The 56,535-nt window shown below is 67.6% G+C and carries 52 protein-coding genes (2 of these 52 running past the window's edge); 28 read left to right on the forward strand and 24 right to left on the reverse strand.

The features are described from left to right. From RCAP_RS07985 to RCAP_RS08015, 8 genes are all read right to left on the reverse strand, one after another. Nucleotides 1-910, reverse strand: the 5' portion of a protein-coding gene (locus RCAP_RS07985) for a hypothetical protein (protein WP_013067334.1). Its footprint begins 305 nt before the window's first position; 910 of the gene's 1,215 nt are visible here — the first part of the coding sequence; it begins with the start codon at nt 908-910; its stop codon lies off the left edge, out of view. A 59-nt stretch (nt 911-969) separates the two neighbouring features. Further along, nucleotides 970-1,659, reverse strand: coding sequence for a M48 family metallopeptidase (locus RCAP_RS07990; protein ID WP_013067335.1), 690 nt, complete (start codon nt 1,657-1,659; stop codon nt 970-972). 48 nt (nt 1,660-1,707) lie between these two features. Continuing rightward, nucleotides 1,708-2,889, reverse strand: a complete 1,182-nt coding sequence (locus RCAP_RS07995; RefSeq protein ID WP_013067336.1) for a vWA domain-containing protein — start codon at nt 2,887-2,889, stop codon at nt 1,708-1,710. Nucleotides 2,890-2,935: 46 nt separating this feature from the next. After that, on the reverse strand, nt 2,936-4,138 hold the full coding sequence (locus tag RCAP_RS08000) for a DUF2927 domain-containing protein (RefSeq protein ID WP_013067337.1): 1,203 nt from the start codon (nt 4,136-4,138) through the stop codon (nt 2,936-2,938). Continuing rightward, on the reverse strand, nt 4,111-4,248 hold the full coding sequence (locus tag RCAP_RS19575) for a hypothetical protein (RefSeq protein ID WP_187148638.1): 138 nt from the start codon (nt 4,246-4,248) through the stop codon (nt 4,111-4,113). The genes RCAP_RS08000 and RCAP_RS19575 overlap by 28 nt, the downstream gene beginning before the upstream one ends. A 657-nt stretch (nt 4,249-4,905) precedes the next feature. Beyond that, nucleotides 4,906-5,877 carry a methyltetrahydrofolate cobalamin methyltransferase gene (locus RCAP_RS08005; RefSeq protein ID WP_013067338.1) on the reverse strand — a complete coding sequence of 324 codons (972 nt, stop codon included), beginning with the start codon at nt 5,875-5,877 and terminating at the stop codon, nt 4,906-4,908. Between the two features lie 3 nt (nt 5,878-5,880). Then, a complete protein-coding gene (locus RCAP_RS08010) occupies nt 5,881-6,771 on the reverse strand; it encodes a methylenetetrahydrofolate reductase (RefSeq protein WP_013067339.1) in 891 nt (296 codons plus the stop codon). Beyond that, nucleotides 6,771-7,094 carry a virulence factor gene (locus tag RCAP_RS08015; protein ID WP_013067340.1) on the reverse strand — a complete coding sequence of 108 codons (324 nt, stop codon included), beginning with the start codon at nt 7,092-7,094 and terminating at the stop codon, nt 6,771-6,773. The genes RCAP_RS08010 and RCAP_RS08015 overlap by 1 nt, the downstream gene beginning before the upstream one ends. Nucleotides 7,095-7,491: 397 nt before the next feature. On the opposite strand from RCAP_RS08015, the gene RCAP_RS08020 reads away from it, so the two are divergent. From RCAP_RS08020 to RCAP_RS18455, 5 genes are all read left to right on the forward strand, one after another. After that, a complete protein-coding gene (locus tag RCAP_RS08020; protein WP_013067341.1) occupies nt 7,492-8,622 on the forward strand; it encodes a Ppx/GppA phosphatase family protein in 1,131 nt (376 codons plus the stop codon). After that, nucleotides 8,619-9,398: an RlmE family RNA methyltransferase gene (locus tag RCAP_RS08025; RefSeq protein ID WP_013067342.1), complete on the forward strand. Its 780-nt coding sequence runs from the start codon at nt 8,619-8,621 to the stop codon at nt 9,396-9,398. The genes RCAP_RS08020 and RCAP_RS08025 overlap by 4 nt, the downstream gene beginning before the upstream one ends. 96 nt (nt 9,399-9,494) lie before the next feature. Further along, the gene (locus RCAP_RS08030; protein ID WP_013067343.1) at nt 9,495-10,469 is read left to right on the forward strand and encodes a GAF domain-containing protein; all 975 of its coding nucleotides are present in this window, start codon (nt 9,495-9,497) and stop codon (nt 10,467-10,469) included. A gap of 357 nt (nt 10,470-10,826) precedes the next feature. After that, entirely contained in the window at nt 10,827-12,353 is a 1,527-nt protein-coding gene (gene adh / locus RCAP_RS08035; protein ID WP_013067344.1) for an aldehyde dehydrogenase, read from the forward strand. A gap of 211 nt (nt 12,354-12,564) precedes the next feature. Then, entirely contained in the window at nt 12,565-14,769 is a 2,205-nt protein-coding gene (locus RCAP_RS18455) for a methyl-accepting chemotaxis protein (protein ID WP_013067345.1), read from the forward strand. Nucleotides 14,770-14,826: 57 nt separating this feature from the next. Here the strand turns inward: RCAP_RS18455 and RCAP_RS08045 are convergent, their stop codons facing one another. From RCAP_RS08045 to miaA, 3 genes are all read right to left on the reverse strand, one after another. After that, nucleotides 14,827-15,342 (reverse strand): TIGR00645 family protein, encoded by a 516-nt coding sequence (locus RCAP_RS08045; protein ID WP_013067346.1) that lies wholly within the window; start codon nt 15,340-15,342, stop codon nt 14,827-14,829. A gap of 26 nt (nt 15,343-15,368) precedes the next feature. Next, nucleotides 15,369-16,313, reverse strand: coding sequence for an AraC family transcriptional regulator (locus tag RCAP_RS08050; RefSeq protein WP_013067347.1), 945 nt, complete (start codon nt 16,311-16,313; stop codon nt 15,369-15,371). A 100-nt stretch (nt 16,314-16,413) separates the two neighbouring features. Further along, a complete protein-coding gene (gene miaA, locus RCAP_RS08055; RefSeq protein ID WP_115503955.1) occupies nt 16,414-17,349 on the reverse strand; it encodes a tRNA (adenosine(37)-N6)-dimethylallyltransferase MiaA in 936 nt (311 codons plus the stop codon). A 50-nt stretch (nt 17,350-17,399) separates the two neighbouring features. Here miaA and pyrH point away from each other — a divergent pair, with 50 nt between their 5' ends. The 13 genes from pyrH to lpxB all read left to right on the forward strand — a co-directional run bounded on the left by pyrH (nt 17,400) and on the right by lpxB (nt 29,618). After that, nucleotides 17,400-18,131 (forward strand): UMP kinase, encoded by a 732-nt coding sequence (gene pyrH / locus RCAP_RS08060; protein ID WP_013067349.1) that lies wholly within the window; start codon nt 17,400-17,402, stop codon nt 18,129-18,131. 105 nt (nt 18,132-18,236) lie between these two features. Then, complete coding sequence (gene frr / locus RCAP_RS08065) at nt 18,237-18,800, forward strand: ribosome recycling factor (RefSeq protein WP_013067350.1); 564 nt, start codon at nt 18,237-18,239, stop codon at nt 18,798-18,800. Nucleotides 18,801-18,820: 20 nt separating this feature from the next. Next, complete coding sequence (gene uppS, locus RCAP_RS08070) at nt 18,821-19,573, forward strand: polyprenyl diphosphate synthase (RefSeq protein ID WP_013067351.1); 753 nt, start codon at nt 18,821-18,823, stop codon at nt 19,571-19,573. Then, nucleotides 19,570-20,364: a phosphatidate cytidylyltransferase gene (locus RCAP_RS08075; protein ID WP_013067352.1), complete on the forward strand. Its 795-nt coding sequence runs from the start codon at nt 19,570-19,572 to the stop codon at nt 20,362-20,364. Before uppS ends, RCAP_RS08075 begins: the two co-directional genes overlap by 4 nt. A gap of 3 nt (nt 20,365-20,367) precedes the next feature. After that, the gene (gene dxr, locus RCAP_RS08080) at nt 20,368-21,540 is read left to right on the forward strand and encodes a 1-deoxy-D-xylulose-5-phosphate reductoisomerase (protein ID WP_013067353.1); all 1,173 of its coding nucleotides are present in this window, start codon (nt 20,368-20,370) and stop codon (nt 21,538-21,540) included. 3 nt (nt 21,541-21,543) lie between these two features. Then, on the forward strand, nt 21,544-22,881 hold the full coding sequence (rseP, locus tag RCAP_RS08085; protein WP_013067354.1) for an RIP metalloprotease RseP: 1,338 nt from the start codon (nt 21,544-21,546) through the stop codon (nt 22,879-22,881). Between the two features lie 93 nt (nt 22,882-22,974). Then, nucleotides 22,975-23,148 (forward strand): hypothetical protein, encoded by a 174-nt coding sequence (locus RCAP_RS19580; RefSeq protein WP_013067355.1) that lies wholly within the window; start codon nt 22,975-22,977, stop codon nt 23,146-23,148. Nucleotides 23,149-23,269: 121 nt separating this feature from the next. Continuing rightward, complete coding sequence (gene bamA, locus RCAP_RS08090) at nt 23,270-25,672, forward strand: outer membrane protein assembly factor BamA (protein WP_013067356.1); 2,403 nt, start codon at nt 23,270-23,272, stop codon at nt 25,670-25,672. Between the two features lie 60 nt (nt 25,673-25,732). Next, on the forward strand, nt 25,733-26,308 hold the full coding sequence (locus tag RCAP_RS08095) for an OmpH family outer membrane protein (protein ID WP_013067357.1): 576 nt from the start codon (nt 25,733-25,735) through the stop codon (nt 26,306-26,308). A 104-nt stretch (nt 26,309-26,412) separates the two neighbouring features. Further along, entirely contained in the window at nt 26,413-26,874 is a 462-nt protein-coding gene (gene fabZ / locus RCAP_RS08100) for a 3-hydroxyacyl-ACP dehydratase FabZ (RefSeq protein ID WP_013067358.1), read from the forward strand. A 2-nt stretch (nt 26,875-26,876) separates the two neighbouring features. Then, nucleotides 26,877-27,671: an acyl-ACP--UDP-N-acetylglucosamine O-acyltransferase gene (gene lpxA, locus RCAP_RS08105; protein ID WP_013067359.1), complete on the forward strand. Its 795-nt coding sequence runs from the start codon at nt 26,877-26,879 to the stop codon at nt 27,669-27,671. 55 nt (nt 27,672-27,726) lie between these two features. Further along, a complete protein-coding gene (lpxI, locus tag RCAP_RS08110) occupies nt 27,727-28,470 on the forward strand; it encodes a UDP-2,3-diacylglucosamine diphosphatase LpxI domain-containing protein (RefSeq protein ID WP_013067360.1) in 744 nt (247 codons plus the stop codon). Further along, a complete protein-coding gene (gene lpxB, locus RCAP_RS08115) occupies nt 28,467-29,618 on the forward strand; it encodes a lipid-A-disaccharide synthase (protein ID WP_013067361.1) in 1,152 nt (383 codons plus the stop codon). Before lpxI ends, lpxB begins: the two co-directional genes overlap by 4 nt. Here lpxB and RCAP_RS08120 read toward each other — a convergent pair. The 6 genes from RCAP_RS08120 to RCAP_RS08145 are packed head-to-tail and all read right to left on the reverse strand — an operon-like array spanning nt 29,606 to nt 38,826. After that, entirely contained in the window at nt 29,606-30,343 is a 738-nt protein-coding gene (locus tag RCAP_RS08120; protein ID WP_013067362.1) for a LamB/YcsF family protein, read from the reverse strand. The two genes, lpxB and RCAP_RS08120, sit on opposite strands and share 13 nt — an antisense overlap. After that, nucleotides 30,340-31,353, reverse strand: coding sequence for a 5-oxoprolinase subunit C family protein (locus RCAP_RS08125; RefSeq protein WP_013067363.1), 1,014 nt, complete (start codon nt 31,351-31,353; stop codon nt 30,340-30,342). Before RCAP_RS08125 ends, RCAP_RS08120 begins: the two co-directional genes overlap by 4 nt. Further along, the gene (locus tag RCAP_RS08130; protein ID WP_013067364.1) at nt 31,350-32,069 is read right to left on the reverse strand and encodes a 5-oxoprolinase subunit B family protein; all 720 of its coding nucleotides are present in this window, start codon (nt 32,067-32,069) and stop codon (nt 31,350-31,352) included. Before RCAP_RS08130 ends, RCAP_RS08125 begins: the two co-directional genes overlap by 4 nt. Then, entirely contained in the window at nt 32,066-32,950 is an 885-nt protein-coding gene (locus RCAP_RS08135) for a transglutaminase family protein (RefSeq protein WP_013067365.1), read from the reverse strand. Before RCAP_RS08135 ends, RCAP_RS08130 begins: the two co-directional genes overlap by 4 nt. A 3-nt stretch (nt 32,951-32,953) precedes the next feature. Continuing rightward, nucleotides 32,954-35,377, reverse strand: a complete 2,424-nt coding sequence (locus tag RCAP_RS08140) for a circularly permuted type 2 ATP-grasp protein (protein ID WP_013067366.1) — start codon at nt 35,375-35,377, stop codon at nt 32,954-32,956. A 20-nt stretch (nt 35,378-35,397) separates the two neighbouring features. Continuing rightward, nucleotides 35,398-38,826: a transglutaminase family protein gene (locus tag RCAP_RS08145; protein ID WP_013067367.1), complete on the reverse strand. Its 3,429-nt coding sequence runs from the start codon at nt 38,824-38,826 to the stop codon at nt 35,398-35,400. Nucleotides 38,827-39,001: 175 nt separating this feature from the next. Here RCAP_RS08145 and RCAP_RS08150 point away from each other — a divergent pair, with 175 nt between their 5' ends. Beyond that, on the forward strand, nt 39,002-41,893 hold the full coding sequence (locus tag RCAP_RS08150; protein ID WP_013067368.1) for an FAD:protein FMN transferase: 2,892 nt from the start codon (nt 39,002-39,004) through the stop codon (nt 41,891-41,893). On the opposite strand, the gene RCAP_RS08155 is transcribed toward RCAP_RS08150, so the two are convergent. Then, nucleotides 41,890-42,795, reverse strand: coding sequence for a substrate-binding periplasmic protein (locus tag RCAP_RS08155; RefSeq protein WP_013067369.1), 906 nt, complete (start codon nt 42,793-42,795; stop codon nt 41,890-41,892). The genes RCAP_RS08150 and RCAP_RS08155 overlap by 4 nt on opposite strands. After that, nucleotides 42,792-43,475: a cytochrome c-550 PedF gene (pedF, locus tag RCAP_RS08160; protein WP_013067370.1), complete on the reverse strand. Its 684-nt coding sequence runs from the start codon at nt 43,473-43,475 to the stop codon at nt 42,792-42,794. Before pedF ends, RCAP_RS08155 begins: the two co-directional genes overlap by 4 nt. Before the next feature lie 200 nt (nt 43,476-43,675). Here pedF and RCAP_RS08165 point away from each other — a divergent pair, with 200 nt between their 5' ends. Genes RCAP_RS08165 through RCAP_RS08175 form a run of 3 tightly spaced genes read left to right on the forward strand, consistent with a single transcriptional unit; the run spans nt 43,676 to nt 46,073 of the window. Beyond that, complete coding sequence (locus RCAP_RS08165) at nt 43,676-44,656, forward strand: ABC transporter substrate-binding protein (RefSeq protein WP_013067371.1); 981 nt, start codon at nt 43,676-43,678, stop codon at nt 44,654-44,656. After that, nucleotides 44,656-45,483: an ABC transporter permease gene (locus RCAP_RS08170; protein ID WP_238530232.1), complete on the forward strand. Its 828-nt coding sequence runs from the start codon at nt 44,656-44,658 to the stop codon at nt 45,481-45,483. The genes RCAP_RS08165 and RCAP_RS08170 overlap by 1 nt, the downstream gene beginning before the upstream one ends. Continuing rightward, nucleotides 45,480-46,073: an ATP-binding cassette domain-containing protein gene (locus RCAP_RS08175; RefSeq protein WP_013067373.1), complete on the forward strand. Its 594-nt coding sequence runs from the start codon at nt 45,480-45,482 to the stop codon at nt 46,071-46,073. Before RCAP_RS08170 ends, RCAP_RS08175 begins: the two co-directional genes overlap by 4 nt. A 226-nt stretch (nt 46,074-46,299) precedes the next feature. On the opposite strand, the gene RCAP_RS08180 is transcribed toward RCAP_RS08175, so the two are convergent. The 5 genes from RCAP_RS08180 to RCAP_RS08200 are packed head-to-tail and all read right to left on the reverse strand — an operon-like array spanning nt 46,300 to nt 50,365. Continuing rightward, nucleotides 46,300-47,091, reverse strand: coding sequence for an ABC transporter permease (locus RCAP_RS08180; RefSeq protein WP_013067374.1), 792 nt, complete (start codon nt 47,089-47,091; stop codon nt 46,300-46,302). Beyond that, nucleotides 47,088-47,834 carry an ABC transporter ATP-binding protein gene (locus tag RCAP_RS08185; protein ID WP_013067375.1) on the reverse strand — a complete coding sequence of 249 codons (747 nt, stop codon included), beginning with the start codon at nt 47,832-47,834 and terminating at the stop codon, nt 47,088-47,090. Before RCAP_RS08185 ends, RCAP_RS08180 begins: the two co-directional genes overlap by 4 nt. Continuing rightward, nucleotides 47,827-48,252: a hypothetical protein gene (locus RCAP_RS08190; protein WP_013067376.1), complete on the reverse strand. Its 426-nt coding sequence runs from the start codon at nt 48,250-48,252 to the stop codon at nt 47,827-47,829. Before RCAP_RS08190 ends, RCAP_RS08185 begins: the two co-directional genes overlap by 8 nt. Before the next feature lie 8 nt (nt 48,253-48,260). After that, complete coding sequence (locus RCAP_RS08195) at nt 48,261-49,223, reverse strand: YVTN family beta-propeller repeat protein (protein ID WP_013067377.1); 963 nt, start codon at nt 49,221-49,223, stop codon at nt 48,261-48,263. Next, nucleotides 49,220-50,365, reverse strand: a complete 1,146-nt coding sequence (locus RCAP_RS08200) for an ABC transporter substrate-binding protein (RefSeq protein ID WP_238530233.1) — start codon at nt 50,363-50,365, stop codon at nt 49,220-49,222. Before RCAP_RS08200 ends, RCAP_RS08195 begins: the two co-directional genes overlap by 4 nt. Before the next feature lie 141 nt (nt 50,366-50,506). Here RCAP_RS08200 and RCAP_RS08205 point away from each other — a divergent pair, with 141 nt between their 5' ends. The 6 genes from RCAP_RS08205 to RCAP_RS08230 form a co-directional block, all read left to right on the forward strand. Then, entirely contained in the window at nt 50,507-51,049 is a 543-nt protein-coding gene (locus RCAP_RS08205) for a tetratricopeptide repeat protein (RefSeq protein WP_013067379.1), read from the forward strand. 113 nt (nt 51,050-51,162) lie between these two features. After that, the gene (locus RCAP_RS08210) at nt 51,163-51,549 is read left to right on the forward strand and encodes a c-type cytochrome (protein ID WP_013067380.1); all 387 of its coding nucleotides are present in this window, start codon (nt 51,163-51,165) and stop codon (nt 51,547-51,549) included. Nucleotides 51,550-51,906: 357 nt separating this feature from the next. Next, complete coding sequence (locus RCAP_RS08215) at nt 51,907-53,676, forward strand: PQQ-dependent methanol/ethanol family dehydrogenase (protein ID WP_013067381.1); 1,770 nt, start codon at nt 51,907-51,909, stop codon at nt 53,674-53,676. 156 nt (nt 53,677-53,832) lie between these two features. Continuing rightward, a complete protein-coding gene (locus RCAP_RS08220) occupies nt 53,833-54,552 on the forward strand; it encodes a response regulator (protein WP_013067382.1) in 720 nt (239 codons plus the stop codon). Between the two features lie 19 nt (nt 54,553-54,571). After that, nucleotides 54,572-55,768 (forward strand): FIST N-terminal domain-containing protein, encoded by a 1,197-nt coding sequence (locus RCAP_RS08225; protein WP_238530234.1) that lies wholly within the window; start codon nt 54,572-54,574, stop codon nt 55,766-55,768. A 6-nt stretch (nt 55,769-55,774) separates the two neighbouring features. Further along, nucleotides 55,775-56,535: the 5' portion of a hybrid sensor histidine kinase/response regulator gene (locus RCAP_RS08230; RefSeq protein WP_013067384.1), read on the forward strand. 1,477 nt of this gene lie beyond the right edge of the window; the window shows 761 of its 2,238 coding nt (coding positions 1-761); its start codon is at nt 55,775-55,777; its stop codon lies beyond the right edge, outside the window.

Below are 56,535 nucleotides of genomic sequence, written 5' to 3' on the forward strand. Positions count from 1 at the left end.
CGCCCGGGGCGGTGACATCGACCCAGGTCAGTTCGGTCCGTGCGCACAGATAGGCCAGATCGCCGCGCAGCCGTTTCGCCTTTGGCAGGAAGCTGACCATCGGCACGACATGGCCCAGCGACAGGAAACCCAGCCGCGGCCCCGTTGCGGGCACCCGGCCCGCGCGGATCAGATCGGCCAGAACCGAGATCGCCAGATGCGCGCCCGAGGAATGGCCGACCACCAGCACCTCGTCCCAATCCTCGGTCAGCGCCTGCGCGATCGTGTCGCCAAAGGCGGCCATCCGGGTTTCCAGCGCCGCCGGATTGGCGCCGCCCCAGCGCGCGGTAAAGGCGTAATCATGCATCAGGTAATAGGCGTAAAACCTGCCGTCGTGCTTGCGAAACCAGCGCAGCACCGCCCAGGTCACCCCGGCGCAGAGCGCAAGGCCAAGCCCCCAATCAAAGCGGAAATCGGGCAGCGGCCAGAGGATCAGCCCGGCCAGCGCCGCCCCCGCGCCAAGGCCCGCCAGCGCCTGCAGGATCAGCGCCACGATCGGGTAAAGCGCCGCGATCACCGGCCCCTTGCGCAGCCGCATCAGCCGAAAGAGCGCGCCTGAGCCGATATAGGCCCAGGCGGTGCGCAGAAGCTGCAGATAGGTCGCGGGGATCGAGGCCGCCATGCTGTCGCGCACGATCTCGGCCCAGATCAGCACCTCGACATCGGTCTCGACCGGCTGCCCGTCCTGGGTCGCGCTGACATGCCAGCCATAGGGGCCGCCCGCGCGCTTGGGCGCCAGCGCCAGCGCATAGCCCGAGAGCGCCGCCTGCGCCGTGCCCTCGCTGCGGTAAAGCTCGCGGTAGGCCCGCGGGTGGATCGGGTCGTAGCCGGGAATGTAGAACACCCGGCGCTTGCGGACGGTCTGGCTCATCTTGGGTCCTGCTTTTGCCTGCCCCGGTGATAGCGGAAAAATCGGCGCCGCGCTGTGACTTACGCCGCAGTCCAGCGGGTGACATTGGCGCGGATCGCGGCCATCCGCCGCGCCGTCTCGGGGTGCGAGGCCGCCCAGGCGGGCGCGGCGCCCGCCCCCGCGCCCACCAGCCGGTCGAGCCGGGAAAACAGGCTCAGCTGCGGCTCGGCGCCGATCCCCGCCTTGATCAGCAGCGCCGTGGCAAAGGCGTCGGCCTCGTATTCGTCGCGCTGGCTCAGACGCGCGGCAAGGGCCGTGGTGATCAGATTGGCGATCCAGATCCCGGCAAAGGGCACGATCCGGCCCAGCACGCCCACGAGCAGCAGTTGCAAGAGGTTCTGCCCGGTGAAATCGATCATCCGCCGCCGCGCATGGCCGCTTGCCACATGGCCGATCTCATGGGCGATGACCGAGGCCAGTTCCTCGGCGGTGACCTGCCCGCTGCGGTAAAGCGCCAGAAACCCCTCGGTCAGGAAGACCCTTCCGTCGGGGGCGGCGAGGCCGTTCACCTTCGGATCGTCAAGCACGAAGACGGGCAGGGAAGGGACCCCCAGCGCCGCGCGCAGCCGGTCAAGCACCGGGGCCAGGCCGGGCTCCGCCAGCGGCACCGAGCGGGCAGAGAGCTGGCGCAGCAGGTTGCGCGCAGAGAAATGCCACATCGCAAGCGCGGCAAGGAGCGTCAGCAGGAAGGGCAGAAGGCGCAGAAGCATCGGCCAAAGATGGGGCCGGGGGCGGTCCGGGTCAATCCCCGCCGACCCTCAGCCGAGCAGCTTCATCGCCCGGGTGATGCCGTCAAGCGTCAGCGGGAACATGCGGCCCTCGAAGGCCTGCTGGATCATCGCGATCGACTGCGTGTAGCCCCAGTGCCGTTCCGGCACCGGGTTCAGCCAGACATGGCTTGGCCATTGGCTGCGGGCGCGGTCAAGCCAGACCGATCCGGCCTCGGCGTTCCAATGTTCGTTGGCGCCGCCGACATGGCTGATCTCATAGGGCGACATCGAGGCATCGCCCACGAAAATGCATTTGTAATCCGGCCCGTAGCGGTGAAGCACCTCCCATGTCGGGGTCACCTCGTCCCAGCGGCGGCGGTTGTCGCGCCACAGGCCCTCGTAAAGGCAGTTGTGGAAGTAATAATGCTCCAGATGCTTGAATTCGGAGCGGGCGGCGGAAAACAGCTCCTCGACCAGCTGCACATGCGCATCCATCGAGCCGCCCGCATCCAGAAACAGCACCACCTTGACCGCATTGTGCCGCTCGGGTCGGGTCTTCACGTCGATATAGCCGCTTTCGGCGCTGGCACGGATCGTGCCGGGCAGGTCAAGCTCCTCGGCGGCGCCGTGCCGCGCCCAGTGCCGCAGCCGTTTCAAGGCCACCTTGATGTTGCGCGTGCCAAGTTCGACCCGATCGTCGAAATCGCGAAATTCCCGCTTGTCCCAGACCTTGACCGCACGTTGATGACGGCTCTCGGCTTGCCCGATCCGCACCCCTTCGGGGTTGTAGCCATAGGCGCCAAAGGGCGAAGTGCCCGCCGTGCCGATCCATTTGTTGCCGCCCTGATGGCGTTCGTGCTGCTCGCGCAGCCGCTCGCGCAGCGTCTCCATCAGCTTCTCGAAGCCACCCAGCGCCGCGATCTGCGCCTTTTCGTCCTCGGTCAGATGCTTTTCCGCCAGCTTGCGCAGCCAGTCCTCGGGCAGCTGCAGCGCGTCCAGAACCGCTTCGGGCGGGATCGCGTCAAGGCCGCGGAAGCTTTCCGCAAAGGCCCGGTCGAACCGGTCAAGGTGGCGTTCGTCTTTGACCATCGCCGCGCGGGCGAAGTAATAAAAGCCGTCGATGTCAAAGCGGCAAAGACCCGCCGCAAGTCCTTCGAGAAACGTCAGAAATTCGCGCGGGCTGGCGGGAACGCCATGGCGGCGCAGGCTGTCGAAGAATGGCAGGAACATCGAAAACCCCCCGCGCCGCTGCCAAGGCGCGGGGGTCAGCCGGGCCTCAGTTGTACCGAGCCCCGGCCCGCGCCAGAGCTGCCACCTCGGCAGCCCGCGCGCGCACGGCGGCATCCGAGCCGAAACCGTAGCGTGCCCATTGCGCCGAGTCGAGCCGTGCCTGCTGGGCCTGCGCCGGATTGCCGAGCGTTTCATAGGCCTCGGCGCGGATCAGATACAGCGTCGCCATCAGCGCGGCATTTTCTCCGGTCAGCGCCTGCGGAATCGCCCGGTTCACCAGCGCGATCGCATCCGAGGCCCGCCCCGAGGACAGCGCAAAGGCCGCCAGCTGCATGTCGACATGGGCCGACTGGATGCCCGCGCCGGGGGTGGCGCGGTAGATCGCACCGGCATTGGCAAAGGCCGTCAGCGCGGTCTCAGGGTCGTCATAGACGCTGAGTCGGCCCAGCGCGAACCAGCCAAAGGCCGCCCGCGTGTCCTGCCAGCCCTGCGCCCCCGACATCCGGATCGCCGTCATCGCCGCCGCCTTGCGCGCGCCCTGCGAGCCGCGGCCGATGGCGCGTTCCAGCGCATTCACAAAGGCGCGCGGGGTGGGATCCTCGGGCAGGCCGGTGACCTTGCCGCCGCCGGGATTGATCCGGGCGAAGACGGCGGGAAGTTGCGCCTGCACTTCGGGGACCGACATGCCCGAGCGCAATTCGGGCGCATAGACGGCGCGCAGCTGCATCATGTCGTAGCGGGTCAGCACGGTGTGGAAGTTGTCGTCGTTCCAGACCGAATTCGACAGCCGATACAGGTCGTTCAGCGGCCCGAGCGCCTGGCTGGTCTCCTCGTGCAGGCAGTCGCGCAGCTCCTGCGGCGTCGCCTCGGCGGGGATGAAGACGGTGGCGGCGGTGCGGCGCTGCACCTTGGTCCAGTCGCCCGCGGCAGAGCGGCGGGTGGCGCGATATTCGGCCCAGGTGGCGGCATTGGGCACGACGAAACAGGCGGCATTCGGGACTTCGCGGCTCATCTCGGCGCGCGGCACGAAGGCGATGCTGATGCGGTTGGCGGCGCCCGCGCCGGTCGAGATCGGGATATGCGCCTCGCTGCGCAGCCGGGTGACGAGGCGGGACAGCTCGGTCGCAGCGGTGGGCGGCGCGGCGCCCTGCAGCGTGACGCTGATCGGCCCTTCGAAGCGCGAGAACTGCGGGATCGGGCGGCCCGATTCCAGCAGGAAGTTCAGCTCCATGAAGTCGCGCGCCAGCACCGCTGTTTGGCGGGCAGCGCCCCGGTGCGGGGGGCGGGGGTCGGCAGCCCGGCCGTCGGATCGGCCAGCGGCATGTCGATCGCGGCGGTCGACGGCGCGAGCTTTGGCACCTCACCCCCCCCGGCGCACCGGCACAGCCAGAGAGCGCGGCGGCCAGAGCCAGCCCCGAGAGGGCAGTCAAGGAACGGCGGGCCCGAAGCGCAAGGCGCCCGGACCGGGTGGCTTGCGCGGGGGCAGCCGCGCAAGCCACCCGAGGCGGCAGACAGTTCAAACGCATGGCAGTGCGTATCCCAGGTTGTGGTGCCAAAATTCGGCACAGGCCTTAAAAGCGACCAGTCATGCTTCGGGTTTCAATGAGATATTAATGTGGCGGGTCCAGATATAGTGTCAAGACGAGGTCATGTACACGCCTTATTGTGGCCGCAATTCAATCGCTTGCGCCGTCTTTGGGTCTGGCGGGGAAACAGTGGCGGCGCTGCGCGGCGAATCATCGCCGCGATTTCAGCGCCTTCGCCCGCATCCGGCCCGCGGATGTTTCCGGTTTTGAAACGGAAAATTTTTTAACACTTCGTTAATCACTATGTCGAAAACCTTTCGACGCGCGGCCCCGGGGGCGGGGTCCGGCGGCATTGATCCCGGGGCGGCGGGCAATCTGGGGCGATTACCGGCGGGCCCGGAAACGAAATGCCGAAACGAAACGCCCCGGCCGGGGCCGGGGCGTCTGCAAGGGGCAGGGCGCTTCGTCGCAGCAGGCGAATCGCGCCGTCTCAGCGGGCGCGACGGCGCCCGCCGCGCGTGGCGGCAGCGGCGGCGGCCGAGGCCTCGGCGAAGCTTGCGCCCTCTTTCATCGCCTCGAGCACTTTCGAGAGCTTGATCCAGTCCATCGCGTTGTCGTCGTGGTTCATCAGCAGGTTGGCGGCGCGGATCGCCTCCATCTCCTGGCTGCGGACCGGGTTCATGATCGCCGAAGTCATGCCCGCGCCGATCGCCATCGGCAGGAAGGCGGCGTTGACGCCATGCCGGTTCGGCAGGCCAAAGCTGATGTTCGACGCACCACAGGTGGTGTTCACGCCCAGCTCCGTCCGCAGCCGGTTGACCAGCGTGAAGACCTGACGGCCCGCAGAGGCCATGGCACCGACCGGCATCACCAGCGGATCGACCACGATGTCATGCGCCGGAATGCCGAAATCGGCGGCGCGCTCGACGATCTTTTTCGCCACGGCAAAGCGCACGTCGGGGTCTTCGGAAATGCCGGTGTCGTCGTTCGAGATCGCCACCACCGGCACGTTGTATTTCTTCACCAGCGGCAGCACGCGTTCCAGCCGTTCTTCCTCGCCGGTGACCGAGTTCAGAAGCGGACGCCCCTCGCAGGCGGCCAGACCTGCTTCGAGCGCCGCCGGAACCGAGCTGTCGATGCAGAGCGGCACATCGGTGATCGCCTGCACCCGGGTGATCAGATCGCGCATCAGGGGCGGCTCGACGAAGTTGTTGTCGGCATAGCGCGGATCTTCGGCCATCTTGTTCGAAAAGACCGCGCCCGAGTTGATGTCGAGCACCGTCGCCCCGCAGGCGACCTGTTCGAGCGCGTCTTTCTCGACGGTGGTGAAATCGCCCAGCTCCAGCTCGGCGGCCAGTTTCTTGCGCCCCGTGGGGTTGATGCGCTCGCCGATGACGCAGAAGGGCTCGTCGAAGCCGATCACCACGGTCTTCGATTTGCTTTCCAGAACGGTACGGGTCATGCCTCAGCCTTTCGTTTTGTCCGCGATCCAGGTCGCATTGGTCTTGATACCGCCGAGCGGGAAGAAATGCACCGCCTCGATGCCGAAATCGGGATGCTTGGCCTTGTGGCGGGCCAGATCCATCAGAAGATCGGTGGGCTCGAAGGGGGTGAGCAGCTTCGTCACGTCCTTGGCGCGCTTTTGCAGCACTTTCAAGGACGGGCCGACACCGCAGGAAATCGCGAATTTCAGAAGCGTCTGCAGCTTCGCGGGGCCCGCGATGCCGATATGGACCGGCATCCTGATGCCCTCGGCGGCCAGACGGTCGACCCATTGGATGATCGGCCCGGCCTCAAAGGCGAATTGCGTCACGATGGCCGTGTCGGCATCGGTGGTGTCGGCGAATTTCTGTTTCAGGGCAAGCGCCTGCATGACGATCTCGTCGGTGCCGTCGGCGTCGATGTCGCGGTTGCCCTCGGGGTGACCGGCGAAATGCAGCCGCTCGAAGCCCGCGAAGGCGCCGGTTTCCACCAGTTGCATCGCATTGTCGAGGCTGCCCACCGGGGTCTTGACGCCGCCACCCAGAAGCAGCGCCTGTTTCACCCCGGCTTCGCCCTTGTAACGCGCCACCCAGTCGCGCAGCTGCAAGGCGTCGCGGATGATCCGGGCGGGGAAATGCGGCATCGGCTCGAAGCCCTCGTCGCGCAGGCGCTTCGCCGTGGCGACCATTTCCTCGATCGGCGTGCCCTCGATATGGGCGACATAGACGCGGGTGCCCGCGGGCAGAAGGGCGCGGAAATCCTCGATCTTTTCGGCGGTGCGCGGCATCACCTCGATCGAGAAACCGTCAAGGAAGGCAGTCAGCGTGCCGTTGGTGGGGGTCTCGGCCTCGCGGCGGAAGTTCAAAAGCGCCATCAGATCTCTCCGTCAGTGCGGCGGGCCTGGTCCCAGCCATCGTTGCCAATCAACCGCACCAAAGCGGCGGTGTCGTAGTCTGAGAGAACCCGGGCCAGCTCGGCCTCGGCCGCTTCGGCATCAGAGCCGTCGCGGGTGCCGATCACCACTTTGCGCCATTCCGCAAGATAGGCGTCGCTGTCCTTCGCGCCGATCTTCATCGCGCAGCGGTCGATTGCCTGCTCGAAGCGTTCGGGCAAAGGTTTCTTGACGGCCTTACGACCCGTCCCGGCAATGATCTGCGCCGGGATGTCGCGCCAGAAAACGATCGTGATCTCAGCCATGTGCGTGATTCCCTTTGAAACAGGGATACGCCTGTTTGCGACGCGCCCGGTGACGGATTTCGACATGTTGCGCCAGATTGGCGACAACCGCGCAGGTTCCTGGCCCCGCGTTGCGGCTGGGCGCATCTTCAAAAGCTGCAACAGGATGACGGGGCACGCTCAAGGCCCGCCCGGTCGCCTTGCCCTGCGCGGCGGAGCCTCCGGCGGAGGTATTTAGGGCAAGATGAAACGGTGCCCCTTCATCTTGCCTCAAATATCCCGGGGGGAGGCCGCAGGCCCGGGGGCAGCGCCCCCCGCCTTGCTTCGGCCTTGCGACGTCACGAACTTGTCATCGGGCGCTTGAACCTTCGGCCCCCCCGCGCTACCTAGGGGGTAACTTGAAATCGGAGGGCGTAAGATGGCGCCCAGGCGTCCTCGGGCTGCGGGCGCGATCCCGAAACTGGTCGAACGCGCCGCATCCCACCCCGCCGAGCCGGGCGAGCTTTATGCTGCGCTCGATCTCGGCACCAACAGTTGCCGGATGCTGATTGCCCGACCGAAGGGCGATCAGTTTCAGGTCGTGGACAGCTTTTCCAAGGCTGTTCAGCTGGGTCAGGGGCTGGAAGCCTCGGGCCGGTTGTCGCGGTCATCGATGGCGCGCACCGTGCAGGCGCTGCAGATCTGCCGCCGCAAGATCGAAACCCATGGCGTCAAGCGGATGCGCCTTGTCGCCACCGAGGCTTGTCGGCGCGCCGGCAATGCGCGCGATTTCATCCGTTACGTGCGGCGCGAGACCGGGCTGCCGCTGGAAATCATCCCGCCCGAGGAAGAGGCGCGGCTGGCGGTGATCTCCTGCGCCTCGCTGGTCAATCCGCGCAGCGAACAGGTGCTGGTCGTCGACATCGGCGGCGGCTCGACCGAACTTGTCTGGATCGACATTTCCAAGGTGCCGCCCCCGGACCGGCCGCGCTCGATCATGCGGCTCTCGGGCGGCTTCGATCAGCCCGAGGGCGAGATTCCGCAGGCCCGCGTGGTGGACTGGATTTCGGTGCCGCTGGGCGTGGCCACGCTGAAAGACCAGTTCGGCGATGTCGAGGATGACGCGGCGCGGTTCGCGCTGATGTCCTGGTTCTTCGAGGAAAAGCTGGCCGATTTCACGCCCTACGCCTCGGGCACGCCGCAGGAGGGGTTTCAGGTCATCGGCACCTCGGGCACCGTGACCACGGTTGCCGCTTGCCATCTGAACCTCAAGCGCTATGACCGCAACCGGGTCGATGGCCTGACGATGACCTCGACCGAGATCGACGCGGTGATCCGCTCCTTCCTGATGCTTGGTCCCGAGGGACGCCGCGCCGATCCGCGCATCGGGCGCGACCGGCACACGCTGATCATGTCGGGGGCGGCGATCCTGCAGGCGCTGATGCGGGTCTGGCCGACGGACAAGATGTCGGTGGCCGACCGCGGCCTGCGCGAGGGGCTTTTGTATGCGCAGATGGCCGAAGATGGCGTGATCGAAGAAATGAAGCCGATCGAGGGAGAGATGAAATGACGAAACCCCCCAGCGGCAAATCGGGCGGTGCGGGCTCTGGCAAGAACACCTCGGGGCGCGGGCAGCGCGATCTTCGGGTGCGGGTGAAGACGGCGAAGGGGCGCAAGCTCTCGTCGACGCTCTGGCTGGAACGGCAGCTGAACGACCCCTATGTGGTGCGCGCGAAGAAAGAGGGCTATCGCGGGCGTGCCGCCTACAAGATCATGGAACTGGATGACAAGTTCCGCTTCCTCGTGCCGGGGGCGCGGGTGGTCGATCTGGGCTGCGCGCCGGGGGGCTGGTGTCAGGTCGCGGTCGCGCGGGTGAATGCGCTGGGCGAAAAGGGCGGCAAGAAGGTCGGCACGGTTCTGGGCGTCGATCTGCAGGAGATCGCGGCGATTGCCGGGGCCGAGCTGCATCAGCTGGATTTCCTCGAAGATGGCGCCGATGACAAGGTCAAGGCCTGGCTTGGCGGCCGCGCCGATGTGGTGATGTCGGACATGGCCGCCGCCGCTTCGGGCAACCAGCAGGTGGACCATTTGCGCATCATCACCCTGTGCGAACATGCCGCCTATTTCGCCTTTGACGTGCTGGAGCTGGGCGGCACCTTTGTTGCCAAGGTTCTGGCGGGGGGCGCCGAACAGGGGTTGATGACGGTCCTGAAGAAGAACTTCGAAAAGGTGGTGAACATGAAGCCGCCCTCAAGCCGCAAGGACAGCTCGGAGAAATTCGTCGTCGCCACCGGCTTTCGCGGCAAGCGCCACGAAGAGGGGCAGGACGCGCCCGCCGCGGACTGAGCCTTAGACCAAAGTCGTAGGGCTGCGGGCGGCACTTGCTTGCGGCGGCAAAGCGCCTATCCTGCGGAAAGCACCGAAAAGAGGGGAGGCTTTCCGATGCGTCTTTCTGCCCCCACGCGCAATCATGCCGAGATCGTGCAATCGGTCGTCGCCTCGTCCACCGCGGCGGGGCGGGCCGGTTTTGCCGCCAGCTGGCGCCGCTCGATGATCCATCACAAGCTGGACCCGGCCAAGCTGCGCAGCGCCGACCGGCTGACCGCCGCCGATATCGCCGCGCGGCGCGAGGCGGCGGGGCTTTTGCTGCGCGTGGCAACCCCGGTGCTGGATCGGCTGGCCCGCGCCGCCTGCGAGGCGGGCTGTGCGGTGTTTCTGTCCGATGCCGAGGGGCTGGTGCTGGAAGAACGCATGCGCGACGCCGACCGGCGGGCCTTCCACCGCTCGAACCTCGCCCCCGGCTCGGACTGGTCCGAGGGGCAGGAGGGCACGAACGGCATCGGCACCTGTCTGGCCGAGGGGCGGCCCGTCACCGTCTGGCGCGACCAGCATTTCCGCGCGACGAACACCGGGCTGACCTGCATGGGCGCGCCGGTCTTTGGCGCGCGGGGCGAATTGGCCGGGGTGATCGACGTCTCCTCCGCGCGCGAGGACATGACCGAGGGCTACGCCCGTCTGGTCGCGCTGACGGTGCAGGATGCGGCCAGCCGGATCGAGGCGGATCTGTTCCGCGCCTCCTTCGAGGGGGCGCGGATCCTCTCGACCGGAGCGGCCGAGGAGAGCCCGCAGGCGGTGGTGCTTCTGGCGCTTGACCGCGACGATCTGGTGATCGGCGCGACGCGGGCGGCGCGGCGCCAGCTGGGCCTGGAGGAGGCGCAGATGGGCCGGGTGCCCGCGACCGATCTGTTCGGGGGCAAGCGCGACGAAGGGCAGGGCGCGCTGGCCGAGGCGCAGCGGGCCGAGATGGTGCGGGCGCTGGCGCGCGCGGGCGGCAATGTCTCGGCGGCGGCGCGCGATCTGGGGATCGGCCGCGCCACCTTCTATCGCAAGTCGAAGGCGCTTGGTCTGAGCGTGTGAGGGGGAAGGGGGGCGCTGCCCCCTCTTGCCCGTGCCGGGCAATTCACCCCCCGGGATATTTGAAGCAAGATAAAGGATAAGGCGCTCCGCAAGGGCGCCTTCTTCCATTTCCGCCTTTCACCTTGCCCCAAATATCCCGGGGGGTGAGGCGCACGCGAGGGGGGCAGAGCCCCCAGACCCCGCCTGCGACCCCGCGCCGCCTTTACGAATTTTGCGATGCTGCAGCTGCACCTGTCTCGGCAGTGAAACAGGTCAGCCATAACTCCAAAACAAAGCCGCTATGCAAGAATCGCAAAGAGGCGCAGTCTTTTCCCATCGACACCCCGGGGAGGGGGTCAGACCATCAGGGAGGACAAGATGGCCAACGACATGCCGCATGATTTCAAGGGGGTGATGGTGTCGCCCTTCAAGCCGCGCTACGACAATTTCATCGGCGGCAAATGGACCCCGCCGGTCGGGGGCAAGTATTTCGACAACATCACGCCGATCACCGGCGAGAAGATCTGCGAAGTTGCCGCCTCGACCGCGGCGGATGTCGAGCTGGCGCTCGATGCCGCCCATGCCGCGAAAGGCGACTGGGGCACCACCTCGGCCGCGCATCGCTCGAACGTGCTTTTGAAGATCGCCGACCGGCTGGAGCAGAACCTTGACCTGCTCGCCGCCGCCGAGACCTGGGACAACGGCAAGCCGATCCGCGAAACCACCGCCGCCGATATCCCCCTTTCCGTCGACCATTTCCGCTATTTCGCGGGGGTGCTGCGCGGGCAGGAAGGCTCGATGTCGGAAATCGACAATGACACCGTCGCCTATCACTATCACGAGCCGCTGGGCGTCGTCGGGCAGATCATCCCGTGGAACTTCTCGATCCTGATGGCGGCGTGGAAACTGGCCCCGGCGCTGGCGGCGGGCAACTGCATCGTGCTGAAACCGGCCGAACAGACCCCCTCCGCGATCATGGTGCTGATCGACGTGATCAAGGACCTGCTGCCGCCGGGTGTGCTGAACATCGTCAACGGCATGGGCCCCGATGTCGGCGCGCCGCTCGCGCGCTCGAACCGGATCGCGAAGATCGCCTTCACCGGCTCGACCGAGACCGGCCGCAAGATCATGCAATATGCGACCGAGAACCTGATCCCGGTGACGCTGGAGCTGGGCGGCAAGTCGCCGAACATCTTCTTTTCGGATGTGATGGCGAAAGATGACGCCTTCCTCGACAAGGCGGTCGAGGGTTTCGTTCTGTTCGCCTTCAACCAGGGCGAGGTCTGCACCTGCCCGTCGCGCGCGCTCATTCAGGAGGACATCTACGAAGAGTTCATCGCCCGCGCCATTGCCCGGGTGAAGGCGATCAAGCAGGGCGACCCGCGCCTGATGGAGACGATGGTCGGCGCGCAGGCCAGCCAGGAACAGCAGGACAAGATCCTGTCCTATCTCAAGATCGGCCGCGAGGAAGGCGCGCAGGTCCTGTGCGGCGGCGATGCGGCAAGCCTTGGCGGCGATCTGGCGAACGGCTTCTACATCCAGCCGACGATCCTCAAGGGTCACAACAAGATGCGGGTCTTCCAGGAGGAAATCTTCGGGCCGGTCGTGTCGGTGACCACCTTCAAGGACGAGGACGAAGCCCTGCATATCGCCAATGACACGATGTACGGCCTGGGCGCCGGCGTCTGGTCGCGCGACATCAACACCTGCTACCGCTTTGGCCGCCACATCCAGGCCGGGCGCGTCTGGGTGAACAACTACCACGCCTATCCGGCCCATGCGGCCTTTGGCGGCTACAAGCAATCGGGCATCGGGCGTGAAACCCACAAGATGATGCTCGATCACTACCAGCAGACCAAGAACATGCTGGTCAGCTACAACCCGAACAAGCTGGGCTTCTTCTGATCCCTCCCGCCCGGCCGGGCCGCGGCAGTGCCGCGGCCCATCTTCAAGACCCTTGCGCCCAAGGCAAGACCGGGCCGTCCGCAGGGCGGCCCGGTTGGTGTTTTTGGGCAAGAAACTCGCCTCAGGGTAATTTGCAGCGGGGGTTAATCCCGTAAATCGGGTGTTCACGATTTTCCGCTATCCCGTCTGTGACTTGCGATGGAGACCGTCCATGACGCTTCGCAGACAGATCCTTTTGCTTCCCCTTCTCACCGCGGTGATCGCGATCGTGCTCAACCTGTCCGGCATGGTGCTGGTCGGGCAGCGCACGCTGGACGCCGCCTATTCGAAGGAACGCGCCGTGGCCGCGGATGCGCTGCGGCTGGCGATCGACGCCCGGACGACCGAGGCGCTGTCGATGGCCCAGATCATCGCGGGGATGCCCGCGCTGCGGGAGGCCGTCGCCCGCCGGGATGACAAGACGATCGAGACCATGCTGGCGGGCTCGATCCAGGAGATGATGGCCCAGACCGGGATGACGCAGCTGCATTTCCATGTGCCGCCGGGGACCTCGCTGATCCGGGTGCATCAGCTGGACAAGCGCGGCGACGATCTGACGAAAACCCGGCCGATGGTGGTCAGGGCGAATGCGGCGCAGGTGCCCGAACGCGGGCTCGAGCGCGGCAGGACCGGCGTCGGCGCGCGCGGCGTGGCGCCGATCAGCTGGCAGGGCGCCCATGTCGGCACCGTCGAAGTGGGCTTTGACATGGATGCGAATTTCCTCTCGGCGATGGCGGCGGATACCGGGAACGAATTCGAATTCTACGCGGTTCCCCCGGCGGGAGAGGCGGGCAAGATCGAGCGCAAGGCCGACACCACCGGCGAGGCCCCGATGCTGGCGCCGGGCGATTTCGACCAGGTGCTGCAGTCCGACGGCATCGATCTGCTGCGGAATTTCGACGGCGTGCCCCATGTCGGCCGTGCCGTCGCGGTGAAGGATTTCTCGGGGGTTCCGATCGGCATCTATGTCGTCGCCTCGCCCGATCATCTGGCGGCCGACATGCTGGCGGCGCAGACCCGGTTGAGCGCGATTGCGGTGGTGCTGTCGCTGGTGCTGGCCTCGGGCGTGGCCTGGGCGGGGGGGCGGCACATCGCGGGCTGCGTGCAGCGCCAGGCGGTGACGACGCGGGCGATCGCCGAGGGGCGGACCGATGTCGAGATCATCGGCACCGAGCGCAAGGACGAGCTGGGCGACATGGCGCGGGCGCTGGTGGTGTTTCGCACCAATCTGGAGGAAAACGCCCGGATGCAGGCGGCGCTTCAGGCCGAGGAACAGGCGAAACGCCGCGCCGAGGAGAGCGCCCGGGCCGAGGCCGAGCGGGCCGAGGCCGAGCGCCGCCGGGCCGAGGTCGAGGCGCTGGAACATGAGCGTCAGCGCGTCGAGGCGGAGCGCGTCGAAGCGGCCCGTCGCGCCGAAGAGACCCGGGCGCGTCTGAGCGAGCAGCAGCTTGTGGTCGCGGCGCTTTCGAAGGCGCTGGAATCGCTGGCGGCGGGCGATCTGCACTGCGTCATCGAAACCCCGCTGCCGGGCGAATACGATCAGCTTCGGGCGCATTTCAACTCTGCCATCCGGCAGCTGGGCGATGCGCTGGTGCAGATCGACCTCTCGGCGACGCGGGTCGATGCCGAGGCGGGCAAGCTCTCGCAGGCCAGCACGCAGCTTGCGCACAGCACCGAACGCAATGCGGCGGCGCTGGAGGAGACGGCGGCGGCGCTCAACCAGCTGACCAGTTCGGTTTCCTCGGCGGCCGACGGGGCGTCGCAGGCGCGCGAGATCGCGGCGCAGGCACGTCAGAATGCGGAAAGCGGCGTCGGGGTGGTGGCCGAGGCCGTGGCGGCCATGGCCGAGATCGAAGCCTCGTCGCAATCGATTTCGCGCATCACCCATGTGATCGAGGAAATCGCCTTTCAGACCAACCTGCTGGCCCTCAATGCCGGGGTCGAGGCCGCCCGGGCGGGCGAGGCCGGGCGCGGCTTTGCCGTCGTCGCCTCGGAGGTGCGGGCGCTGGCGCAGCGGGCGTCTGATGCGGTGCGGGAGATTTCGCAACTGATCGAAACCTCGACCCTGCAGGTGCAGGGCGGGGTGAAGATGGTGGGGCGGACCGGCGCGGCGCTCGATCAGATCGCAAGCTCGGTGCGCGACATCTTCGAGCGGATGGGCGAAATTGCCGCCTCGGCCGAGGAACAGGCGCGCGGCATCGTCGAGATCAATGGCGCGGTGAACCAGCTCGATCAGACGACGCAGCATATCGCCAACATGACCGACATGTCGGCGGCATCGGGGCGGGCGCTTGCCAGCGAGGGCAGCGATCTGCGCCAGACCGTCGAACGGTTTCACCTGCCCGAAACCGCTGGCATGCATCGCTCGGCCGCGTGACGGAAAAGACCTGCCCGCGGCCGGGCCGCGGGCAGCGTTGCATTGCGGGGATCGGGCTTATTTCGCCGACTTCTTCATCGCCTTGGCGTGATTGCTGATCCAGTCCATCAGCGCAAGCAGCACCCCCGAGATCACGAAGACCAGATGGATCACCACCATCCAGGTGATCTTTTCCGCCGGGTATTTTTCAAGATCCATGAACACCTTGAGCAGGTGAATCCCGGAAATCGCGACGATCGAGGCGACCAGCTTCAGCTTCAGCGTCGAGAAATCGACCTCGCTTTGCCAATCCGGCCGGTCCTCGTGGCCGTGGGTGTCCATGCGCGAGACGAAATTCTCGTAGCCCGAGAAGATCACGATCAGGATCAGGTTCGCGGCCAGGCTGAGGTCGATCAGCGACAGCGCCCCCATCACCGCGATATCCACCTCCATCTGCGGGATCTGCAGCGCGAAATGGTAAAGCTCCAGCACGAAGGCCCAGAGCAGGATCGCCAGCGTCCCCACCAGCCCCAGATACATCGGTGCCATCAGCCAGCGGCTGGCAAAAAGCACCCGTTCGATCGCGCGTTCCATGAATACTCCGTTAATGTCTGCTCCGCCTAGATAGGGACGGCCCCGCGCGCGCAAGGGCGGGGCGCGGCCTTCGGCTCAGCCGCCCTTGCGGAAGGCCGAGGGGGTCTTGCCGACCCTGGCCTGAAAGCGCGGGTGAAATAGGCGGGGCTGTTGAACCCAAGGGCGGCGGCGATGTCCTTGACCGGGGTCCCGGTCTCGCTCAGAAGCCGCCGCGCCTCGTAAAGGCGGCGATCCTGCAGCAGCTCCGAGGCGGCCCGGCCGCAGCTGATCCGGCAGGACCGCGTCAGATGCGTCGCCGTCACACCGAGCTGCGCGGCATAATCGGCCACGCCCAGACCGGAGCGAAAATCCCGTTCCAGAACAGCGGCATAGCGGGTCACCAGCTTGCGCGCGGCCTCTGATGCGCGGGGCTCGGCCGCCTGCGACATGCCCTGACGTTCGATGATCACGCTCAAAAGGCCGAGATAATGCAGCGCCGCCCGGTCCGATCCGGGACGGTTGCTTTCCAGCTCGCGGGTCACCGATTCGATCAGCCCCGAGATCTCGGCCTGCACCGGGGGCTCGCGCACGCGCAGATATTGCGCCGCATGCGGCAGCGTCAGTTCCGAATTCTTGCCGAAAAACACCGCAAGGCCGGTGGTCTGGCTCGAGATCTCGAAGCCGTGCATCACGCCCGCGGGCAGGAAGGCGGCCGAATAGGGACCGTAACCACGGGTCACGCCGCCCATGGTGATCCGGCCCTGACCGCGGGTGAACCACAGGAAACAGGGTTCCGACAGTGCCCGCATCGCCTCCACGCGCCAGCGCCCGCCCTGGGCAAGCCGGGCGATCGGCACGATGCGCGGCACCGAGGGCGGCTCGGGCAAAAGCGACTTCGGCCGGGCGGGCTTGGCCGCGACAGAGGAGGCAGAGGGGCCCGGGCGCAGGGTCTTGGCGAAGGGCGCAAGCGGAGGGGTCTTGAAAAGGGTCACGAAAGCTTCCGGGGCGGCGGTGGTCGCGCCAAGGATAGGGAAGATCCCCTTGTTAATCCAACGAAAAACACGGGCGTGCCGAAATTGGCCCGGCCCGGTTTCAGCCCCGCAGGATGTTGTGCCAGCCCCCCATCCGGCCACGAAACCATGTGCGTTGCCGCTTCGCATATTGGCGCGAGGCGGCCTTGGCGCGCGCGGTCGCGGTGGCCAGATCGATCTCGCCCCGCAGATGCGCGACCAGCTCGGGGGCGCCGATCGCCTTGGCCCAAAGCGCCGAAGCGTCCCACTGGGGCAGGAGGGCGCGGACCTCGTCCAGCGCGCCCGACTCAAGCATCGTCTCGAAGCGGGCATCGATCCGCGCCGCCAGAAGGTCGCGCCCGGGCGAGAGCAGCAGCGGCACGGCGGCGTCGAGCGGCAGAAGCGGCGGCGGTGTGTCATCCTGCCAGGCGGCCAGCCCGCGGCCGGTCGCCCGCATCACCTCCCAGGCGCGTTGCACCCGCATCGGGTTCAGCCCGTCGACGCGGGCCGCGGTGGCGGGGTCCAGCTCGGCCCGCATGCCCGCATGCCCCTCGGTCAGGCGGCGGCGGTCGGCCTCGGCGCGGATCTCGGCGGGCGTGGCGGGGATCTCGGCCAGCCCCTCGGTCAGCGCGCTCAGGTAAAGCCCGGTGCCGCCCACGATGATCGGGCGCGGCCCGGCGCCCGCGCGAAAGGCAGCAAGGATCGGGCCGATCTCGCGCAGCCAGGCGCCGACGGAATAGTCTTCGCCCGGGGCGCGGTGCCCGTAAAGCGCATGGGGGGCGCGGGCTTCATCCGCGGCCGAGGGCCGGGCCGAGAGCACGCGCCAGCACGACCAGACCTGCAGCGCATCGGCATTCACCACGACGCCGCTGGATTGTTCCGCGATTTCAAGCGCCAGCGCGGATTTCCCCGAGGCCGTCGCCCCCGCGATCAGCACCGGGCGGTCAGCGGGCAGGGCGGCAAGGTCGAACACGGCGATGATCCCGAAGCTGCGGTTGAGGTTGATCCCGGACGCCATTTGCGACATTTTGCGCCCCGATGACAACCAGGGACCGCCAAGGAGCCGCGATGACCGAAGCCAACGAACCGATCGTGAAATACAAACGCGTGCTTCTGAAGATCTCGGGCGAGGCGCTGATGGGCGATCAGGGCTACGGCCTGCATCCGCCGACCGTCGAACGCATCGCCCGCGAGGTGAAATCGGTCCGCGATCTGGGCGTGGAAATCTGCATGGTGATCGGCGGCGGCAACATCTTCCGCGGCCTTGCGGGCTCGGCGCAGGGGATGGAGCGCACGACGGCCGATTACATGGGGATGCTGGCGACGGTGATGAACGCGCTGGCCATGCAGGGCGCGCTCGAATCGATGGGGGTCTTTACCCGGGTGATCAGCGCGATTCCGATGGATCAGGTCTGCGAACCCTACATCCGCCGCCGCGCCGTGCGGCATCTGGAGAAAAAGCGCGTCTGCATCTTTGCCGCGGGCACCGGCAACCCCTATTTCACCACCGACACGGCCGCGACCTTGCGGGCGAACGAGATGTCCTGCGAGGCGATCTTCAAGGGCACCAAGGTCGATGGCGTCTATGACATGGACCCGAAGAAACACGCCCATGCGAAGCGCTACGACACGGTGAGCTATGACGAGGTGCTGCAAAAGAACCTGGGCGTCATGGATGCCTCGGCGATTGCGCTCGCGCGCGACAACAACCTGCCGATCATCGTCTTTTCGCTGGATGAACCGGGCGGGTTCCGCGGCATTCTGGCCGGGCAGGGCACCTATACCCGCGTGCAGGGCTGAGATCGGCGACATGTGACGCAACGGAACGGGTGCGCGCGCTTGGCCCCTATCCAAGCGCCGCCCGCCCCGTTATGAAGACGAAAACGGAAAAGAGCGGGGGACCCCATGTCCGACGATATCGAAATCGACACCGACGACCTCGAACGCCGCATGGAGGGCGCGATGCATGCGCTCAAGCATGAATTCGGCACGCTGCGCACCGGCCGCGCCTCGGCCTCGATGGTCGAGCCGATCATGGTCGATGCCTATGGCTCGCTGGTGCCGATCAACCAGGTCGGCACGATCAACGTGCCCGAGCCGCGGATGGTGACCGTGAACGTCTGGGACAAGGGCATGATCAACAAGGTCGAAAAGGCCATTCGCGATTCGGGCCTGGGCATCAACCCGCAGACCAACGGCCCGATCATCATGCTGCCGATCCCCGAGCTGAACGAGGAACGCCGCCGCGAGCTGACCAAGGTCGCCGCGCAATATGCCGAACATGCCCGCGTCGCCATCCGCAACGTCCGCCGCGACGGCATGGACCAGATCAAGAAAGCCAAGGCCAACGGCATGTCGGAAGACGACCAGAAGTTCTGGGAAGGCGAGATCGAAGAGCTGACGAAAAAGCACATCGGTCTGGTCGACAAGGCGCTTGAGGGCAAGCAGGCGGAGATCATGCACGTCTGAGACGTGCAGAAAGGCTGATGATGACCGCGACCGAGCCCCGACCCGCGCCGACCGGCGGTGGCGTCACCGATTACGGCGTTTCGCATGTCGCGATGATCATGGATGGCAACGGCCGCTGGGCCAAGCAGCGCGGCTGGCCGCGGCTGGTGGGGCACCGAAAGGGCGCGGAACGGGTCAAGGAGATCGTCCGCGCCTGCCCCGATCTGGGGGTGAAATGGCTCACCCTTTATGCCTTTTCGACCGAGAACTGGAAGCGCTCGACCGAGGAAGTCCTTGGGTTGATGGCGCTTTTTGCCCGTTACATCCAGCGCGAGGCCGATGCGATGTCGGCCGAGGGGGTGCGGATGCGCTTCATCGGCGACCGCGGGCCGCTGGATGGCAAGCTGCGCGGGCTGATGGACGGGATCGAGGCGCGTACGGCGATGAATGCGCGGCTGAACCTGACCGTGGCGATCAATTACGGCGGCCGCGACGAGTTGCGCCGGGCGGCGGTCTCGATCGCGCAGGAGGTGGCGGCCGGGCGGCTGGCCCCCGAGGCGATCACCGAGGCGGTCTTTGCGGGCCATCTCGACACCGCGGCGATCCCCGATCCGGATCTGGTGATCCGTTCCTCGGGCGAGACGCGGACGTCGAATTTCCTGCCTTGGCAGGCGGCTTACGCGGAATATGACTTCACGCCGACGCTGTGGCCGGATTTCAACCCGGCGGCGCTGGCGGCGATCCTGGCGCAATTCGGTGGCCGCGAACGGCGTTTCGGCGGGGTGAAGGGATGAGTGGCAACTGGTCGGATCTGCGCGCGCGCACGGGCTCGGGGCTGGCGATGGTCGCGGCGGGGGCGCTGGCGATCTGGCTGGGCGGGTTGCCCTTCATCGCGCTGGCGGTGCTGGTCACCGGGCTGATGATCTGGGAACTTGCGGCGATGACGCGCCCCGAGGGGGCCGCGTCCTGGCCTGCGGTCGGGCTGGGTCTGACCGGCGCGACGGCGCTTTTTGCCGTTGTCTTCGGCCATCTGTGGTTCCTGACACCGCTTCTGATCCTGCCCGCGGCGCTTGGCAGCTTTGCCACGGCCCGCCGCGACCGGGCGATCTTTGCCGCCTATGCGGTGCTGATCATGCTGGCGGGCTATGCGCTGGTGGCGCTGCGTCTGGGCGTCGGGCCGGGGGTGATCCTGTGGCTTGTCTGCGTCGTCGTCGCCTCGGATGTCGGCGGCTATTTCGTCGGCCGCGCCCTGGGCGGGCCGAAATTCTGGCCCCGGGTCTCGCCGAAAAAGACCTGGTCGGGCACGGTGGCGGGCTGGTTTGGCGCCGCGGCCGTGGGCGGGCTTTTCGCCGCAGCGGGCGCGGGCGGTCTTGCGCTTGTCTGGCTTACGCCGATTGTGGCGCTTGCCGGGCAGATGGGCGACATCGCGGAAAGCGCGATCAAGCGGCGGATGGGGGTGAAAGATTCCTCGGCCCTGATCCCCGGTCACGGCGGAGTGCTGGACCGGTTCGACGCGCTGATCGGCGCGGCTCTGGTGGTGCTTTTGCTTGTGCCCTTGATGCCGCAAACGCTTTTCGGAGGCTAAGTCATGCGACGCATTACGGTTTTCGGGTCCACCGGCTCGATCGGGGTCAATACGCTTGACCTGATCGCCCGTCGTCCGGGGGCCTTTCAGGTGGTGGCCCTGTCCGGGGGGCGCAACATCAAGCTTCTGGCCGAACAGGCGCGGGCTTTCCGGGCCGAGGTCGCGGTGACCGCGCATGAAGATTGCCTGCCTGCGCTGCGCGACGCGCTGGCCGGAACCGGGATCGAGGCGACGGCCGGGAAAGCCGCGCTGATCGAGGCGGCGCTGCGTCCGGCCGACTGGATCATGTCGGCCATCGTCGGCGCCGCGGGTCTGGCGCCGGGCTTTGCCGCGCTGAGCCAGGGCACGACGCTCGCGCTCGCGAACAAGGAATCGCTGGTCACCGCCGGGCCGCTGCTTCTGGCGGAAGCCGCGAAACACAACGCCCGCCTTTTGCCCGTCGACAGCGAACATTCCGCGGTCTTTCAGGCGCTGGTCGGCGAAGAGATGGCAGCGGTCGAACGCATCATCATCACCGCCTCGGGCGGGGCCTTCCGCGATTGGCCGATCGAGAAACTGGCCCATGCGACGGTGTCGCAGGCCTCCACCCATCCGAACTGGGCGATGGGGCAAAGGATCACCATCGATTCCGCGTCCTTCTTCAACAAGGCCTTGGAACTGATTGAAACCAAGGAATATTTCGGCGTGCGGCCAGAGCAGATCGAGGTTCTGGTGCACCCTGAATCGCTGGTGCATGCGCTGGTCGGCTTCAAGGACGGTGCGCTGATGGCGCATCTGGGCGCGCCCGACATGCGCCATGCCATCGGCTATGCGCTCAATTGGCCGGAGCGGGCGGAGCTGCCGGTGACCCGTCTGGATCTGGCAAAGATCGGCGCGCTGACCTTCCGCGCGCCCGACGAGGACCGCTTCCCGGCGCTGCGTCTGGCGCGCGAGGTGATGGCGATGGGCGGCACGGCGGGGGCGGCCTTCAACGCCGCCAAGGAAGCCGCGCTGGATGCCTTCATCGGCGAGGAGATCGGTTTTCTGGCGATGAGCCGTCTGGTCGAAGCCGTGCTGACCGAGATGACCGCGCGTCACGGGCTTGGAAAACCGCTCGACAGTCTCGATATGGTGATGGACACCGATGCCACCGCGCGGGCGCTTGCGCGCAGCCTTGTGCCGACAGTAAGGACCTGACCCTTGGATTTTCTTCCCGACCTTGTTTCGATGCTGCAGACCGCGCTGGCCTTTGTCATCGCGCTTTCGATCATCGTCACGGTGCATGAATACGGCCATTACATCGTGGGGCGGCTGTGCGGCATCAAGGCCGAGGCCTTCTCGATCGGCTTTGGGCCAAAGCTGATCAGCCGGGTCGACAAGCACGGCACGGTCTGGAAGATTTCGCTGTTCCCGCTTGGGGGTTACGTCAAGTTTCTGGGCGATGCCAACGCCACTTCGGCGGGGGTGGACGAGGAAACCATGGCGCGGCTGAACGCCGAGGAACGCCGCCATTCGATGCATGGCGCGCCCCTTTGGGGGGGCGGCGACCGTGGCCGCGGGGCGGTCTTCAACTTCATCCTGTCGATCCTGGTCTTTGCCGGGGCGATGGCCTGGGAGGGCAAGCCCGCCGTGCCGCCGCAGGTGGCGGACCTGGTGGCGCTGCCCGGCGGCTCGGGCGATCTGCGCCCGGGCGACCGGCTTCTGGCGATCGAGGGCGTCGCGCTGCCCGATTACGACCGGCTGCGCGAGGTGCCGACGCCGGAAAAACCCTTCCTCAGCTATCGGGTGCTGCGCGACGGCACCGACATGGTGGTTGACGGGCCGCAGCTGGCGCCGCCGCGCGCCGCGCAGGTGTTGCCGCAATCGGCCGCCGATGCCGCCGGGATCCGCGCGGGCGACGTGATCACCGCGATCGACGGGCAGCCGATCTGGCGCTTTGACGATCTGGTCGCCAAGGTCGGCGCGGGCAAGGGCGCGGCGCTGACGCTGGATCTGTGGCGCCCCGCCGAGGAGGGTAATGGCGGCAGCACGCTTTCGGTGACGCTGACGCCGAAGATCGTCGACATGCCGCGCCCGGACGGCAGTTTCGTCAGCGATTTCAAGATCGGCCTGATCGCCGGTGCGGGCTTCAGCCCGGTCACCGAGGGGATCGGCCCGGTCGAGGCGCTGATGGGCGGGGCGAAACAGACCTGGGGGGCGATCACCGCCTCGGTCTCGGCGATCGAACATATCGTGCTGGGCAAGATCTCGAGCTGCAACCTGCGCGGCGCCATCGGCATCGCCGAGGGCTCGGGCGCGGCGGCCAAGGCGGGGGCGGCGGATTTCATCTGGTTCATCGCCATGCTCTCGACCGCGGTGGGCTTCCTGAACCTGTTCCCGATCCCGGTGCTGGATGGCGGCCATCTGATGTTCCACCTCTGGGAAGGCGTCACCGGCAAGCCGCCGTCGGACCGGGTGATGAGCCTGATGGTCTCGGTCGGGCTGGCGCTGGTGCTGTCGCTGATGGCCTTTGGCCTTTGGAACGATCTGGTGTGCTGAGACGGGCGGGGCGGCGCAAATTCGCCCCGATCCGCCCTAATTAGGCCGCATTGAACGGGTATTTCGGTGCCGAAAGGCAAAGGAGTCCCGATCATGCAGGCGGTTCTGAGCGACGGATACCGGAGCGTCGCGCTCGTCTTCGACCTTGCGGCCGACCGCATTCTGGTGCCGGTGGCGATCTTCGTGGCGCTGGCCGGGGCGCTGGTGATCGGCATCGAGGTTTCGGCGCTGCTTCCCCCCGCCGATCCGACCCTGTATCAGCTTTGACCGATCTACCATATCTCGCGCTTTCGTTGCGCCCGAACACGGTCTGTCGCTTTGACAAGGGCCGTCTTTCTCGCTAGTCACGTCAGAGAACTGCGCCAAGCGACCTGACGGGGAGAGTGCGATGACGATCCGGCTGCAACTTGCCAAGCCCAAGGCGAAGACCCGTCTGGGCATGCTCGCGACCAGCACATTCCTTGCCCTTGCCGTGCCTTGCGCCTTTGTCGCCGCGCCGGTGCTGGCGCAGGACTATGCCTTTCAAAGCGTGAAGATCGAGGGCAATGACCGGGTCGAACCGGCGACGATCCTCAGCTATGCCGGAATCGCCAAGGGCGCCCGGGTCAGCGCCGGGGCGCTGAACGACGCGTTCCAGCGGCTGCAGGGCTCGGGCCTGTTCGAAAGCGTCGAGATCGTGCCGCAGGGCGGGACGCTGGTGATCCGGGTCAAGGAATATCCGACCGTCAACGTCGTCGATTTCGAAGGCAACAAGATCCTCAAGGACGACAAGCTGGCCGGGCTGGTGAAGACGCAACCGCGCAAGGTGTTCTCTCCGGCGACGCTCGAGGCCGATGCCGCCGCGCTGGCCGAGGGCTACGCCACCACCGGCCGTCTGGCCGCCCGCATCGATCCGAAGGTGATCAAGCGCGACGGCAACCGCGTCGATGTCGTCTTCGAGATCAAGGAAGGCGCCGTTTCCGAGGTCAACCGCATCACCTTCACCGGCAACCGCTCCTTCTCGGACCGGCGTCTGCGCGACGTGCTGGGCACGAAACAGGCGGGCATCCTGCACCGGCTGATCCAGCGCGACACCTTCGTGCCCGACCGGGTGCAGCTGGACCGGCAGATGCTGGTCGATTTCTACCATTCGCGCGGCTATCCGGATGTGGAAGTGACCGGCGTTTCCTCGGAAATGACCCGCGACCGCGAAGGTTTCTTCATGACCTTCAACATCCGCGAAGGGCAGCAATACAAGTTCGGCCAGATCACCACCGTCTCCGAAGTGGAGGAGCTGGACGCCAAGGAGTTCGAGGGTCTGGCCAAGATCCGCTCGGGCCGGATCTATTCGCCGACCGAGATCGATTACGCGGTGACCCGGATGGAGGAAGTCGCGCTGCGCAAGGGCGTGAACTTTGTCCGCGTCGATCCGCGCATCACCCGCGATCCGCGCACGCAGACGCTGAACGTCGAATTCGCGCTGGTGCGGGGCGAACGCGTCTTTGTCGAGCGCATCGACATCGAGGGCAACACCACCACGCTTGACAGCGTGATCCGGCGCGAGTTCAACACGGTCGAAGGCGACCCCTTCAACCCGCGCGAGATCAAGAACGCCGCCGAACGGATCCGCGCGCTTGGCTTCTTCTCCAAGGCCGATGTCGGCACGAAACCGGGCACCGGCCCCGATCAGGTGATCGTCGGCGTCGATGTCGAGGAACAGCCGACCGGCTCGCTGACCTTCGGCGCGAGCTATGGCGCTTCGGCCGGGTTCGGGCTGAATGCCTCGCTCGAGGAATCGAACTTCCTCGGCCGCGGGCAATATCTGGGCATCTCGGTCGGCACCACCTCGGACAACCAGCAGAATTCGATCGACTTCGTCGAGCCGCATCTGCTGGGCCGCGATCTGAAGGGCCGCTTCCATCTGTGGTACAACACCTCGGAAAGCGACAATTCCGATTACAACACCAAGATGATGGGGATTTCGCCCTCGCTCGAATTCCCGCTGGCGCGCAATGCGCGGCTGGAGATGCGCTACAGCTTCCTGCGCAACGAGCTGAGCAGCGTGACCTCTTATGCCGATGATACCGCCGACGGCACCGATAACGGGCTCTGGTCGTCGCAGATCCTTGTCGCCGAGGAAGAACAGGGCGCGCGCAACAGCATGGGGCCGGGCTACACCTATACCTTTGACACGCGCCGCACCGGCATCGACCCGCGCACGGGCTTCACCTTCCGGTTCAGTCAGGATCTTTACGGTCTGGGCGGGGATGTCGAGGCCTTGAAGACCACGGCGCTTCTGCGCGCCGAACGCAAGGTCTGGAACGAGGATGTGACCTTGCGGGCCGAGCTGGAAGGCGGGGCGATCGCCGCGCGGGGGGATACCACGCTGACGATCCTTGACCGCTTCTCGGGCAACAACAAGGTCCGCGGCTTCGAAAGCAATGGCTATGGTCCGCGCGATTACGTGCATGACGGGGCCGGGGCGGCCAATGGCGATGCCCTTGGGGGCAAGTATTTCGCGGCCCTGCGCCTTGAAAGCGAATTCCCGCTGGGCCTGCCCGAGGAATATGGCATCCATGGCGGTCTGTTCTGGGATACCGGCTCGGTCTGGGGGCTCGACAACACGACGGGCGGGCGCAGCGGGGCGCCAAGCGAGGTTGACGATTCCCTGCGTCTGCGCTCTGCGGTCGGCTTCTCGGTGTTCTGGGATTCGGCGCTGGGGCCGCTGCGGCTGAACTTCATGAAGGCGATCAAGAAAGAAGATTACGACAAGGAACAGAACTTCGATCTGACCATCGCGACGAAGTTCTGAGCCGATGCGGCGGATGCGCCAGCGAAACGCCTGACGGGGCCGGGGAGCCTCCCCGGCCTTTTGCGCCTGTGCCTTGTCGCGGCGGTGCTGGCGCTTGGCCTTGCGGCGCCGCTGCGGGCCGAGCCGGTGGCCCCGGCGGCGGTGCCGGTGCTGACGCTCGATTTCGAGCGGCTCTTTGATGACACGCTTTGGGGCAAGGCCATCGCCGCCGAGATGACCCGCGAATCGACGGCGCTTGCGGCGGAAAACACCCGCATCGCCGATGACCTGATCGCCGAGGAAAAGCTTCTGACCGAGCGGCGGGCAAAGCTGACGCCCGCGGCCTTTCGCGCCGAGGCCGATGCCTTTGACGAACGCGCGACCGGGATCCGGGCGGCGCAAAAGGCCAAGGCGCAGGCGTTGACGCAAAGCTTCGAGACGGCGCGGCAGGCGTTCTTCGTCGCCTCCGGGCCGCTGATCGACGAGATCCTGACCCGCCGCGGCGCGGTGATGGTGCTGGACCGGCGCGCGATCATCCGCGGCCTGGAAGCCGCCGACATCACCGAGGATCTGGCGCGGCTGATGGATGCGCGGCTGGGCGCGGGCCCCGCTGCGACGCCCGGCCCGTCCGGTTCCGGCCCGGGCGGCGGCGAATAGCCGCCCATGCCGATGCGCCCCGTCCTTGCCAAGCGGGACGCGCGACGCTAGCAACGGCCAAAGGCCGCCTTTCCCGCGACAGGCCCGTTTTGGAAGGATCGAAGATGAGCGAACCCGCCCCCTATACCAGCGCCGATCTGAGCCTGATCAAGCGGATCATCCCGCACCGTTACCCTTTCCTGATGGTCGACAAGGTGCGCGACATCGTGCCTTTCGAAAGCGCGGTGGGGATCAAATGCGTGACCAACAACGAGCCGCAATTCACCGGCCATTTCCCCGAGGAACCGGTGATGCCGGGGGTGATGATCGTCGAAGCCATGGCGCAGACGGCGGCGGTGGTCGTGGGCATTTCGATGAACGTGATCGACAAGCCGCTTGGCACCTATTTCATGGCGATCGACGGCTGCAAGTTCCGCCGCAAGGTGGTTCCGGGCGACGTTCTTGAAATGCATGTCACGGTCAAGCGCGGCGGCGGCAAGGTGTGGAAATTCCTTGGCGAATCCTTTGTCGAGGGGCAGCTGGCGGCGACCGCCGAATTCACCGCGATGATGGATCTGAAGGGCTGACCATGGCCGTTGACGCAACCGCCCGCGTGCATGTTTCCTCGGTGATCGAGCCGGGGGCGGTGATCGGCCCGGGCTGCCTGATCGGCCCCTTCTGCCACATCGGCCCCGAGGTCGTGCTGGCCGAGGGGGTGGAGCTGAAAAGCCATGTGGTGATCGCGGGCGCGACCGAGATCGGCGCGGGCACCGTGGTCTTTCCCTTTGCCTCGCTGGGGCAGATCCCGCAGGATCTGAAATTCAAGGGCGAAAAGACCCGGCTGGTGATCGGCGCGCGCAACCGCATCCGCGAATATGTGACGATGAACTGCGGCACCGAGGGCGGCGGCGGCGTGACCCGGGTGGGCGACGACGGGCTGTTCATGGCGAATTGTCACGTCGCCCATGATGTGCAGATCGGCGACCGGGTCATTTTGGTGAATTCGGTCGCGATCGCGGGCCATTGCGTCATCGAAGACGATGTGATCGTCGGCGGGCTGTCGGGCGTGCATCAATGGGTGCGCATCGGCCATGGCGCGATCATCGGTGCGCTGTCGATGGTGGCCTCGGATGTGATCCCGCATGCGCTGGTGGCGGGGCCGCGCGCGGGGCTGGAGGGGCTGAACCTTGTCGGCCTCAAACGCCGCGGTGTGGAACGTTCCGAAATTTCCGCATTGCGCGAACTTTACATGGCACTTGGCGAGGGCAACTTCCGCGAACAGGCCCGCAAACTCTCGGAAGAGGGGACAGAGAGCCGCCACGTCCGCGAAGTGCTTGATTTCATTCTTGGTCCCTCGGACCGCAGCTTCCTGACGCCGCGATGAGCGCGGGATCTGAAACCGCGCTGATCGCCGGGGGGGCGCGCTGCCGGGGCTGCTTTTGCAGGCCGCGCCGGAAATGCTGGTCTGCGCGCTGGAAGGTCAGCCCGCGCCGGGCGGATCGGTGCTGCCGTTCCGCATCGAGCGGCTGGTGCCGTTCCTCGACGCGCTGGCCGATCGCGGCATCCGGCGCGTCTGTTTTGCGGGGGCAATGCAACGCCCGAAACTGGAGCCCGAGCTTTTCGACGCCCGCACCGCCGCGCTGGTGCCGCGGCTTCTTGGCGCGATGCGGGCGGGCGATGATGCGACGCTGCGCGCGGTGATCGCGCTTTTCGAGGACTGGGACTTCGAGGTGATCGGGGCGGATGAGATCGCCCCGGCTCTGGTGCCGGGCGACGGGCTTTTGTGCGGCAGCGTCGGCGATCAGGACCAACTGGATGCGGCCCGCGCGGCGGAAATCGTCGCGGCTTTGGGCGCGGTCGATGTCGGCAGGGGCGGTGGTCCCCCCGGGCTTTGCCTTGGGGTCGAGGCGCTTCCGGGCACCGATGCGCTCCTTGATTTCGTCGCCGCGCATCGCGGGCTGGTGCCGATGCCGAAGGCGGGCGTCTTTTTCAAGGCGCCGAAACCGGGGCAGGATCGCCGCATCGACCTGCCCGCGCTGGGTCCGCAGACGGTGGCCAGGGTCGCCGCGGCGGGGCTTTGCGGCATTGTTTTCGAGGCGGGCGGCGTGCTGCTTCTGGACCGCGCGGCAACGATTGCGGCGGCCGAAGCGGCGGGGATCTTCCTGTGGGGGCGCTCTCCGTGAAGCTTTTTCTCGTCGCCGGCGAAGCCTCTGGCGACAAGCTGGGCGCGGCGCTGATGGCGGCGCTGATCGACCTTGTTCCCGGTGTGACATTCGCGGGCATCGGCGGGCCGCAGATGGAAGCCCTTGGCCTGCAAAGCCTTTTCCCGATGGAAGAGCTGTCGGTCATGGGGCTGCTGGAGGTGCTGCCGAAATATCGTCAGCTGAAACGGCGCATTGCCGAGACGGCTCAGGCGGCTCTGGAGACGGCGCCGGATGCGCTGATCACCATCGACAGCCCGGATTTCTGCCTGCGCGTGGCGCGGATCGTCAAGGCCGCCCGGCCCGCGCAAAAGACCGTGCATTACGTCGCCCCCTCGGTCTGGGCCTGGCGTCCCGGGCGCGCGGCGAAGATGGCCGAGGTGATCGACCATGTTCTGGCGCTGCTGCCCTTCGAGCCGCCCTACATGACCGCCGCGGGGATGAGCTGCGATTTCGTCGGCCATCCGGTCGTGGCCGAGCCGCGGGCGACCGAGGCCGAGGCGACCGCGCTGCGCCAGACCCTGATGATCGGTCCCGATCAGCCGGTGCTGCTGTGCCTGCCCGGGTCGCGCCGCGGCGAGGTGAAGCGGCTGATGCCGCGCTTCGCCGCGACCGTTGCTGCGCTGCGGCAGGACGTGCCGGGGCTGCGCGTGCTCATCCCCACCGTGCGCGGGGTGGCGGCAGAGGTGCGCAAGATGGCTTGCCGCTGGGACGAGGTGCCGAATGTGATTTCGGACGCGGCCGAGAAGCGCGCGGCCTTTGCCACGGCCAATCTGGCGCTGGCGGCCTCGGGCACGGTCAGTCTGGAACTGGCGGCGAACCGGGTGCCGATGGTGATCGGCTATCGGATGAACTGGCTGACGTGGCATATCACGAAGCGCGCGATGCTGATCGACACGGTGACGCTGGTCAATCTGGTGTCTGAGACCCGGGCGGTGCCGGAATTCCTCGGCCGGCCCTGTCGGCCGAAACCGATGGCGCGGGCGCTGCAGGATCTGTTGCGGGATCCGCAACGCCGCGCGGCGCAGGTTTCCGCCATGGAAACGACGATGCAGCGGCTGGGCGAGGGCGGCGCGGCCCCGGGGCTGCGTGCGGCGCAGTCGGTTCTGGCCTTCCTTCAAAGGGGCTGAAGCACGACCCCTTCGGCCTGCAATTTGCTGCGCAGCAATTTCGCCATTTCAAGGGCTTGCGGGGTGTCGCCATGCAGGCAGACGGTGTCGATCCGGGCCGGGATGCGATGGCCGCTGGCGGAAAGGATCGCGCCCGCGCGCAGCATCGCCAGAATCCGCCCCGCGGCCGCTTCGGCGTCATGCAGAACGGCACCCGGAAGCGAGCGATCGACCAGCGTCGCATCGTCATTGTAAGCGCGGTCGGCGAAAATCTCGCCCGCCCAATCGGCCTGCATCGCGCGGGCGGCGGCCTCCTGCGCCGTCGCCGAAAGCACCATCAGCTTCAGATCCGGCACGACGGCAAGCGCCGCGCCATAGCAGATGCGGGCCAGATCCGCATCTTCGGAAGTGATGTTGGACAGCGCCCCGTGCAGCTTGAAATGGCGCAATTTCAACCCCTTGGCCTGCGCCACGGCGGCCATCGCGCCGGTCTGATACGCGATCAGATCGACCAGTTCGGGTTTCGACAGCACCATCCTGGTGCGGCCGAAATTTGCCCGGTCATCAAAGCCCGGATGCACGCCGAGGCCGACGCCCTTTTCGGCCGCCAGTGCCATCACCCGCGCCATTTCCAGCGGCCCGCCCGCATGCAGCCCGCAGCAGATATTGGCCGAGGTCACGACGTCGAGCAGCGCCGCATCCGCGCCCGCGCCTTCGCCCATGTCGGAATTGAGATCAAGTTTCATGCGTCTTCCTCGTCGCCGCGGATCATGCCCGAGATCAGTTGATAGGCCAAAAGATCGGGAATGTCGCGCGGATCGCGGGTCAGCGGGCAGAGCAGTGGGCGGATCTGCGCCAGCCAAAGCGCCTCGGGCGGCGAGACGGTTTCGGCCGCGTCGAGCGGAATTTCGACCAGCCTCAGCGCGGTTCCGGGGCGGGCCTGCGCGGCGCGGGACAGGTCAAGCGGGATCACCGTTCCAAGGCGGGGATACCCACCGATGGTCTGGCAATCGGCCAGAAGCACAACCGCTTGTCCCGTCCCGGTCATCTGGAGGTCCCCCGGGCCGATGAAATCCGACAGCAACCCCGAGGTTTCCGTGGCAAAGGGGCCGCCGTCCTGAAGCAGCGCCAGCCCCTGACGGCTGGCCGGACCGGCGCGAAACCGGGTGGCAAAGGCGCGGGCCCGCGTTTCGGGCGCGAAAAGCGCGGTCTGCGGCCCGGCGATCACCCGCAGCGTGCCGCCGGTGAAACGGTCGTCGGGGGGCAGGCGCTGTGCCGCCGCCGCGGGGGCCGGATCGGGGCCGAAGGGCAGGCGCAGCCCCGCGTGAACCACCGTGCCCAGACCCGCCGCGGCAAGGGTGGCGCGGGCGCCCAGCGTTTCGGGCGTCAAAAGCCCCCCCGCGAGCGAAAGATAGCCGTAAACACCGCTCTCGCCGGGGCGCAGATCCAGCACCTCGCCGGGCGCGAGCGGATGAGAGGCATTCCAGATCAAGGGCTTGCCGTCGCGGCTGGCCTGCATCGGCGCACCGGTGAGGGCGATCCGGGTGGGGGCGGTGACGCGAAACCGCCCGCCCGTCAGCGGCAGTTCCAGCGCGGCTTGCGGCCGGGATTGCCCCAGAAGCGCCGCGGCTTCCCAGAGCGCGCGGCGGTCTGCGGCGCCCCCGGTCGAAAGACCGAATCCCGTGTAGCCCGGCCGCCCCAGATCCTGCACCGAAATTCCGGGACCGGCAGAAATGACTTCGATAAATCCTGTCATTTCGGAAAACCCAGAATTGCACCCCCAAAAGGATCGCCCTTTTCGATCAGCGCGGCGATGTTTTCGGCGCTTGTCGGGGTGAAGCGCAGGAAATCGCCCGGGCGCAGCCGGAACGGCTCGGCGGCATCGGCGGCAAAGGGGCGAAAGGCGGTGCGGCCCAACGCCCGCCAGCCGGTGGGCGAGGGCGCGGCGAAGAGCACGATCTGGCGCAGCGCGGTGGTGATCGTGCCCGCCTCGACCCGCGGTGTCAGCGTGGGCAGGCGGGGCATCTGCCAATGCGCGGGCAGGGTGCCGAGATAGGGCTGCCCGGGCGCGAAGCCCAGCGCCAGAACCCGCAAGTCCGTTGCACAAAGCTCTGAAATCAAAGCGCTTTCGCTGCGTCCCGCCAGGGCGGCGGCTTCGGTCAGATCGGCCCCCCAGCTCCCGCCGAAACAGGCGGGGACGGTCCAATGCCGTGCGGCGGCGGGCTCGGGGGCTGGCGCCGTCAGGCGCTGGCGCAACGCGGCCGCGAACTGCATGCGGCCGGTTGTCAGCCGGTCAAAGCGCAGCAGCACCGAGCCAAGCCCTGGCGCCACCTCGGTCTGCCCGGGCAGCGGATCGGCCGCCAGCGCCACGGCAAGCCGCTGCGCGGCGCTGTTCGCCTCCTCCGACCAGGCGGTGGCGAAGCGCACCAGCACGGCCTCAAGGCCAAGCGGCAGGATCTCGGGGCCCGTCATTCGGTGTCAAGCGGCAGCACGTCGACCGCCTGCCGCGTTTCGGCCCGCCCGGCCGAGCGCAGCGCCCCGCGGATCGGCGCCACATCATCGTAATCGCGCCCGACGGCGACGGTGACGAAATCCACCCCGGCGGCCTGATCATTCGTCGGATCGAACTCGATCCAGCCCATTTCGCGCCCGACCCAGGCCCGCACCCAGGCGTGCATCGCATCCGCGCCTTCCAGCCGCGGCTGCCCGGGCGGCGGAAAAGTGCGCAGGAAACCAGAGACATAGCCCGCGGGAATGCCGATGCCGCGCAGGCCGGCGATCATCACATGGGTGAAATCCTGACAGACGCCGCGACCACGGGCAAAGGCCTCGCGCGGGGGGGTGTCGACCGTCGTCGCCTCGGCGTCGAAGGTCATGTGCTTGTGCAGCGCATGGCCCAGCCTGGCCACGGCCGTGGCGGCGGTCATCGTGCGCGTGGTCACGGCGCGGGCAAAGGCGGTGATCTCGGGGCAGGGCACGACGCGCGGCGAGGCGCCAAGGAAGTGATGCGGCGCGGTGGGCGCCAGTGTCGTCTCGGCGGCGATTTCGGCGCCAAGTTTCGGCAGCGGCGGCGAGAGGTCAAGCGGAACGGGCTGCGCCAGCCGTTCGATCCTTGCGGACAGTTCAAAGCGCACATCGGCGACGGGGCGGTGCCAGACGACGGATGTCACAGCATTGCCGAAGAAATCCAGCCCGTCGTGGCGTTCATCCGGGGCCGGGTCCAGCGTCAGCCGCCGCGCCAGCACCCGCTGCGCGCCCGGAATGTCGGGCGGCAGCAACCGCGCCAGATTGCGCAGATGATCCGAGGGCGCGGCGTAATCATAGTCGATGGCCAGTTTGATCTCGTAGCGCATGACCTACCCCAGATAGCTTTGCGTGACGAGGTTCGACATCTGCGCCACCTCGGACCGCAGGGTGATCAGCCGGTGCGTGGTGATCTCCTCGGGCGCGGCGACGGAAAGCAGGCTTTCGACCGGCACGATGGCGCGTGACAGCGCCGCCAGCCGCCCGTTCTCGCGCGCATGCGGCAGATCCGCGGCGAGCGCCCGCATCCGCGCGATCTGAAACAGGATCGAGCGCGGGTTGTCGCCATCCAGCGCCAGCAGGTCCACCACCGTCTCGCGCGAGCGTTCCATGCGGTAGCGGCGCTGATGGGTGATCACGCTGTCGGCGACCTCGATCGCGATATCGAGACAGCCCGAGGGCGCCTTGGCATCGGCAAAAGTGGCCAGAACCGCCGCCAGCGCATCGGTGCGTTCCAAGGCGCGGCCAAGGGACAGGAAGGTCCAGCCGGAAAAACGATACATGTTTTCATGCACAAGGCCGGAAAAGCCGGTGATCTTGCGCAACAGCACCGACATTGCCCGCGCGGCATCATCGCCCGGTTTCGCGGTCTGGCTCATCGACCGCGCGGTGCGGGCAAGGTCGGCCAGCGCCGCCCAGCCATCGGTGGAAAAGCGGTCGCGGACCTTGGCGGCGCAGCCGCGGGCGGCCTCGATCCGGTCGATCAGCGCGCCCGGCACCGGCTGGGTCGTGGTGATGCCGTAACCGCCAAGGAAGCTGCGCAACAGCCGCAGCCGGGCGTCTTCGGCATTGTCGGTGGCGGCCAGACGCAGGTGATAGGCGCGGATGAGCCGGATCGCGTCTTCGGTGCGTTCGACATAGCGGCCGAGCCAGTAGAGATTGTCGGCCGAACGTGCGGGCAGGATGCCGGGGCTGGCCCGGCGCACGCCCTTTTCCGGCCGCGGCAACAGGCTTTCCTGCCGCACCGGCCGGTCGGCCACGACCCAGACATCGGCCACGGCGCCGCCGCGCTGCATCGCCAGCGCCGTGGTGTCGCCGGACCGGCCGATGCGGGCATAGCCGCCCTTCATGAAGGTCCAGTTGCCATTGGCGTCGCGGGCGGCAAAGACCCGCACCGTCATCGGCCGCGGCTCGATCCGGTTCGCGCCGGTGCCGCTGTCGACCCAGGCGGGGGTGGTGGACAGCGTCACCGCCTCCTGGCCCACCAGCATCTGCCCCTCGGCCTCCAGCCAATCCGAGATCGAGGCCCGGGCCGAGCCGCGCAAGGTGCCGCCCAGCGCCGTCGCCGCGCCCAGATCAAAGGGCAGATCACAGGCATAGGCCGAGCCGATCATCATCCGGTCGGCATTGTCGCGCACGAAGGCGCGTTCGGTCGCCCCGCCACACCACCAGGTGGCAATGTTGGGCATCTTCAACGGCTTGCCGCGCAAGACCTCGCAGATGCGCGGCAGAAAGGCCATCATCGCCCGCATCTCCATCACGCCCGAGCCCAGCGCATTCACCAGCGCCAGATTGCCCGCCCGGATCGCCTCGACCAGACCCGGGGTGCCGATCTGGCTTGTGGCATCAAGCTCCACCGGATCGGCAAAGGCCGCATCGATGCGCCGCCACAGCACGCCCAAGGGCTGCGGCCCCTCGATCGTGCGGACCATCGCCTGACCGTCCTGCACCAGCAGATCCTCGCCTTCAAGCAGCATCAGACCCAGATAGCGGGCGATATAGGTGTGTTCGTAATAGGTGTCGTTCGAGGGGCCGGGCGTCAGGATCGCCGCCGCCCGTTCGCGCCCGCCCGGCGCCTGCGCCAGCCGCTCCATCGCGGCGCGGAAGGTGCCGAAGAACCCGGCCAGCCGGTGGATATGGGCGCGCGGGAAGCGTTCGGGAAAGATGCGGCCGGTGGCCATGCGGTTTTCCAGCGCAAATCCCGCGCCCGAGGGCGCCTGCGTGCGATCCCCCAGCACGAACCAGCGCCCATCCGGGGCGCGGCCGATTTCAAAGGCCAGCACATGCAGGAAATGGCCGCCGCGCGGGGTGATGCCCACCATCGGGCGCAGCCATTGCCGCGAGCCCGCGATCAGTTCCGCGGGCAGATGGCCCTCGGTGACCAGCCGCCCGGGGCCGTAAAGATCGGCCATCACCGCTTCCAGCAGGTCCGCCCGCTGCGTCAGCCCGGCGCAGATCGTCTCCCATTCCGTTTCATGCAGGATCACCGGAATATGCGAGAGCGGCCATTCCCGTTCCGCCAAGGGGTCGTTCGAATATTGCCGGAAGAAGACGCCGGCATCGCGCAGATATTGGTCGGCGCGTTCGAACCGCGCGGTGATCTCGGCCGGGCTCAGCCGGGCGAAGCGGTCGACAAAGCGGCGCCAGACCGGGCGCATCTGGCCTGCCGCATCGAACAATTCATCCGCCACCCCGGGCGAGAGCCGGTAATTGGCGAAAAGGTCATTCGCGGGATGGGGCGGGGGCGTCTGGGTCATGGGGCACCGGGGCTTGAGCCTCACTCAAGCCCGATGGGACGGCGCAGGTCAAGGGTCAGCGGAAATTCCGGATGCGGCGTCTCGGGGGCGGGGGCATAGGCGCCGGGGCTGTGGCCCATCGGCTCGAACCGGGCCAGACGCCGCGCCTCGGCCTCGTAGGCATTGACCGGGAAAGTGTCGTAATTGCGCCCGCCCGGATGGGCGACGTGCCAGGTGCAGCCCGCCAAAGCCCGGCCCGACCAGCGGTCATAGATGTCAAAGACCAAGGGCGTGTTCACCGGCAGCGTCGGATGCAGCGCGGCGGGCGGTTGCCAGGCCTTGAAGCGCACCCCCGCGACCGAGGTCCCCGCCGTGCCCGTGCGCGTCATCGGCACCGGACGGCGGTTGCACATCACCGTGTAGCGGTCCTGATGCAGGTTTGTCAGCTTCACCTGCAGCCGCTCGACCGAGCTGTCGGTATAGCGCACCGTGCCGCCGATGGCGCCGGTCTCGCCCAACACATGCCAGGGCTCCAGCGCCTGACGCAGTTCCAGATGCACCCCCTCGGCCTCGATCTGGCCGCAGAAGGGGAAGCGGAATTCCGATTGCGCCTCGAACCAGACCGGGTCGAAATCGAACCCATGCGCGCGCAGATCAGCCAGCAGCGACAGCAGATCTTCCCACAGATAATGCGGCAGCATGAAGCGGTCATGCAGCACCGTGCCCCAGCGCACGGGCCGCCCGGTGACGGGCGCGGCCCAGGCCCGCGCGATCAGGGCGCGGATCAGCAGTTGCTGCGCCAAGGACATGCGCGGATGGGGCGGCATCTCGAAGCCGCGGAACTCGACCAGACCCAGACGGCCGGTGGGGCCATCGGGGGAATAAAGCTTGTCGATGCAGATCTCGGCGCGATGGGTGTTGCCGGTGACGTCGATCAGCATGTTGCGCAGCAGCCGGTCCACCAGCCAGGGCGGCGGCAGGTTGCCGCCATGGACCGGATCGCCGATCTGCGCGAGCGCGATTTCAAGTTCGTAAAGCGTGTCATGCCGCGCCTCGTCGATCCGCGGCGCCTGAGAGGTCGGCCCGATGAAGAGACCCGAGAAGAGGTAAGACAGGCAGGGATGGCGCTGCCAGATCAGGATCAGCGATTTCAGAAGATCGGGGCGGCGCAGGAACGGGCTGTCATTCGGCGTCGCGCCCCCGACGACGACATGGTTGCCGCCGCCGGTGCCGGTGTGGCGCCCGTCGATCATGAACTTGTCGGCGCCAAGACGCGAGAGCCGCGCCTCGGCATAGATCGCCTCGGTGGTGGCGACGCACTCCTCCCAGCTGTGCGCGGGGTGAATGTTCACCTCGATCACGCCCGGATCGGGGGCGACGCGGATCACGTTCAGCCGCGGGTCATGGGGCGGCGCATAACCCTCGATATGGATGGGCAGGTTCAGCTCGGCCGCCGTCGCCTCGGCGCTGGCGATCAGGTCGAGGTAGTCTTCGAGCGTGTCGCAGGGCGGCATGAAGAGGCACAACCGCCCGTCGCGCGGCTCGATGGCGATGGCCGTGCGCACCGCCCCCGTGGCCGGGTCGGTGCCCTGCGCCGAAAGCGCCTGCCGCGCGGTCGGATCGCTCTCGGTCCGGGTGGATTTCTGCTGATGCGCCGGGCTGACGGCGGGCAGGAAGGCCGCCTGTTCACGGGCTTCCTCGGCGGCCAGCCGGTCGATCTCGGCCTGGATCTTTGCCCGCCGTTCCGCAATGGCGGCGCTGAAATCCGGCAGCGGCCCGACTTCGACGGTCGGATCGGCCGGGTAGGAATAGGGATAGGAGTCGGCGGGCACATGCGGCAGGGCGCCGAGGGGCAGGCGGAACCCCACCGGGCTGTCGCCGGGCACCAGGAACAGATGCCCGCGCCGCGGCTTCCAGAGTTCCGACCGCCAGCGCCGCCCCCCGGCCCGGCCTTGCCAGGGCTGGATCGGCAGCACGAAGCCCGAGGGTTCGGTCAGGCCGCGGTTGAAGACGCGGGCGTACCGGGCGCGGTCCTCGGGGTTTTTCAGCTTCGGGTTTTCCGGGCTGACATTCGGCGGTAAGTTCGCTTCCTTCAGGATCCATTCGCCGGGGTCTTCATAGGCGGGCTGGGCGAAGACCGGATCAAGCCCCAGATGCGCCGCAAAGGCCTCCATGAAGCGCCCGGCCTCGGCGGGACCGACCGGCGCGGTGGCGTTTTCGCGCGCGATCAGATCGGGGTTTTGCCAGACCGGCACGCCGTCGTGCCGCCAATAAAGCGAAAAGGTCCAGCGCGGCAGGCTCTCGCCCGGATACCACTTGCCCTGCCCGTAATGCAGAAAGCCCCCCGGGGCGAAGCGGGCCTGCAAGCGGCGGATCAGATCATCGGCCAGCGCGCGTTTTTGCGGCCCGACGGCCTCGGTGTTCCACTCCGGCGTCTCGAAATCATCGACCGAAACAAAGGTCGGCTCGCCCCCCATGGTCAGGCGCACATCGCCCGCCCGCAAGGCGTCATCGACCCGCTGGCCCAGCGCATTCAGCCGGTCCCAGGCTTCGTCGGAAAAGGGCTTGGTGATGCGCGGATGTTCCGCCACCCGCTTCACCTGCATGTCAAAGGCAAAGCGCGTCTCGGGCGTGCCCGCGGCGGTGAAGCCCCCGGCAATCGGCGCGGCATTGCGGTAATGCGGCGTCGCCGCCAGCGGGATATGGCTTTCCCCCGCCAAAAGCCCCGAGGTCGGGTCAAGCCCCACCCAGCCCGCGCCGGGCAGGAAGACCTCGACCCAGGCGTGCAGATCGGTGAAATCGACCTCGGTCCCCGAAGGGCCATCGAGCGCCTTCACATCGGGGGCAAGCTGGATCAGATAGCCCGAGACGAAGCGGGCGGCGAAGCCCAGATGCCGCAACACCTGCACCAGCAGCCAGGAACTGTCGCGGCACGAGCCCGAGGCCAGCGTCAGCGTCTCGTCGGGCGTCTGAACCCCGGGTTCCATCCGGATCGTGTAGCGGATTTCCCGCGCGATCCGGGCGTTCAGCGCCACCAGAAAATCGACGGTGCGGGTCTGGGTGAAATCCACCGTGCCGATGAACCGCGCCAGCTGCGGCCCCTCGGGGTCCGGCGTGCGATAGATCGACAGATCGTCGCGCAGATCCTCGGGATAGTCAAAGGGCCAGGTCTCGGCGGTTTCTTCCAGAAAGAAATCGAACGGGTTGTAGACCGTCATGTCGGCGACCAGATCGACCTCGATCTTCAGCTCGGTCACCGGCTCGGGAAAGACGAAACGGGCCAGCCAGTTGCCATAGGGGTCCTGCTGGTGGTTCACGAAATGCCCGCCGGGGCTGACCTTGAGCGAATGCGAAATCACTCGCGTGCGCGAATGCGGCGCCGGACGCAGCCGGATGATCTGCGGCCCCAAAGTCACCGGGCGGTCGTAGACATAATGCGTCAGGTGATGGATGGATGCGTGGATCGCCATGGTCTTCCCCCCGTGTTGCCCCGACTGTAGGAAGCCGGGCGGCGGATGCCATGGGAAACCGGCCCCGGCCGCGGGGCGGGCGGCGTTTTCCGGGCAACTGCCCGAAAATTGGGCGCCGCGCATCTTGCACCAAGGTCGAATAGGCAGCCTGTCCCGGCTCAAGCACAGTTGCGGCATGATCCGGTTCCTGCTTCTTTGGCTGGCCTTCGCGACCCCGCTTTGCGCGGAGGTGCTGACGCGCGATGCGCTTTCCGCGCTGATCCTGGCGCCTTACGAACTGGGGGCGCCGGTGAATGACAAGGGGGTCTGGACGCTCCTGAATTCGGGCGGGGGCGAGGCGGGTTTCGTCTTTGAAACCGAGCCGCTGGCGCCCTTGCCGGGGTTTTCCGGGGCGCCCATCGACCTGCTGGTGCTGCTTGACCGCGAGGGGCGGTTCATCGACGTGCGGCTGTTGCGGCAAAACGAGCCGATCTTCGTTTCCGGTCTGGGCGAGGCGCCGTTCCGGGCCTTTCTGGAACAATATCGCGGCCATGCGATCAGCGAGCCGCTGGTCGTCGGCACCCCTTACGGCGGGGGCGGCACGGCCTCGGACAATGTCTATCTGGACGGGGTGACGAAGGCGACGGCCTCGGTGCGGATCGCGCATGACTCGATCCTGGCGGCGACGCTGGCGGTTGCGCGCGACAAGATGCAGGGCGTGGGGGCGGGGCCCGCGCCGAGGCCCGATCCCGCGCATGACGAGGCCCTGTCCTGGAAAGATCTTCTAGATCAGGGGCTTGTCGGGCGTCTTCGGGTCAGCGGGGCGCAGCTGGATGCGGCTTTCGCGGGCACGAAATGGGCGCAGGACGGCGCGGGCATCGACCCCGAGGCGCCCTTCATCGATCTTTACGTGATCGACCTTGGCCCGCCCGCGCTGGCCCGCGCCGTGCTGGCCCCCGAGACGCTCTCCGAGATTGCCCGTTTCACCGCCCGCGCCCCCGATGACGAGCTGGTCCTGCTGATCGAGGCCGGGCAGCATGGGCTGGTGTCGGCGGATTTCGTGCGCAACACCGCGCCCGACCGGCTGACGGCGACGCAGGACGGCCTGCCCCTGGTGCTGCGCGATGCCGACATCCTGCCGGAACTGGCCGCCGATCTGCCGCCGGAGCTGTCCGAGGCGACGAAGATGGTGGTGCGGCTTGACCGCCGTCTGGGCTTCGATCCGACCCGGCCGTGGGAGCTGCGCCTGCAGGCCGTGCGCGAACACGGGATGTTTCAGGCCGAGGTCGGCTCGGCGCATTTTCCACTAGTGTTGCAGACGCCGGAGCGGTTCTTTCTGCGCCCCGCCGCCCCAGACCGCATCAGCCCGGTGCAGCAGGCGCTGCGCAATCGCGCCGCCGATCTCTGGGCGCTGGGCGGGTTTCTGGGCTTGTTGATGGCGGCGCTGCTCGCGCAATCGCGGCTGGCGGGGCTGCGCGCCTTTACCCCGGTGCGGCTGGGCATCCTTTGCGTCGTCATCGGCTTTGTCGGCTTCTGGGGGCAGGGGCAGCTGTCCATCGTCACGGTGATGGCGGTGGCGCGCGGGCTGGTGTCGGGCGGGCTCGAGGTGCTGCTTTACGATCCTTTCGGGCTGGCGATCTGGGGCGCGGCGGGGATCGGCTTTCTGCTTTGGGGGCGGGGATTCTTTTGCGGCTGGCTCTGCCCCTTTGGCGCGATGCAGGAATTTGCCCATCACGCCGGTCGGCTGTTGCGTCTGCCGCGGATCGAGCCGCCCGCAAGCCTTGCCCGGGTGCTGCTCTGGACGGGGCCGGTTGCGGCCGTGGCGCTGGTCGCCGTGGCCTTCCTTGCGCCGCAACATGCGGAAGCCGCAGCGGAAATCGAGCCCTTCAAGACCGCGATCACGATGCATTTCGACCGTCCCTGGCCCTATCTGATCTGGGCGATGGGCTGGATCGCGGTGTCGATGGTATGGTTCAAGGGCTTTTGCCGCTCGCTCTGCCCCTTGGGCGCGGTGATGCGGCTGGGCGGGCTTTTGCGGCTGCGCGCCTTCATTCCGCGGCGGGCGGATTGTGGCAAACCCTGTCAGCTGTGCCGCGTGCGCTGCGCCTATGGCGCGATCAAGCGCACCGGCGAGATCCGCTATTCCGAGTGTTTCCAGTGCCTTGACTGTGTGGCGTCACTTGACGACAAAAGCCGCTGTGTGCCTTTGGTGCTGGCGGCGAACGAAAGGCTCGGGCATGAAGCGGCGGCGGTTTCTGCAGATCGTGGCGGGGCGGCGCTGATCGCGCAAGGCGCGCGGGCCGAGACCTGGACGGGCCGGGCCTTTGGCGCCGATCTGCGGATCACCGCGCCCGGTGCCCTGCCGCTGGCCGAGATCCGCGCCGAGATCGCGGCGATCGAGGCCACCTTTTCGTTGCACGCCGACAGCGAATTGACCCGGCTGAATGCGACCGGCCGCGGTCCGGGCTCGGCGCGGATGCGGTCAGTGCTGGCGGTGGCGAAACGCGTGCATGACCTGACGCGCGGGGCCTTTGATCCGACGGTGCAGCCGCTCTGGCTTGCCCTGGCCGAAGGCCGCGATCCGCTGCAACCGCGCGCGGCGATCGGCCTGCACCGGGTGCAGATCGGGCGGGAGATCGTGCTTTCGCGCGGGCAGGCGCTGACCTTGAACGGCATCGCGCAGGGCCATGGCGCCGAGCGCGTGGCCGAAATCTGCGCCCGCGCGGGCCTTGGCGATTGTCTGATCGACATGGGCGAGTTTCAGGCGCTGGGCGGGCCGTTCCGGCTGGGGATCGAAGACCCCGAAGCCGGGCTGGTGGCGGTGCGATCACTGACGGCGGGCGCGATGGCGACATCCTCGCCCGCCGCGATGCCCTTTCCGGGGGGCAGCCATATCCTTGGCCCGCATGGACAAATTCCGCGCTTCTCGACGGTGACGGTGGAAGGCGCCAGTGCCACGCTCTGTGATGCCGCCTCGACCGCCTTCGTGCTGATGGAACGCGACGAGATCATCCCAGCCGCCCGCAGGCTGCGGCTGCGCGCGGTGACGGCGGTGGATTTTCAGGGCAATTTCGAGACGCTGGTCTAACGCTCCGGCGGCTCGAAGCTGACGCCGTGATCGGCGAAGATCTGCGCGATCCGGCCATCGGCCAGCGCCGCCGCGATCGCATCATCGACCGCATAGCCAAGGTCGCGATGCTGAAAGGAAATCGCCAGCCCCAAAGTCCAGCTGGGCCGCGCCAGCCCCAGAAGCGGCGGTTCATGCAGCCCGATGCCGGGGGCCAGATGCGCCTCGAGCTCGGCGCGCGGCCCCATCGCGGCCCTCACCTCCCGCGCGGCAAGCCCCGCCATCGCCGCGCCGGTGGTTTTGTAGCGATGCACCTTGTCCGCCGTCGCCCCATGCGCGACCGAGGTCAGGAAGAAATCCGAAATCGAGTCATTCTCGACCCCCACCGGATCGTAGCGAAAGACCGCAGGCACCGGCGGCTTGTCCGGATAGCTTGCGATGTCATAGGCGATCGCCAGCCGCTCGGTCGCATATTGGCCGGTGAAGACAACCTGGTCGAAACGGCAGGCATAGGCGACATCATAGGGAACATGCCCCATGATATCAGACACATGCCCACCCACGGCCGCGCCGCGATAGACGTAATTGAGCAGATCGGCATCCAGCGTCTCGCCCGCCTGCACCAGCCGGATGCGGGGCGTGACCCCCAGATCGGCGGCAATCAGCTGTGCGATCTCGACATCGATGCCCTGCGGCTGACCGCGCTCCGCCCAGGACCAGGGCTTGTAGTTTTCATAAAGCGCCACCTCGATCCAGCCATCCTCGCGGATGCGGTCGAGGCTGCGCCCGATATCCTGCGCGGGGGTGTTTTGCAGCTTCTGTTCGGGGGCCTGCCCCTCGCAGGCGGCCCCGGCCGCAAGCGGCGCCAGACCGGCAAGGGCAAGCCCCAGCGCGACAGACCGCAGCGCCGCCCGCCCGCTCATTTCGCCGCCGACAGGCCCAGCGACAGCAGCTCGGCCGCGTGCTTGAAACTGGCCTTGTCCGCGCTCAGCACCTCGGCGGCGCGGCTGACCGTGCTGTCGGCCACCGGCGCGCCCGAAAAGGTCTTCACCTCGGAATTGATCTGTTCCAGCTCTTCCTTGACCGCCACGCCATCCGCCGTGCCCGCCTCCAGATCGGCGACGATCGCGCGCAGCCGGTCGGTGTGGCTGTCAAGCGCCCCATCCTCGGGCCGGGTCTCGATATAGGTGCGGATCGCCCAACCGGCCTTTTGCCCCAGAACCGGACCAAAGGCGGGCATCTTCGTCGTGCCGTCCTGGGTATAGCCGTGCTGGAACCGCTCGGCGAACCATTCATCGCCATATTCCTCGGCCTCGAGGAAGCGCAGATCCGGCGCCAGACCGCCCGAGACCGCGCCAAGCCCATGACAGCGCGCGCAATTCTGGTTGAAACCGGAATCGCCGATTTTCACCGCCGCCTTCCAGACCTCCTCGCCCGCCTTCTCGGCGCGATAGGGGTTTTCGGTCAGCCATTCCTCGCCCACCTCGGGCAGGGCATCGGTGTTCACCGGCTGCGGCGTCACATCGCCATGCGCCAGAAGCGGCCCCGGAAGACAGGCCAGCAGCAGGGCCGCAAGGAAACGGCGGTTGCGGACGTCGAGCATCTCTCTCTCCCTAACGATCGGTGCTGCCACGGTGGTAACGGCCCGGGCCCGTCCGCTGCCATTCGACATTGGTCGAACTCCGGGGCCGGGTCTGCCGCGATCCTGCCCCAGCCGCGGCCGGGGGCGTATTGGCCATTGGTCTAATAGGAAGGCCGGGGCGGAGGCGGTTAGCCTTTGCGCAAGGAACGAGGGAGGACAGGATGATCAGAATGACGCGCCGGGCCGCGCTGGCCTCGGGCCTTGCGGCGATGCTGGCCGGGGCCGTGCCCGCGCGGGCGCAGGATCTGCCGGTGCTGACCGTGGCGGCGCTGGAGGGCGGCACGGTGAACTGGGAACTGGACACGATCCGGCATTACGGTCTGGACCGGGCGAACGGCTTCAGCCTGAGCGTGCTGCCCGTCGCGGGCAATCCCGCGGCCGAGGTGGCGCTGCAGGGCGGCGCGGCCGAGGCGATCGTGACCGACTGGTTCTGGGTCGCGCGGATGCGTGCCGAGGGCAGGGATTTCACCTTCATCCCCTATTCGCGCGCGGTCGGCGGCCTTTTGGTCAAGCCGCAATCGGGGATCGTCGATCTGACGGATCTGAAAGGGAAAAAGATCGGCATCGCCGGGGGGCCCCTGGACAAGAGCTGGCTGATCCTGCGCGCCTATGCGCGCCAGAAATACGGCATGGATCTGGCGCAGGAGACCGAGCAGGTCTTCGGTGCGCCGCCCCTGATCATGGAGGCCGCGCTTTCGGGCGAGGTCGATGCGGCGATCAACTTCTGGCATTTCGGCGCCAAGATGCAGGCGCGGGGCATGGAGACGCTGGTCTCGACCTCTGAGGCGGCGACGGCGCTGGGGCTCGATCCGGAAACGCCGCTTCTGGGCTATGTGTTTTCGGAGAAACTCGCGCAGGAGAAGCCCGCCGCGGTGGCCGGTCTGCGCGCGGCTTCAAAGGCCGCCAAGGCGCTTCTGGCCAGCGATGACGCGGCCTTTGCCCGGCTGCGCGCGATCATGAACGCGAAATCCGACGCGCAATATCTGGCGCTGGTGGCGGGCTACCGGGCGGGCATCCCGACCGATGCGCCGGTGGATCAGGCCGCGGCCGACAAGATGCTGAAGCTGATGGCCGGGATCGGCGGCGCGGAGCTTTTGGGCCCGGTCCGGGATCTGCCCCCGGGCACATTCCTGACGCAGTGATGGTCCTCATGGCCCGCAAGCCGCAGCCCGAGGCCGGGGCGGGGATCCTCGCCGCCCCGCCTGGCGCGGGCGGGCGGGAATGGCGCGCGGTCGGGCGCACGGCGGTTTCGATCCTGGCGGCGCTGCTGCTTTGGGCGGCGATCGCGGCGGTGCTGGGCGATCCGTCCCATGCGCCCGGGCCGCAGCAGGTGCTGCCGCAGCTGGCCGAGGGGCTGGTCTCGGGGCGGATGCTGCCCGATCTGGGCGCGACGCTGGCGCGGGTGGGGGCGTCCTTCGCTCTGGCGATGCTGGCGGGGACGGTGCTGGGGATCGTGCTGGGCCTGTCGCGGCGGGTGAACGACTGGTTCGACCCCTGGCTGACGATCTGGAACAACATCCCGGCGCTGGTGCTGATCGTGCTGTGTTACCTCTGGATCGGGCTGAACGAAACCGCGGCGATCACCGCCGTCGCCTTGAACAAGGTGCCCTTGGTGGCGGTGATCCTGCGCGAGGGCGTGCGGGCGCGGGACCCGGCGCTGTCGGAAATGGCCCGTGTCTTCGGCATGGGCTTTGTCGCGCGGCACCGCCATATCCTGATCCCGCAGCTGATGCCGCATCTGATCGCCGCGGCGCGGGCGGGCGTTTCGCTGATCTGGAAGGTCGTGCTGGTGGTCGAATTTCTGGCCGCTCGAACGGGATCGGCCTTTCGTATCCATCTGAATTTCCAGATGTTCGACATTGCCGAGGTGCTCGCCTGGGCGGCGGCTTTCGTCTGCGTGATGCTCGCCGTCGAATGGCTGATCCTGGCGCCGCTTTCGGGGCGGGCGAACCGCTGGAGGCGGGAATGATCGCGCTGGATCTGACGGAAAAACGCTTCGGCGCGACGGTCATTCTGGGGGCGCTGCGCCTGCGGGTCGAGCCGGGCGAGGTGCTGGGCATCGCCGGGCCCTCCGGCTCTGGCAAATCGACGCTGCTGCGCATCCTGGCCGGGGTGGACACGCGGTTTCGCGGCACGTTGCAGGGACCAAGCCGCCGCGCGATGGTGTTTCAGGAGCCCAATCTGATGCCCTGGCGGCGGGTGATCGACAACATCATCCTGCCGACCGGGGTGGATGCGGCAACCGCCGAGGCCTGGCTGTCCCGCGTCGGTCTGGCGGGCTATGGCGCGCATTGGCCGGGGCAGCTCTCGCTGGGGCAGGCGCGTCGGGTCGGGCTGGCGCGGGCCTTTGCGGCGCGGCCCGAGCTGCTCATTCTGGACGAGCCCTTCGTGTCGCTGGATGCCGGGCGCGTCGCGGAGTTGCTGGATCTGACCGCCGCGCTGATCGCCGAGACGCGCCCGGCGGTGGTGCTGGCCTCGCATGCGGCGCTGGAGCTGGACCGGCTCGCCACGCGCCGCGCGCGGCTGACGGGCCGTCCGGCGCGGCTGAGCGAGGGGTGAGCGCGGTTTCGGGCGGATCAGGAAAGGCACCGCCTTTCCCCGCCCGTATCGCAACAGCCGCGGCATGACCGTTTCCGCAAGCGGGACAGAGGCCTGCGCTCCGCCCCGGCGGCGCGAATGCGCCCGCCATGGGCGGGGCGGGCGCAGGCCGAGGGCCTTTGGGGCCCTCGGCGGTCATGGGACAAATGGTCCGCGGGGCCTCGGCGATGGCCTCGGCCAGTTCGCGTCACTCCCCCCGCGGCGCCCGTGTCCGCGCCGGTTCATAGCCCCAAAGCGCCAGCGCGAAGAACACGGCCGTGGCCCCCGCCGTCACCGCCAGCGACAGCGCATTGCCTTGCAGATGAAGCGAAAACCGGATCAGCTCGACCGCATGGGTAAAGGGGTTGAGACGGCAGATCCAGGCGAGCCAAGGCGAAGCCTCCTGCATCTTCCAGATCGGATAGAGCGCCGAAGACAGGAAGAACATCGGGAAGATCACGAAATTCATCACCCCGGCAAAGTTCTCCAGCTGCCGCACCCGCGCCGACAGAAGCAGGCCCAGCGATCCCAGCATCAGCCCCGACAGCATCAGCGCGGGCAGCGCGGCCAGATAGCCCATGGGCGGCAGATGGATGCCGTAAAGCCAGCCGATGCCCAGAAAGACCGCCACCTGCACCAGCCCCACCAGCGCCCCCGCCAGCAGTTTCGCCCCCAGCAGGAACCAGCGCGGCCAGGGCGCCGTCAGCATCAGCCGCATCGTGCCGCTTTCGCGGTCATTGACCAGCGAGAGCGCGCTTTGCATCGCCGAAAACAGCAAGATCATCCCGCACAGCCCCGGCGCGATATAGGTTTCATAGGGGATATAGGTGCGATAGGGCGGAATGATCGACATCCCCAAAGCGGCGCGAAAGCCTGCGGCAAAGACGAAAAGCCACACCAGCGGACGCACCAGCGCCGCCAGAAAGCGTTCGCGCTGGCTCAGGAACCGGGCCAGTTCGCGGGCCATGATCGCGCCCGCGGCGCGCGCGGCGGCCCTCATGCCGCGGCCCCGGTCCGGGCCAGGAACCAGTCGGGCAGGGGGGTGGCGCCCCGAAGCGCCCCGACCGCGCCCGCGGCGGCGACGCGGCCGCGATGCAACAGCACCATGTCATCCGTGTCGCGCAGCTCGTCGACCAGATGTGTCGCCCAAAGCACAGAGATGCCGGTTGCGGCCAGGTCATGCACATGCGCGGTGATCGCGGCGCGGGCGGGCGCATCCAGCCCCACCGTCGGCTCGTCGAGCAGCAAAAGCCGCGGCCGGTGGATCAGCGCGCGGGCGATCTCCATCCGCCGCCGGTGCCCGCCGTTGAGCTTGCCGACCTTTTCCCCCGCCCGTTCCGCCATGCCAAGCCGGGTCAGGGCTTCCTCGATCCGGGCCTCGGTCTCCGCCCGGCCGAGCCCTTGCAGCGCCGCGAAATAGCGCAGGTTCGCCGCCACCGTCCGGTCCGGATCCTGCGTCGGCTGCTGAAAGACGACGCCGATCCCGGCCAGCGCCGCGCGCGGGGCGCGGCCCATGTCCACCCCGGCCACCGTCACCACCCCGGGGCGCGGCCGGATCAGCCCGGTCAGGACCGCCATCAAGGTCGATTTCCCCGCCCCGTTCGGGCCCAGAAGCGCGCAGAACCGCCCCGCGGGCAGGGTGAAGCCGACGCCGTCAAGCGCGGTCTTCGCGCCCCAGCGGTGCGACAGCCCGGCAACGGCAAGGGCAGGGGCAGGGGCAACGGTGGGGGCGGGGCTAGTCAATAGTGATCGCCAGCCGCTGATCGGAGCCCTTTGCGCCCGGGATTTCAAGCACATAAGATCCGGGCTTCACCGCGACGAAGCCGATTTCCATCGTGCCCGCCTGATCGAATTCGACCGAATGCAGCCCCATCGGCCGGATTTCCAGCCCCTCGATCACCACCTCGTCCACCCAGATCGCGCGAAAGAAATCACCGCCCGCAAGCCCGATCTCGCCCGAGCCGTCGGCGGTGATCTCGACCTCGTAATAGGTGCCCGATTTCAGCGCCCAGGGCCCGCCCAGGGGCTCGCCCACTGAAAGCATCACCTCGGGCAGGGTCTGTTTGTTCGGCCCGGCCAGAAGCCCGGCGGGGGCGTCGTCATCTTCGGCCAAGGCCGGGCTCGCCAGGGCAAGGGCCAGCAGCAGCGGGAAAAGGCGCATCGGAACTCCTAGTTCGGGGTGGGGCGGGCGGCGGCGCCCCAGGGGAAGCGGCCGACCTTGATCGTGGCAAGCGGCTCGAGCGTGGCGAGGTCGATCACCGTCACATCGCCCGAGACGCCGTTCGTGGTGAAAAGCCGGGTCTGATCGGGCGAGATCGCCATGTGCCAGACGCGGCGGCCGACCATGATGTAGCGCTCGACCTGAAGGGTCTTCGCATCGACGACGGCCAGATGATTGGCGGGGCCCAGCGCCACGAAAACCCGGGCGGCATCGGGCGAGAACCTCATCCCCACGGGTTGCAGCTTTTCTGCCCGCACGCCCGGAATGGCAAAGGAAATCTTGCCCTTCTCGGTCTGTGTCGCGGTGTCGAACACCGTCACCGTACCGCCGATTTCGGAACTGACCCAAAGTTCCGCGCCATCGGGCGAAAATTCCGCATGCCGCGGGCGGCTGTCGACCAGCGTGTTCGCGACGATCCGATGCGTCGCCGTGTCGATCCAATGCGCCATGTTGGTGGTTTCCGAGGTCGTCACCTGCAGCTTGCCATCGGGGGAAATCCCCATCCCCTCGGGCTCGACGCCGACATCGATCTGCGCCACCACCGACCGGCTTTGCGTATCGACGACGGTGGTGATCGCGTCATCCTCGTTCGCGATGTAGAGAAGCCGGTCATCGGGGGCGAGGACGAATTGCTCGGGATCCTCGCCCGAGGGCAGGTCATGCAGGATCGCCCCCGTCTCCGGGTCTATCACCTGCACCGCGTCGCTGTCCGAGGCGCAGATGTAAAGCCGCTTGAAATCGCGCGAAAAGGTGATGCCGCGCGGCCGTTCGCCGGTGGGATAGGTGGCCTTGACCGCCAGCGTCGCGACGTCGATCACGCTGACCGTGTCGTCGGATTCGTTCGTCACCCAGATTTCATCGGCCATCGCGGGCGTGGCGAGCAGGGTCGTCAGCAAAAGGGCGCGGATCATGGTCTGGCTCCGAAGGCGGTGCAAAGGGTTTCGGGGCGGTCGGTGCCCAATGTGTCAAGCTCGTTCGTCTGGTGCAGGAAGCCTTCGAGCGGGGCCATCGCCACCACGGCGCGTTCGGTCACAAGCGGCATCGGCTGGCGCATCTGCCCGTCCCAGGGGCGGAAGCTGACCGGCTGGCCGAGGAATGCCGCGATCCGCGCCTTGTCCGAAAGCAGGAAGCTGCGCAGGGCCGCGGGATCGGCCGTGCCCGTGCGGGTGCGCGCGTCGGAAATCGCGGCGATGGCGGCCCAGGCGGCGAAATCGGCGTCCTGCATCGGGCGGCTGGCGGCGCTGCGAAACCGCAGCTGCAGCTGCGCCGCGCCGTAATCTTCGACCACCTCGGTCCAGCCTTTCGCGGTCAGCCCTTCGGAGCCCGCGACCGGGCGCGGCAACCAGGTGTTGAAGGGGATGTAACGGGCGAAATCGCCGCGTTCATCGGCCACGAGCAGCAGGTCATGTTCGGGCAGGTCCTGGGTGAAAAGCGGCACCTCGGCCGCGCCGGACCGGCGCATGTCGGCGCTCAGCGGCCAGTCCTTTTCCCCCGCAAGCGAGAGGCCGAATTTCGTCAGGCTGGCTTTCAGCGCCGCGGCAAAGGCGCGGTCCTCGGGCTGCGGGCCGGTGATCAGCGCAAGGCTTTCCCAGCGTTTCGCCCGCAATTGCTGCGCCAGCGCATCGGTGCGCATCGCGGTCGAGGGCAGCGTGTGCAGCACGTTCGCCCGGCAGTCTTCGGCGCGCAGCCGCGGCTCGGGCGCGGCGGTGTTGAAGATCAGCGCCCCTTGTGCCTCGGGTAGATCGGCCAGCGCCAGCAGATCGGCGGCCGGGGCGCGCACGATCAGCACCCGGGCGCCCGCGGCCAGAAGGCGTTGCGCGGCGGCGAGAAAGTCTGCCTCGGGGGGCACGACGGTTTCGTGCAACGCCCAGTCGATCTTGAGGAATTTCCCCGTCGTCGCGATATCGGCGAGGCTGAGCCGCGCCCCCGCAAGGCCCAGATCGGCCGGATCGCCCGCAAGGTTCGACAGCACCACCGGCGGCGTCACCTGATGCTGAAGCCAGTCAAGACGCACCGTCTCGGCCGCGGCCGGACCGCCGACCATGAGCGCCATCGCTGTCAAAAAAGCCTTGTGCATCCTGGTCTCTCCCCCCGGGCAGGCTCGCCCGCGCCGCCGCGCCGATGCAATACGACCAAGGTCTAGGGCAGGGGGCGCGGGGGCGTGTTAGCCTGATGTCCGGTTCGGAGGTGTCGCATGCGCAAATCTGCCCTTTCGCTGGCGCTTCTGTCTGTCCTTGGCCTGCCCGCGGCGGCGCAGGAGGGGACGCAGGGCGATCTGAACCCGCCCGAGATGAGCCTCGAGCGGGTGCTGCGCGATGTCGAACGGGGGGAGACCTCGATGACCCACTGCGCGAGCGGTTATTTCCTGACGAAATCGGGCGATCATGCGGGCGCGCGTGCGGTCTTCGGGCTTTGCGCCGAGCGCGGCTGGACCGGGGCGATGACCTGGATGAGCCAGCTCGACGACAACGGGCTGGGCGGTCCCGAGGATCCGGCGGCGGCGGCCGAATGGAACCGGCGGGCCGCCGCGGCGGGCGATCCGGTCGGGCTGTTCAACCGCGGTCTGGATCTTTTGCGCGGGCGCGGCACCGCCCGCGACCCCGAGGCGGGGCGGCAGTTCGTCGACCGGGCCGCCGCGGCGGGTCTGGGCGATGCGCAGCGGCTGCAGCGCGCGGGCTATGATTGGCGCGAAGTCACCCCCGATGCCGACGAGGCGCGGTACATGCCGCAGGGTTGAGGGGCCGGTTTCGGCCTTCCCTGCGACCAAAGTCCAATGGCGCGTTTGATGCGGATCAACCGAGGGTGCGGCAAGCGGAATAGACTGGCGCCGAATGATCAGGAGAGTTGGCCATGAGAAAACGTTTCATCCTTGCCGCCGTGCTGGCCGCGGCCCTTGCCTCTGGCGCGCAGGCGGACCCGACCCAGCGCATCAAGATCGATGCCGGGCGGCAATTCTTTGACGCCAACTGCCACCGCTGCCATTCGGTCGATGCCGACAGGAAAAGTTACGGCCCGCTGCTCGAGGGCGTCGTCGGGCGCCGCGCCGGGTCGTTCCCGGGCTATCCCTATTCGAAGGCGCTGGCGGCGTCGGGCTTCGTCTGGACCAAGGGCGCGATCCGCGCCTGGATCGAGGCGAATGACCAGCTCGTGCCCGGCACGAAGATGCGCCATGTCGGCATCACCGATCCGACGGTGCAGGATTTCATCGTCGAATATCTGGCCAGCCTGCAGCCCTGAGACGGCTTTGGTTCGGCCCCGTTTCGGGCGGATCCGGAAAGGCACCGCCTTTCCCCGCCCGTGCCGCAGCGGCGGTGACAAGGCCGTTTCCACAGGCGCGACAGAGGGCAGCGCCCGGCCCGGCGGGCGAGAAGCGCCCGCCATGGGCGGGGCGGGCGCTGCCCGAGGGCCTTTGGGCCCTCGGGGGTCCCGGGGCGCAAATGTCCCGCAGGCCTCGGCGATGGCCTCGGCCCACCGGCCGCCACGGGCCGCCTAAGACCAATGGACAATACCCGCCGCCGCCGCCCCCGCCGATACTTCGCAAAGTCGTGATCAGACCGGTGCGGGGCGTGATCGGACAACAGGGAGGAGAAGAAAATGAACCGTTTCGTTCTGGCCGCGGTGGTGGCCCTGACATGTTTCGGCACCGCGCAGGCGGGCGGCGTGACCGAGGAGGATCTGCGCAACGACCAGCAGACCGCGGGCGACGTGGTGACGAACGGGATGGGGCGCGATCTGCAGCGGTTCAGCCCGCTTGCCACGCTCAACCGCGACAACGTCAAGAACCTGATGCCCGCCTGGGCCTTCAGCCTGGGCGGCGAGAAGCAGCGCGGCCAGGAAAGCCAGCCGATCGTCTATGACGGCGTCATGTACATCACCGGCTCCTATTCGCGGCTTTACGCGATCGACATCCACACCGGCAAGGAGATTTGGCAATATGACGCCCGCCTGCCCGAGGGCATCCTGCCCTGCTGCGACGTGATCAACCGCGGCGCGGCGATCTATGGCGACAATGTCTATTTCGGCACCCTTGATGCCCGCATCGTCGCGCTCGACCGCAAGACCGGCGATGTGAAATGGAACAAGAAGATCGCCGATTACAAGGAAGGCTATTCCTACACCGCCGCGCCGCTGATCGTGAACGGGCTCGTCATCACCGGCAATTCGGGCGGCGAATTCGGCATCGTCGGCGAGGTGCAGGCGCGCAATGCGGAGACGGGCGAGCTGGTCTGGACCCGGCCGATGATCGAGGGCCACATGGGCACGCTGAACGGCAAGCCCTCGACGATGACGGGCACGCTGAACGCGACCTGGCCGGGCGATCTGTGGAAGACCGGCGGCGGCGCCACCTGGCTTGGCGGCAGCTATGATGCCGAGACCGACACGCTGGTCTTCGGCGCGGGCAACCCGGCGCCCTGGAACAGCCATCTGCGCAACGCGGGCACGCCCACCGAGGGTAACAAGGGCGACAACCTTTACGCCGCCTCGCGCGTGGGGATCGACCCGGCGACGGGCGAGATCAAGTGGCACTTCCAGACCACCCCGCGCGAGGGCTGGGATTTCGACGGCGTGAACGAGGTGGTGGGCTTTGTCGACAAGGACGGCAACAAGCGCTTTGCCACCGCCGACCGCAACGGTTTCTTTTATGTGCTCAACCGCGCGGACGGCAAATTCGTCAACGCCTGGCCCTTCGTGAAGAACATCACCTGGGCCAAGGGCATCGATGAAACCGGCCGTCCGATCTACAACGAGGAGAACCGCCCCGGTGCCCCCGATGCCGCGGCCGAAGCGGCCAAGGGCCAGCAGATCTTTGCCGTGCCCTCGTTCCTGGGCGGCAAGAACTGGATGCCGATGGCCTACAGCCAGACCACGGGGCTCTTCTATGTCCCCTCGAACGAATGGGGGATGGATATCTGGAACGAGCCGATCAATTACAAGAAGGGCGCGGCTTACCTGGGCGCGGGCTTCACGATCAAGCCGCTCTTCGAGGATTACATCGGCTCGCTCAAGGCGATCGATCCGAATACGGGCGCGGTGAAATGGGAATACAAGAACGACGCGCCGCTGTGGGGGGGCGTGATGACCACCGCGGGCAAGCTGGTCTTCACCGGCAACCCCGAGGGCGAGTTCATGGCGCTGGACGCGGAAACCGGCGAAAAGCTGTGGTCGTTCCAGACCGGCTCGGGCATCGTCGGCCAGCCGATCACCTGGGAACAGGACGGCGAGCAATATGTCTCGATCATCTCGGGCTGGGGCGGCGCGGTGCCGCTTTGGGGCGGCGAAGTGGCCAAGCGCGTCAACTATCTGAACCAGGGCGGCACGGTCTGGACCTTCCGGCTGCCCAAGCAGCTTGCCTCGGTCAACTGAGGGGGGGCTGATCGAAAGGGGGCGTCCGGGGTATCCCGGGCGCCCTTTGCCATGCCGGGCCAATGCGACCATTGGACAATACGGGGGCGGCGCTATGATTGTTAGGGTGCAAAGACACTTATCGCCCAAAGGGCGGAGAGAGACAGGACAGGCCCGATGACCCCGGAACCCGCCGCCGCCGCCAGCCCGCGCACCGATTTCCGCTCGGCGCTGATCGTCGATGACCACCCGCTGTTTTGCGACGCGCTGGCGATGACGCTGCAGGCGGTGGCCGGGATCGAGGAGATCGCCAGCGCCGACAGTCTGGAAACCGCGCTGATCCGCGTCGAAAGCGCCGAGGGGGCACCGGCCGACGTGCTGGTGCTGGATCTGAACCTGCCCGATGTGAACGGGCTGGACGGGCTGATGCGGCTGCGTCAGGCGGCGCCAGAGATGCCGATCGTGGTGGTCTCCTCGATCGATGATCCGCGGGTGATCCGCGCCGCGATCTCGGCGGGGGCGGCGGGCTTCGTGCCGAAACATTCGCGCCGGGAATTGTTTCGCGCCGCCTTTGCCGCCATCGCGCGCGGCGAAATCTTCGTGCCGGAATCGACGGGCGACAGCCTCGCCACCGGCGACGGCATGAGCCCGCAGGACGAGGCCATCCGCCGCCTCAGCCTGCTGACCCGGCAACAGGCGAACATCCTGGAACAGATCTGCGCGGGCAAGATGAACAAGCAGATCGCCTATGACCTGTCGATTGCCGAAACCACGGTCAAGGCGCATGTGACGGCGATCATGCGCAAGCTGGGCGTCTATTCCCGCACCCAGGCCGTGCTTCTGGCGCGCGAGGCGCAGATCAATGCGCCCTTGCCGGAAGGCTGGCGCAAGCCGTAGGATGCCCGCGGAAGTTGAAATGCCAAAGCGGCAGGAGGAGGCTGCGATGGATCACCCCGACAGCGGTCTTTGGCGGGGGCCGGCCGCCGCCGTGCCCGCGCGCGCGGCGGTCCCGGTTGGTCTGCCCGATCCGCTGCCGCGTCTGGCGCGGGCGCTCGGCCCCGGGCCTTTCGCGCAGGTCTTCCTCTTTGCCAGCCCCGAGGCCGATCTCGCGGCGCTGGCCGCCGCGGCCCCCGCGGTTTTCGGCCCGGCCCGGGTCTGCGGCTGTTCCACCTCGGGCGAGATCACCGGGCGCGGCTATGACAGCGGCCAGATCGTCGCCTTTGCCCTGCCCGCGGCCGGGTTCGAGGTCGAGCAGCTGCTGATCGAGCCGCTGGATGCGCTGGACCCGCGGGCGCTGATTTCCGATCTGTTGCGGGCGCGGCAGGCCTTGGGGCGGCGCGCGCCGGACTGGCCCCACGAGGCGGCGGTGCTGCTGATCGACGGGCTTTCGGGACAGGAGGATGCGCTGGTCGCGGCGCTGTCGGGCGGGCTGGGGGCGGTGCCGGTCGTCGGCGGCTCGGCCGGGGACGGGGCGCGGTTCCGCACGGCGCCGGTCTTTGCCCGCGGCCAGCTGCGCGAGAATGCGGCGGTGCTGACGCTGATCCGTTCGGCCTGGGAATTGCGGCCCTTCTGTTTCGCCCATCAGCGCCCGACCGCGCGGCGGATGGTGGTGACGCGGGCCGATCCCTCGCGCAGGCTGGTGGCGCGGATCAACGACGAACCGGCGGCGCGGGAATATGCCCGCGCGCTGGGGCGGCTGCCCGAGCAGCTGACGCCCTTCCTTTTCGCCGCGCATCCGCTTCTGGTGCGGGCGGGCGGGCGGCATCATGTGCGCTCGATCCAGCAGGTGGAGCCCGACGGCGGGCTGACCTTCTTTGCCGCGATCGACGAGGGGCTGGTGCTGACCCTGGCCGAGCCGGTCGACATGGTGGCGCATCTGCGCGCGGAAATGGCCGGTCTGTGCGCGGGCGGGCGTCCTTCGGTGATCCTGGCCTTCGACTGTTTCTTTCGCCGTCTGGAGGCCGAGGGGCGTCAGCTGGGCCGCGAGATCTCCGAGTTGCTGATGCAGCACGGGGTCTGGGGGCTGTCGACCTATGGCGAGCAGGTGGGGGCGATGCATGTGAACCAGACCCTGACCGGGCTGGCCTTTTATCCGCCCGAGGTCCGCAGATGAGCCCCGATGACCTGCAGGACGGCCCGGGCGCTGGTCGATCCGCGCGATCCGCCCGAGCGGCAGACCGAGAAGCTTCTGACCATCGTCGGCGCGCTGATCCGCCATGCCGAGGAAACCCCCGAGGATACGCGGGGCCGCCTGGGTGCAGTTCGAACCGGCCGGCATGCTGGAGGACAGGTCCGCGACCGCACCCGCGATCTGGAACGGGCGCTCGATCTGCTCAATGCCTCGAATGCGCGGCTGGCCGAGGCGCATCGCGAAACCGAGGCGGCGCGCTCGAACCTCGCCTCGGCGATCGAGACGGTGCAGGAGGGATTCGCGCTCTTTGATGCCAATGACGTGCTGGTGATGTGCAATTCGCGCTTCAACGCGCTGTTGCCCGACATCCGCGCGCAGATGAAACCGGGGCTGACCTTCACCCGTTATGTCGAGATCGCCGCCCATTCCCGCCATCTGGGCATGCCCGACGGGATGACGCGGAACGACTGGGTGCGGATGCGGCTGATGCGGCATCAGCAGCACCATTTCATCCTGACCCAGCAGATGGGCGAGGATCGCTGGGTGCAAGTGTCGGAACATCGCACCCGCGAGGGGGGGACGGTGATCCTGCAGACCGAGGTCACCGATTTCATCCGCCGCGAACGCGAGGCCCGCGGGCGTCGGCTGGACGATCAGGCGGCGGTGCTGCGCCCGACGCTCGAACATCTGAAGATCGGCGTCTGTCTGTTCGACGTGCGGCTGCATCTGCTGGTCTGGAACGAGCGGCT

Origin of the sequence: Rhodobacter capsulatus SB 1003, assembly GCF_000021865.1 — a bacterium.
In the GTDB taxonomy this organism is placed as follows: domain Bacteria; phylum Pseudomonadota; class Alphaproteobacteria; order Rhodobacterales; family Rhodobacteraceae; genus Rhodobacter; species Rhodobacter capsulatus_B.

What these genes read in the sequence shown, in the direction of transcription:
- RCAP_RS07990 (WP_013067335.1), bottom strand. Translation starts at nt 1,659, where the DNA reads ATGCTTCTGCGCCTTCTGCCCTTCCTGCTGACGCTCCTTGCCGCGCTT.
- RCAP_RS07995 (WP_013067336.1), bottom strand. Translation starts at nt 2,889, where the DNA reads ATGTTCCTGCCATTCTTCGACAGCCTGCGCCGCCATGGCGTTCCCGCC.
- RCAP_RS08005 (WP_013067338.1), bottom strand. Translation starts at nt 5,877, where the DNA reads ATGACCCGTACCGTTCTGGAAAGCAAATCGAAGACCGTGGTGATCGGC.
- RCAP_RS08010 (WP_013067339.1), bottom strand. Translation starts at nt 6,771, where the DNA reads ATGGCGCTTTTGAACTTCCGCCGCGAGGCCGAGACCCCCACCAACGGC.
- RCAP_RS08015 (WP_013067340.1), bottom strand. Translation starts at nt 7,094, where the DNA reads ATGGCTGAGATCACGATCGTTTTCTGGCGCGACATCCCGGCGCAGATC.
- RCAP_RS08020 (WP_013067341.1), top strand. Translation starts at nt 7,492, where the DNA reads ATGGCGCCCAGGCGTCCTCGGGCTGCGGGCGCGATCCCGAAACTGGTC.
- RCAP_RS08025 (WP_013067342.1), top strand. Translation starts at nt 8,619, where the DNA reads ATGACGAAACCCCCCAGCGGCAAATCGGGCGGTGCGGGCTCTGGCAAG.
- RCAP_RS08030 (WP_013067343.1), top strand. Translation starts at nt 9,495, where the DNA reads ATGCGTCTTTCTGCCCCCACGCGCAATCATGCCGAGATCGTGCAATCG.
- adh (WP_013067344.1), top strand. Translation starts at nt 10,827, where the DNA reads ATGGCCAACGACATGCCGCATGATTTCAAGGGGGTGATGGTGTCGCCC.
- RCAP_RS18455 (WP_013067345.1), top strand. Translation starts at nt 12,565, where the DNA reads ATGACGCTTCGCAGACAGATCCTTTTGCTTCCCCTTCTCACCGCGGTG.
- RCAP_RS08045 (WP_013067346.1), bottom strand. Translation starts at nt 15,342, where the DNA reads ATGGAACGCGCGATCGAACGGGTGCTTTTTGCCAGCCGCTGGCTGATG.
- miaA (WP_115503955.1), bottom strand. Translation starts at nt 17,349, where the DNA reads ATGGCGTCCGGGATCAACCTCAACCGCAGCTTCGGGATCATCGCCGTG.
- pyrH (WP_013067349.1), top strand. Translation starts at nt 17,400, where the DNA reads ATGACCGAAGCCAACGAACCGATCGTGAAATACAAACGCGTGCTTCTG.
- frr (WP_013067350.1), top strand. Translation starts at nt 18,237, where the DNA reads ATGTCCGACGATATCGAAATCGACACCGACGACCTCGAACGCCGCATG.
- uppS (WP_013067351.1), top strand. Translation starts at nt 18,821, where the DNA reads ATGACCGCGACCGAGCCCCGACCCGCGCCGACCGGCGGTGGCGTCACC.
- RCAP_RS08075 (WP_013067352.1), top strand. Translation starts at nt 19,570, where the DNA reads ATGAGTGGCAACTGGTCGGATCTGCGCGCGCGCACGGGCTCGGGGCTG.
- dxr (WP_013067353.1), top strand. Translation starts at nt 20,368, where the DNA reads ATGCGACGCATTACGGTTTTCGGGTCCACCGGCTCGATCGGGGTCAAT.
- RCAP_RS19580 (WP_013067355.1), top strand. Translation starts at nt 22,975, where the DNA reads ATGCAGGCGGTTCTGAGCGACGGATACCGGAGCGTCGCGCTCGTCTTC.
- bamA (WP_013067356.1), top strand. Translation starts at nt 23,270, where the DNA reads ATGACGATCCGGCTGCAACTTGCCAAGCCCAAGGCGAAGACCCGTCTG.
- fabZ (WP_013067358.1), top strand. Translation starts at nt 26,413, where the DNA reads ATGAGCGAACCCGCCCCCTATACCAGCGCCGATCTGAGCCTGATCAAG.
- lpxA (WP_013067359.1), top strand. Translation starts at nt 26,877, where the DNA reads ATGGCCGTTGACGCAACCGCCCGCGTGCATGTTTCCTCGGTGATCGAG.
- RCAP_RS08120 (WP_013067362.1), bottom strand. Translation starts at nt 30,343, where the DNA reads ATGAAACTTGATCTCAATTCCGACATGGGCGAAGGCGCGGGCGCGGAT.
- RCAP_RS08125 (WP_013067363.1), bottom strand. Translation starts at nt 31,353, where the DNA reads ATGACAGGATTTATCGAAGTCATTTCTGCCGGTCCCGGAATTTCGGTG.
- RCAP_RS08130 (WP_013067364.1), bottom strand. Translation starts at nt 32,069, where the DNA reads ATGACGGGCCCCGAGATCCTGCCGCTTGGCCTTGAGGCCGTGCTGGTG.
- RCAP_RS08135 (WP_013067365.1), bottom strand. Translation starts at nt 32,950, where the DNA reads ATGCGCTACGAGATCAAACTGGCCATCGACTATGATTACGCCGCGCCC.
- RCAP_RS08140 (WP_013067366.1), bottom strand. Translation starts at nt 35,377, where the DNA reads ATGACCCAGACGCCCCCGCCCCATCCCGCGAATGACCTTTTCGCCAAT.
- RCAP_RS08145 (WP_013067367.1), bottom strand. Translation starts at nt 38,826, where the DNA reads ATGGCGATCCACGCATCCATCCATCACCTGACGCATTATGTCTACGAC.
- RCAP_RS08150 (WP_013067368.1), top strand. Translation starts at nt 39,002, where the DNA reads ATGATCCGGTTCCTGCTTCTTTGGCTGGCCTTCGCGACCCCGCTTTGC.
- RCAP_RS08155 (WP_013067369.1), bottom strand. Translation starts at nt 42,795, where the DNA reads ATGAGCGGGCGGGCGGCGCTGCGGTCTGTCGCGCTGGGGCTTGCCCTT.
- pedF (WP_013067370.1), bottom strand. Translation starts at nt 43,475, where the DNA reads ATGCTCGACGTCCGCAACCGCCGTTTCCTTGCGGCCCTGCTGCTGGCC.
- RCAP_RS08165 (WP_013067371.1), top strand. Translation starts at nt 43,676, where the DNA reads ATGATCAGAATGACGCGCCGGGCCGCGCTGGCCTCGGGCCTTGCGGCG.
- RCAP_RS08170 (WP_238530232.1), top strand. Translation starts at nt 44,656, where the DNA reads ATGGTCCTCATGGCCCGCAAGCCGCAGCCCGAGGCCGGGGCGGGGATC.
- RCAP_RS08175 (WP_013067373.1), top strand. Translation starts at nt 45,480, where the DNA reads ATGATCGCGCTGGATCTGACGGAAAAACGCTTCGGCGCGACGGTCATT.
- RCAP_RS08180 (WP_013067374.1), bottom strand. Translation starts at nt 47,091, where the DNA reads ATGAGGGCCGCCGCGCGCGCCGCGGGCGCGATCATGGCCCGCGAACTG.
- RCAP_RS08190 (WP_013067376.1), bottom strand. Translation starts at nt 48,252, where the DNA reads ATGCGCCTTTTCCCGCTGCTGCTGGCCCTTGCCCTGGCGAGCCCGGCC.
- RCAP_RS08195 (WP_013067377.1), bottom strand. Translation starts at nt 49,223, where the DNA reads ATGATCCGCGCCCTTTTGCTGACGACCCTGCTCGCCACGCCCGCGATG.
- RCAP_RS08200 (WP_238530233.1), bottom strand. Translation starts at nt 50,365, where the DNA reads ATGGCGCTCATGGTCGGCGGTCCGGCCGCGGCCGAGACGGTGCGTCTT.
- RCAP_RS08205 (WP_013067379.1), top strand. Translation starts at nt 50,507, where the DNA reads ATGCGCAAATCTGCCCTTTCGCTGGCGCTTCTGTCTGTCCTTGGCCTG.
- RCAP_RS08210 (WP_013067380.1), top strand. Translation starts at nt 51,163, where the DNA reads ATGAGAAAACGTTTCATCCTTGCCGCCGTGCTGGCCGCGGCCCTTGCC.
- RCAP_RS08215 (WP_013067381.1), top strand. Translation starts at nt 51,907, where the DNA reads ATGAACCGTTTCGTTCTGGCCGCGGTGGTGGCCCTGACATGTTTCGGC.
- RCAP_RS08220 (WP_013067382.1), top strand. Translation starts at nt 53,833, where the DNA reads ATGACCCCGGAACCCGCCGCCGCCGCCAGCCCGCGCACCGATTTCCGC.
- RCAP_RS08225 (WP_238530234.1), top strand. Translation starts at nt 54,572, where the DNA reads ATGCCAAAGCGGCAGGAGGAGGCTGCGATGGATCACCCCGACAGCGGT.